The organism is Olsenella kribbiana (assembly GCF_036408795.1).
In the GTDB taxonomy this organism is placed as follows: Bacteria; Actinomycetota; Coriobacteriia; order Coriobacteriales; family Atopobiaceae; genus Olsenella_L; species Olsenella_L kribbiana.
In genome coordinates, this window is sequence record NZ_JAZGJP010000013.1 from 1 (window position 1) to 57,671 (window position 57,671).

Genomic DNA, 57,671 nt, shown 5'->3' on the forward strand with positions numbered 1-57,671 from the left:
CAGCTTCTTCCTGCACGTCGTCTGGCCGGCCTCTCCGGCCACCACCGCACAGGTTCCGCCATCCATCCGCACATGTACAGCTGACTTCCGGAACCGTTCGTATGAAGTCTGTAATTGAGCGGAAATGCGTGGAGTCCCGATTTTGCAGAAAGCAGCGTGTACGCCCGCGTGCCCTCTGGTATAATCAGCTCCTGCCGTCCCCATCGTCTAGCGGTTAGGACATCGCCCTTTCAAGGCGGCGACACGAGTTCGAGTCTCGTTGGGGGCACCATGGAATGAGGGAAGCGCTCTGCCGGAAGGCAGGGCGCTTTTTCTGTGCCACGCTATTTCCCGAGGCGCTGGAGCACGGTCTCGGCGATTGCCTCAGACGTGAGCCCTGCGCGCTTCCTCAGATGTGCCTGCGTATCTGCCTCGAGATAGGTGTCAGGAGCCGCGACTGGGACAAGTGACGGCCTCTTGGCCAGAGGCGCCAGATATTCTGCCAAGGCGCTGCCAAGGCCGCCGATGCGCGTATGCTCCTCGGCAGAGACCCAGAGATGGGCGCCCAGGAACTGGTTCAGAAATGCTGTGTCGAGCGGCTTTATCGTCGCAAGCTCGGCAAGAGCGCAGGAGATGCCCTGCGTGGCGAGCGTCTCCTGTGCGTCCGCTGCCGCAGCGCAGAGGCTTCCTGTCGCTATGAGCACGACCTCGGCATCTTCTGGACCTGCCAGAAGCGTGCCTGCGCCGATCCTGAAGTCCACGCCGGCATCTGTGGGCTCCAGGAACGTGCCCGTTGTTATGCGCACATAGGCCGGCCTCGGGTGCGCTGCAAGCTCCTCCAGGGCAAGTGCCAGCTCGGCGTTGTCCCTCGGAGATACGACCGTGAGGTTCGGAATCGCACGCATGTCTGCAATGTCCTCGAGCCCCATATGGCTCGCACCGAGCTCCCCTACGGCGTAGCCCGCTCCCAGGCCCACCAAGATCACGGGGCTTTCCATCATGCCGAGGTTCACACGGATCTGGTCGAGCACGCGTGCCGTGATGAAGGGCGCGTAGGAGACAGCAAAGACAGGGCCCCCCTCGTTTGCAAGGGCTGCGGCCACCTCAATCTGGTTCTGCTCTGCGATGCCGCACTGCACGAAGGCATCGGGATGACGTACCTTGAGATTGTCGAGCGAAAGCCTCCGACCATAGTCGGAGACAACGACGGAGAGCAGCGGATAGGCATCTGCGAGCCGTGCCATCGTCTCGCCGAAGACCTCCTTGGAATCCTTTGCATCGAGCGCACGTGCCTCTCCGGCATCCATATGACGCATCTCACTCATGGGCTGCTGCCTCCCTCGCTGCTGCAAGCTCCACTTCAGCCTCATCCCAGAGCTCTCTGTCGAGCCCATGGTCATGCCATGCCGCCACACCCGCCGCGAATGAGAGGCCCTTGCCCTTCACGGTGTGGGCAATGATGGCACGGGGGGCATCGTGGGCAGACGAGAGCGCCTGCCAGAGCGCACCGACGTCGTGGCCGTCCACTTCCACGGTCTCGAACCCGAAGGCAGCAAATTTCTGCGCAAGAGGCGCTGTATCGAGGATCTCTGCGGTCGGTCCGTCGAGCTGCATGCCATTCGCATCGACTATCACCGTGAGCTGGGAAAGACGGTTGTGGCCGGCAAAGGCCGCTGCCTCCCACGTGCTTCCCTCATTGCACTCGCCGTCGCCCACGAGGCAGAAGACGCGCGAGGAGAGCTTCTTGCGTCTCAACGCCAGCGCCAGGCCTGCCGCATAGCCGAGGCCCATGCCGAGAGACCCTCCCGAGGTCTCGAGGCCACGCGCGGGGTCGCGCTTGGGGTGCTTGAAGAGCACCGCATCCGGCCCGAAGAGCCCTTTGTCCATATCTTCCTGAGAGATGAGGCCAGCCTTGAGAAGTGCCGGGTAAAGGCCGACGGCAGCATGTGCCTTCGAGAGCACGAAGCGGTCGCGCTCCTCCCAGGGCATGCCGTCCTTGCCAGTATGCAGGACGGCACCAAAGAGGACGGCGTAGATCTCTGCCGCCGAGAACGCGCCTCCGATATGGAAGGGCATGTCCGGATAGCGCTCAGCCGTCTTGATGACGCCCTCGCGGATATCGCAGGCCAGAAGGTCGAGACGGCGGCGCTCCTGCTTCGGAAGCACCTCTGCATCGCGCGGAGAGACCGCAGGGACTTGAGGACGCTTCATCTCATCCTGCAGTGCCACACCCATGAGGCTCTGGTCTGAGCGCAGCCAGGTCAGGCTCCACTCGATCGGGACATGGTTGTCGAGGCTGATCGTCTGCTCGAGCAGAAGCACCGGTGCCTCGGCAGGAAGCGCCAAGTATCCTCCATGCTCCTTGCCAGCGCAGGTCGCCGAGCTTCTCATGTTCGAGAGGGCAATCTCGCGGCCCGAGCAGCGCTCGACGGCGTCGAAGAGCGACTCCTTCGTGAAGTCGGAGTCAGCCAGCCCCGGGCAGGCACCAAGGTTCTCCCATGATTCTTGGCAGACGATGGCTCGGCCTTCGACCGTGCGGACCCGGCGCATGAAGAGGACAGGCTCTCCTGTCTCGAGTCCCAGCTCCTGTGCGACCTCGGCAGGTGCCGGCAGCACTTCCTTTGCGAGCACCTGGGTCTTGAAGGCAAGCCCCTGCTCCTTCAGGGCATGGGCAAAGGAGAGCGGACGCGCGCCTCCCGGATGTGCCACGCCGGAGCGGGTCACGAACGTCCCCTTGCCCTTGCGCTGGACCAGGAGGCCTTCATCCACAAGCATGCCAATGGCACGGCGGACGGTGCCGCGGGAGACGCCGTAGCGCTCCATCAGGGCATGCTCGCTCATGATTCTCGAACCTGCCGGCCACTCGCCTGAGATGATGCGGCCACGCAGCAGCTTTGCCAGCAGCTCGTGCAGGAGCTGCCCTGTGCCTGCCTCCCTCAGAGGGACTGCTGCCTCTGGACAAGGGGCAGCATCTGCGCCAGGCGTCTTCTCGGCCTCACGCGCAACAAGCTGCGGCACCGGAAAGCTCCTCTGTGCACGCTTCTCTGCTATCTCTGCCATGGGTGGACACTTCCTCGTGGGCCCTGCTTTCCCGAAGGACAACTAGAAGACAGGACAGGTTATGGACAACTGAGCGTAGCCCATCATAGTGCACAGGAGAAGTCCATCATCTGCCAACGGCAAAGTCCGCAATATCTCTGCGAGGGACGATGCCCTGCTGGAAGTGCGCCGCACTACAAAAAGGCCGGAGCGCTATGTTCCGGCCAAGATAGTTCTGGTAGGGGCGGCGGGGCTCGAACCCGCAAGCCTTGCGGCGGCAGATTTTAAGTCTGCTGCGTCTGCCAATTTCGCCACGCCCCCAAGCGTCCTTCAAGAGTAGCGCATTGAGGACAAGATCAGAGCGTCGAGAGCGCAGGCGTCCAGGAAAGCGGCGCTTCCTCGCCGAGCCAGGCTGCTGCCGTGGCAAGCGAGAGGCCCGAGAGGAGGTCGTGCTCGCTTACGGTCGCCACGTCGAACCCGGTGCACTTCATGGCCTCAGAGATGGCAAGGGTGCCGCCGAGGATGACAGGCGCCCGCTTGGCCTGAAGGCCCTTCATATGTGCCCTCTCCTCGACCGTGAGGCTCGCGAGCCGTGCAGCCAGGCGCTCGGCTGTCGTGCGCTCGAGCTCGTGCAGATGCACGTAGGCAGAATCGTAAGGGTCGAGCTCTGCATCCATTGCGACAAGCGAGGTCGCCGTGCCTCCGACAAGCACGAGACGGGTAGCTGCCTCAGGAAGCTCATCAAGCTCTGCTACCGCCTCCTCGAAGGGGCCATCGCAGAAGGCACGTGCCGCCTCGATCTCAGCTGCCGCAGGCGGGTCCTGCTTCTTCAGGAAGAGGTCCGTGAGGCGGCGTGCGCCCACATTGACCGAGCGCACATGGTCGACACGCAGGCGTCCATCTGCCAGCTTTCCCTGGCTCAGCTCCGTCGAGCCGCCGCCAGAATCTGCGACAAGCACCTCTTCGTCCGGAAAGTCCTGGACGACGCCCAGAAGGGCCAGAGAGCCTTCAGTCGTGCCCGGAATGACAGAAGGAACAAGGCCGAGCTTGGCCAGAGGCTCCAGAAGCTCCGATGAGTTTTCGGCATCGCGCGCGGCGCTCGTGAGCGTGCAGGCGCAGGCAGATGCTCCCATGGCACGGGCTTCATCCACATAGCCCCTGACGCAGGCGAGCACACGCTCGATAGCGGCAGAGGAGAGCCTTCCTGTCTCTGCCGTGCCTTCGCCCATGTTGCAGATCGTCGAGATCTTCTTGAGCTGGGAGAGCGCGCTCCCCTGCTCCTTTTCGGAGACCGCAAGACGCGCCGTGATCGTGCCGATATCGATGACTGCAATCCTCGCCATGACTACTCCTCGAACTTGTACTGGAAAAACCCATCCAGGAACTTCGTGAGGTCGTCTGTATCGGCCGTCGCTGTGCTCGTGCCAGAGATTGTATCCGAGGTGGAATCAGAGCCATCGGAAGAGTCCTCGGCCACTTCGGAGCCTTCGCCCGTGATCGTGACCGGCGTCTCGCCCTCTTCGACGTAGCCATGCTTTCTGGCCTCGTCCTCGATGCCTTCCTGCGTCTGGAGCGAGCTCACCTCGCCCTGGAGGACCGAGTTGGCAGAGTTCAGCTGCGCATACTGTGCCTGGAGGTCCTGGGTCCTCCTCTGAGCCACATACCAGCTGCGGATGGGACCATAGAGGGAAAGGATGACAGCAGCTATGACCGCAAGGATCACGAGGCCCTTGTGGGAGCCGAGGATGCTCATCGGCTTGTCGGAGCCACGGCCGCGCTCCGCATCTGCAGCAGGAGAAGAGATGCCCTCTCTTCTGCGCCTGCGTGCTTCCTGGCGCTCCTGGACCGTGAGATTCTGAGGATCTGCTGCCTGCGTTGTCTGGACAGGTGCCTGGGCCGGGGCAGCATATGCAGCGCTGCGAGAGGTACGCCTATGCAGCCGGTCATTGCCGACTTTCCTGAACGCATCGCCGTCGCCTGAGAGCCTCACGCCACGCGAGTTCGGACCGACAAAGACAGCAGGACGCCAGCTGGCCTGGCTGGTGTTTCTCGTCTCGTGTACCCGAAGACGCGGAAGCGACCCGGTCTTGCCGGCATCGCCCGTGCTCCTGCCGAAAGATCTAGGCATTCTCATTGCGTGCGTTTCCCCATCGAGACCCATAGCTGCCTGTTTCGTTTGAAGTATAGATACAGCCTGAAGAAGACAGAAGGACCAGCCGGCCCTTCTGTCTCTTTTATACCATGCCACAGCGCCTGCCATCCTGGCCTGTGCACAGTTTCCATTACTGGGCACTGCTGGCAATGGTCCGGCCACGAGGCCACATCGGCCCATTTCTCTGGCTGGAGTCCGAACCAAGAGCCAGAATGATTGCTGAAGACAAGGAGAATCCATGCCCGACATGGCATCAGCAAAACAGCCGGGCAGCCCGGAGACGGAGAAGAAGGCCTGCTGGGGGACTGCGTGCAACGGGACAGAGCTCGCAGACGGCCTTCTTCATGCGATGGCAGAAGAATATGAGGAAGGCACCTGGTCAGGGCATGCAGGCAAGATCCACCATGGCAAGCCCTGTACAGATGCCAAAAGAGCCGCATCAGCAGGCTGAGGCAAGCGCGGCTTCAATTCAGAAAGGCGCAGGGGCAAATTTCTTCTGTCCCTGCGCCATCTGCTGTGCGCCTATTCGTCTTCCTCGTCGTCTCCGCCGACCTCTTCGAGGACGCCGAGCGCAGCAGGCACGATCTCCTCTGCCCCCTTGTGGAAGGGATACTTGAGCTGCTTCGTCTTCGGATAGTAGAAGGCGTGGCGCTCCTTGAACTTGAGCGCAAGCTTCCTCGGCACCTCGATGCCCTGATAGACGAAGCGTCCCTGGATGAGGGAGACCGAGGTGATGCCCATGCGCTGGCAGCGGATGCGGATGCGGGCCCTGTCGAAGAGGTTCCTGCCCGCAAGCGGCAGCGCCCCATAGCGCTCCTCGCAGTCCTTCTGGATGCGGTCCACATCAGAGAGCTCTGAGGCAGAGGCAAGCTGGCGGTAGACAAGAACGCGCTTGTCCACCTCAGGCAGGTATTCCTCTGCGAGATAGAAGTCTGCCGAGAGGTTGATCGTGACCTCGGGCTGCTCTGTCTGCGCCGTCTCGCCCCTGGCTTCGCTTACCGCCTCGCCGAGCATCTGCGTGAAGAGGTCGAAGCCGACGCTCGAGAGGTTGCCATGCTGCTCTGCACCCACAAGCGAGCCAGCGCCTCTGATCTCGAGGTCACGCATTGCGATGCGCATGCCGGATCCGAGGTCCTGATACTCGTTGATAGCGGTCAGACGGTCCGTTGCCTCAGGCGTGAGCGGCTGCTCTCCCGGGAACATGAAGTAGGCATAGGCCTGGATGCGGCCACGTCCGACACGGCCCTTGAGCTGGTAGAGCTGGGCCAGTCCCAGGCGCTGAGAGTCCTCGATGATCAAGGTATTCGTATGGGGGTTGTCGATGCCGGACTCGATGATCGTCGTTGCCACGAGCACATCGATCTCATGCTCCTGGAACTTCATCATCATGTCCTCGACCTCGCGCGGGCTCATCTTGCCATGCGCGACGCCGATTCTTGCCTCGGGCGCAGCCTCCTGGACGCGCATGACCGCATCGTCGATCGTCTTGACGCGGTTGCTCACGTAGTAGACCTGTCCCTTGCGGGCAAGCTCGAAGCGGATGGCGGCACTCACGACGTCCGGATCCCACTCGCCGACCGTCACCTTCACGGGCAGCCTTCCCGGAGGTGCTGTCATGATGAGCGACATGTCGCGGACGCCGCTCACGGCCATCTGCATCGTGCGCGGAATCGGCGTAGCGGAAAGCGTCAGCACATCGACCTGCTCGCGCATGTTCTTGAGCTGCTCCTTGTGCTGGACGCCGAAGCGCTGCTCCTCGTCGATGATGACAAGGCCAAGGTCGTGGGGGTTCACATCGTTCGAGAGCAGGCGGTGCGTGCCGATGAGGACATCGACCGTGCCCTCAGCAAAGCCCTTCAAGGCCTTCTTCTGCCTGGCCGGCGTGACGAAGCGGGAGAGCACCTGGACGTTGAGACCGAAGGGCGTAAACCGCTCATAGAACGTCTGGTGGTGCTGCTCGGCGAGAATCGTCGTGGGGCACAAGACCATGACCTGGCGGGAGGAGCAGCAGCACTTGAAGGCCGCACGCAGGGCCACCTCGGTCTTGCCGAAGCCCACATCGCCGCAGAGGAGCCTGTCCATAGGCTTCGGCGACTCCATATCGGCCTTGATGTCTGCAATCGCAGACTTCTGGTCAGGCGTCAGAGGATAGGGGAAGCTTGCCTCCATCTCCTCCTGCTCAGGGGTGTCAGGCGGGAAGGCATAGCCCGCGACGCTTGCGCGCCTCGTATAGAGGTCCACGAGGTCGAAGGCAAGCTTCTTTGCGCTCTTCCGGGCCTTGCCGGTCGCACGCGACCAGTCTGCTGTATTGAGGCGCGTGAGGCGCGGAGCCGCACCATCCGGGCCGATATAGCGGGTGATCCTGTCCACCTGCTCGAGCGGCACATAGAGCTTGTCGCCGCCTGCATATTCGAGGAGGAAGTAGTCACGCTGGCGTCCTGCCACTTCCTGGCGCACGATCTGGGAGAAGAGGGCGATGCCGTGCGTTGCGTGCACGACATAGTCTCCCGGCTTGAACGGGAACGTGACCGAGGTGGGATCGATCTTCTTGACCCGCTTCGCATGCTTTGCCATGCGAGCCGTGAGATCTGACACCGAAAGGACGCCCAGGCCTGCCGTCGGCACGATGATGCCAGCAGGGACCGGTGCATCGAAGAACGTGACCTTCCCCTTCTCAAGGGGCACGATGCTCTTTTCCGCCTCAGGATCGTCTACCGGGATCCTGTTCTCGGGGGCCGAGCCCAGAGACTCGACAAAGGGGATGGCCTCGTCGTTGAAGGTAAGCTCCAAGGCCTCGCGGGCACCTCTGTCCGGCACAGCGAAGATCACGGCCATGCGATCAGAGATCATCTGGCGGACGCTTCCCAGAAGCTTCGTATCGGAACCTGCGATATTCGGCTGCCTCACCTTGAGCTCTGCCGTCACACGCGTCCCCTGGCGCATGATGCTTGCAAACGAGAGGCGCTGCTGCCGCCCGAAATCGAGCTTCTTCGGGTCGGTATAGAGACCTTCCGTCTTCTCGCGCGCATTCTGCGCAGCAGATGAGATGTCGTCTGTCGCACGCTGGCAGTCATCAAAGAGCGCCCTCGGCTCTGCAAGCACGACAAGCGTCTCAGACGAGATGTGCTCCAAGGGCGATGCCGTGCTGCCGTAGAGCACCGGCAGATACTTCTCGAGATGCGGCGCATCTGCGCCCTGGCTGATAAGCTCGAGGTCCTCAGCGATCTTCGTGCTCTCCTGTGCCGGCTTGAAGAGGGCCTTCTTGGCACGGATGATGCTCTCGGAAGAGAGTGCCATCTCGCGGCAGGGCCCCACCGTCACGCTCTCGAGCTCGCCGATCGTCTGGCCGGTCGAAGGCACCATGCGGCGGATCCGGTCGATCTCGTCGCCGAAGAACTCGATCCTCACCGGGCTTGTTGCCTGTGCGGGGAACACATCGACCGCATCTCCATGCACCCAGAAGGCACCCGGTGCATCCGCTGCGCCCTTGGGGCTATAGCCCATGCCGACAAGAAGGGCAGGGACATCCTCGAAGGGCACCTCATCGCCACACGAAAACGTGCTCGGCGCAAAGTAGCCAGAGCCCTTGGGCGGCACGCGGCGCAGGAGCGCGGCAGCAGATGCCACGACGATGCAGGGCTCCCCTGCCGCAAGGCGCGCTATCGCATGGCAGCGGGCACCGACGATAGCATCGTCGTAGCCTGCATCGGACCAGGGATAGTCCCTTCTCGCCGGATAGCGCGAGACCGATGGCATGCCGAGCCAGGCAGCAAGGGTACGCGCGGTCCTGTCTGCCGCCTCCTCGCCTGCCACGACCAGAAGGCACGGACGGGGACGCTCTGCCCAGAGCGCTGCCAGCACAAGCGGGCGTGCACTCTGGGCGACCGCGAGCGTCAGGTCGTGTCCTTCATGGTACTCATGCAGGGCTTCTGCCATCTCGGGCGCCGAAAGGAGACGGGCGCCCACACGGTTTATGAACATAGATGCAAGACCTCATATCTCTTCTGCCGGCACAATCCGGCAGATTCATATCCGGAAGTCCCACGATAGCAGAGGGCGGGAGCCTCCCTCATCGAGAGAGGCTCCCGCCGCAAAATCGCTGCTTTTCAGCTCACATATCTGCTACTTGGCAGCCCTGCCGCTCTTCTCTGCAAGCTCCTTCAAGTGCGGAAGCGATGCCTTGATATCCTCGGCATCTGCCTGCCAGCACCAGTTGCCGTCAGCCTTGCCCGGCACGTTCATGCGTGCCGTGTCGTCCAGGCCGAGCACATCCTGGAGCGGCACGATAGCGACCTTCGCATCCGTTGCCAGCACCCGTTCCAGGAGCCTTTCCGCAAACTCCGGCGTGCCTTCCTCGCCGAAGCGGCTCTTGGCCCAGCCAAGGAGCGTCTGCGTGTCGTGCGTGCCCGAGCAGGCCACCTTGTGGTGGATCGGCACATACGACTGGCGCACATCCTGGTCGGAGAACTGCACGACGTCGAGTCCCGGGAAGCCGCATGAAGCGGAGAGGGCATGCACGGCCGGCGTGATGGAGCCCAGATCCTCTGCAATGAAGGGCAGGGGTCCGAGCTTCTTTTCCGCCTGCTCGAAGAGCGCACGTCCCGGCCCGAAGTGCCACATGCCATCCTTGGCGGAATGTCCTGCCGGGATAGAGAAGTAGGACGAGAAGCCGAGGAAGTGGTCGAGCCTCACATAGTCATAGAGCTCGCACGCACGTGCCAAGCGCTGCATCCACCACTCGTAGCCGGTCTCTGCCATGCGCTTCCACTGGTAGGTCGGGTTGCCCCAGACCTGGCCATCCTCGCTGAACTGATCGGGCGGGCAGCCTGCAATCGAGGTTGCGTTGCCGTCCTTGTCGATCGAGAAGAGATCGGGGTGGCTCCAGACATCGGAGGAGTCGGCAGAGACATACATCGGCATGTCGCCGACAAGCGAGATGCCCTTCGAGTGCGCGTACTCCTTGAGCTCAGACCAGCCCTGGGCAAAGATGAACTGCCGCTTCTCGTGGTAGGAGATCTCCTTCGCAAGCGAAGGGTCATGCAGAAGCTTGTCCGAGTACTTCTTGTACTTGGCTGGCCACGTCTGCCAGGCACGCTCGCCCTCGAAGTGCTTGATGGCACGGAAGGTGGCATAGGGAAGAAGCCAGGCCTCTTCCTTCCTGCAGAATGCCTTGAAGGCAGGGTCTGAATCCTTGATGGCGGCAGTCTTCTTCTCGAGGTCTTCCTTCGTGCCTTCGATGAGGGCAGTATTGCCGGCAAAGGCAGAAAGGCCGGCGTACGGGCTGCCATGGCGGTCGCAGGGGTTCACGGGCAGGATCTGCCAGTAGCGCTGGCCGCCTGCAGCCAGGTAGTCGATGAAGTCACGGGCAGGCTTGCCCATGGTGCCAGGACGGCCGCCATTCGGAAGCGACGTGATATGGCAGAGGATGCCCATGCCCGGCTCGAGCGGACGGTCGAGCATCTGTGCCTTGTGGAAGTAGAGGACCGCCGTTCCCAGAGGCCAGAGGCCGACATGGACCTTTCCGTCATGCACCTCGAGATCCTGGCCCGACACGATATCGTCCACGGCCTCGCCCTGCATCGGCACCTCGAACTCATGGCGCTGGGAAAGGCCACCATTCACGAGGACCATGACAGACTCGTCACCTGCGGAACGCGTGAAGCCGAAGACATCCTGGTTCACGGCAAACGGATGGAAGTCGCCGTCCACAAGCACCGGCAGGGACTTCCTGATAGCAATCGCATTGCGGCAGATGTTGAAGCAGTCCTTGTCCTCATGCCCCCACGGGAAAGGCGCCCTGTTGTACGGGTCTGTCATGCCCTGGAGGCCTGCCTCGTCGCCGTAGTAGATGGAGGGCACGCCCGGCATGGTCATCTGCAGCAGCGCAGCATCCCAGAGCCTGCCTTTGGCCAAGCCCATCTGGTCGCGGGAGAGCCTGTAGGCGGCACGCTGATTGTCGTCCATCGTATCCGGGTCGGGAGCGCCGCCCAGAAGCGTCAGGATGCGGCTCCTGTCATGGGAGCCCAGAAGGTTCAGGGCCGAATAGAACGCATCGTGCGGATAGTTCTCATAGAGCTGCTCGAAGCGTGCTGCCGTCTCGTAGGCATCGACCTTGTTCAGGAGGAAGTCGAGCACGGCTCCCCTGAAGGGATAGTTCATCGCAGAGTCGAGCTCGCCGCCCAGAAGGTAGTGCCTCGGCTCGCCGTAGGCAACCTTGTTCGAGGCATCTTCCCAGACCTCGCCGATGACAGCAGCATCGGCACGCTCGGCACGTGCGGCGCTCGAGATATCACGGATGAAATCTTCGGGAAGCTCATCTGCCACATCGAGCCTCCAGCCACGGGCACCAAGGCGCAGCCAATGGCGGACGACGCCGTCCTTGCCGCAGATGAACTCGTGGTAGCCCGGGTCCTCTTCGCGGACGTCAGGCAGGTCGCCCACGCCCCACCAGGAGGCATACTCGCCCGAATCGTCGATCTCGTACCAGGAGCGGTACGGAGAGTCCTTGCTCTGGAAGGCGCCAACCTCGGGATAGTTGCCGTACTTGTTGAAGTAGCGCGAATCGCAGCCCGTATGGTTGAAGACGCCGTCGAGCATTATTGCCATGCCATGCGCCTCCGCAGCGCGGCAGAGCTCCTGGAAGGCCTCCGTGTCGCCGAGCATCGGGTCGACCTTCATGTAGTCGGCCGTGTCATAGCGGTGGTTCGAGGCAGCCTCGAAGATCGGGTTCAGATAGAGCACTGTGACGCCGAGCGCCTCGAGATAGTCGAGCTTCTCTGCGATGCCGGAAAGCGTGCCGCCGTAGAAGTCCCAGGCCACGATATCGCCCGAGGCATCCTTCTGGTAGCGGGGCTCGGTGTCCCAGTCCTCGACCAGGCGGCGTCCAGGGCCATTCCTCTTGACCGAGAGCGCCGCATCGACACGCTCGCGCCAGTCGGCGCCGCGTGCGAAGCGATCCGGGAAGATCTGGTAGACGATGCCTTTCGTGTACCACAGAGGAAGCGTCTTCCTCGTGAGGTAGACAGAGATCTGCCAGCTCGAAGGCTCATACCACACAAGCTCGCCTTCGCCCGACGTGGCGCCGTTCTTCGTGCCATACCAGCAGACGGAGCCATCGGAGCCATAGATCTTGAAGTAGTACCAGAGGATCTCAGGGTCCGGGACCTCGAAGGAGCCGGTGAAGTGCAGGTGGTCTCCTGCCTCCTCGCGGTCCATGTGATAGATGTACTCGCCTTTGCCATCCACCCAGGTGCGGATATCGGCTGAGGCACCAAAGTCGTCCCAGATATCGAGGCTGAGCACGACAGTGCCGCCACAAGGGGCGGCACCAAAAGGACTCCGATACGTCGGATCCGAACTTATATGCAATGCGTGCAAGGTGACCTGTCTCTCTACCCTGCCTAATCGCGGCGCTTGTTGTAGCGCTGGACCTCAGGGTGAAGACTATGATACAGGTCCAGGTAGTCGTTCGCTGCCCTCTTCCAGCTGAAATCTTGCGACATTGCCTGACGCTGGAGCTGTGCCCACACGTCCTTGTCCGTCCAGTACACTTCGCAGCCCGTGAGAAGCGCATTGGTCATCTCGTCGGCATTGATGTTCGCGAAGCTGAAGCCCGTTCCCTCGCCCGTGAAGCGGTTGTAGGGGATGACGGTATCCTTGAGGCCGCCCGTCTCTCGCACGACCGGAAGCGTGCCATAGCGCATGGCAATCATCTGGGAAAGGCCGCAGGGCTCGAACTCTGACGGCATGAGGAAGAGATCCGCACCCGCGTACATGCGGTGCGACAGCGCAGAGTCGAACGTGATGCAGGCAGCAAGCTGGTCGTTGTACTTCCAGTCGAAGTATTTGAAGGCATCTTCGAGGTCCTTGTCGCCGGTGCCGAGCACGGCCATCTGGATGCCGCGGCTCATGAGGTAGTCCATCGCATAGCGGACAAGGCCGATGCCCTTCTGCTCCGTGAGGCGGCCAACCATTGCGACAAGAGGCTTGTCGGGGTCGACAGCAAGACCCAGCTCCTCCTGGAGCGCCTTCTTGCAGGCAGCCTTGCCGGACATGTCTTCCTCGGAGTAGGCAGCCGCAATCTCGGGGTCTGTCTTCGGGTTCCAGGCATTCACATCGATGCCGTTGAGGATGCCCGAGAGCACGTTCTGGCGGCGGCGGAAGATGCCGTCGAGGTTCTCGCCGTAGAACGGCATCTGGAGCTCGTCGGCGTAGGTCGGCGAGACCGTGGTGAGGGCGTCCGAATAGCAGAGGGCACCCTTCATGTAGTTGATGCCTCCTGGGCCTGCGGCCAGCTGGTCGCGTGCGGCAGGGATGCCTGCCAGGCCCAGGACATCGTTCAGCATCTTGTCCGAGAACTGCCCCTGGAACTTCGCATTGTGGACGGTGAAGACCGTCTTGATGTTGTCGTAGAGGGGGATGTCCCGGTAGAACTCGCGCAGGAACACGGGCGCCAGGGCGCACTGCCAGTCATTGCAGTGCAGCACGTCGATGTCGCCGAGCTCCGGCACATGCTGGAGGCATTCCAGGATGGCCTTCGAGAAGAAGGCGAAGCGCTCTCCATCGTCGTAGTAGCCGTAGATCCCATCACGCTTGAAGTAGGCCTCGTTGTCCACGAAGTAGAAGTCGAGGTCATTGAGCGTGAGCTTGTCGATGCCGCACCAGACATTGCGCCAGGAGAGCGGCACGTAGAACTCGCAGATGTGCTGCATCTGCGCCTTGTACCCATCAGAAATCTTCGAGTACTTCGGAAGGATGACGGCGACATGGGCTCCTGCGTGCTTGAGTGCACGCGGGAGCGATCCTGCGACGTCGGCCAGGCCGCCCGTCTTCACGAACGGCACAACCTCGGACGCGGCGAAGAGGATGTTGAGCTTTCTTCTGACAGCCATGGATGCTCCCGCTTTCTCGGCGCTAGTCGTTGCCCTTGGGAAGGACCAGCACTGCGTCGGACGTGCCACGAAGGACCGTGCCAGCAGCAATCTCATTGTTGCGGTCGATGATCGCGTTCTCGATGTGGGCGCCGGCCTTGACCGTGACCGAACGGACAAGAATCGCGTTCGTGACGGTGGCACCCGGCTCGATCACGCAGGCACGGCCGATGATGGAGTTCTTCACTGTGCCGTAGATCTTCGTGCCGGAGGAGACGAGCGAGTTCGCCACATGTGCGCCCGGCTCGTACTTGGCAGGCGTCGTGTCGTGTGCCTTTGTCATGACCGGCAGGTCGTTCGTGAAGAGCTGCTCCTGGAGCGCCGGATCGAGGAGCTCCATCGAGCGCTTGAAGTAGGCCTCCTTCGAGAAGATCGGCGCCACATAGCCCTCGTAGTCATAGGTGCCGACGCGGACCTCGTCGAGATCCTCCTTGAGGGCATCGAAGAGATCGAGGTGGTCGACATCGCGATACCAACCCAGGAGCTCTTCGAGCTTCTGCGTGCCGATAACGAAGAGGTCCATGAAGGCAGCGTCGCCGAAGGCAGAGCCTGTCTTGATGCCGGCGAATGCGCCCTTGTCGTCCTTCACGACAGCATTGACGTCCTCGGAGTCCTCATTCGCACGGTAGGTGACGACGGTGATATCGTCGCCGGACGCGATGTGGGCATCGACGATCTTCTTGAGATCGGTCGTGTAGAGGAAGTTGCAGCCGGAGACGATCACATAGTCGGACTTCGAGCGGCGCAGGAAGTCGCGGTTCGCCTCGAAGTCGCGGATGAGGAAGCGGCCGCCGACGCGGCTCATGCCGAACGAGGATCCCGGAAGCGGGAAGAGGCCGCCGTTCTTGCGGTCAAGACCCCAGTCCTTGCCGGCACCGACATGGTCGATGACCGGACGGTAGTTGTCCGGCATGATGAGACCAACGGTGCTAAGACCTGCGTTGACCATATTGGAGAGCGTGAAGTCGATCATGCGGTAGCGGCCGAGAACCGGCGTTGCCGCGACCGGGCGCACGCCTTCGACGAACTGGCTTGGATGGTGCGTGGAATAATTGGTGGTGATGAGTCCTACGACCTTTGCCACGGCTACTCCTCTCCCTTCGTAATCACGGCGTCATTGCCTGCCACTGCCGTATCCGCATCCTTGCTGCCAAAGTCGACATTCTTCTCGACGACAGCGCGCTCGCCGAGGATGGCATTGACGACGCGGCAGCCTTCCTCCACGCGGGCACCCGGCAGAAGCACGGAATCCTCGACGATGGTATGGGGGCCGACATAGACGCCGGCAGAAATGACCGAATGCCTGACCTGGCCCAGAATCCTGCAGCCATTGTCGACGAGGCAGTCATCGATGGAGGCGTCAGGGCCGACATAGTGCGGCGGCATCGGCACGGTGTTGCTCATGATCGGGGATTCCTGGTCGTAGAGGTCGAACGCCGGCTCGGAGCCCAGGAGCTCCATGTTCGTCTCGTGGTAGGAGGCGATGGTACCGACATCGCGCCAGAAGCCCTCGAAGCGGTACGTGTAGAGGCGCTTGCCGGCATCAAGCAGCTTCGGGATGATGTTCTTGCCGAAGTCGTGCTCGGAGTTCGGGTCCTTGGCGTCCTCCTTCAGCGTCTCGACCAGAAGGTCGGCGTTGAAGATATAGATGCCCATGGAAGCGAGGTTCGAATCGGGATGCGCAGGCTTCTCGGTGAACTTGAGAATGCGCTCGTCGTCGTCCGTGGTGAGGATGCCGAAGCGCGGCGCTTCCTCCCAGGGGACCGGCATGACGGCGATGGTCAGATCGGCGTTGTGGCGCTTGTGGTTCTCGAGCATGTCGTTATAGTCCATGCGATAGAGCTGGTCGCCCGAAAGGATCAGCACATAATCAGGATCGTTCTGCTCGATGTAGCCAAGGTTCTGCGTCACGGCGTCGGCCGTGCCCTCATACCAGGCACCGCCAGACTGCGTCGCGAACGGCGGAAGGATGGAGACACCGCCCGAGCGCTCGTCGAGGTTCCACGCCTCGCCCGAGCCGATGTAGGAATGGAGCAGATACGGACGGTACTGGGTCAGGACGCCGACAGTCGTGATGCCCGAGTTCGCGCAGTTGGACAGCGCGAAGTCGATGATGCGGAACTTGCCGCCAAACGAGACGGCAGGCTTCGCCACCTCGCTCGTCAGCGCCTTGAGCCTGCTGCCCTGTCCGCCTGCAAGCAGCATTGCGAGGCACTCTTTCTTGCTCATACCGATTCTCCCCTTTCAGCTTCCGGATAAGCAAAGGATTTACTTATCTATATGCCATATATCGTGGGCATACTCGCGGATTGTTCGGTCGGAAGAGAAGTATCCGGCCTTAGCGGTGTTGTGAAGCGCCGCGCGGTTCCACTTGATCGTGTCAGGATAGTCGTTCGTGAGCTCTTCCCATGCCTGGACGTAAGCACGGAAGTCCTTGAGCACGAGGTCCGGATCGTTGTTGACCATGAGGTAGTCATGGATGCTCTCGAAGTTGCCGGAAAGGCGCGAGAACGTGCCATCCACAAGCTCGTCCACGACACGTCCGAGGCGGTCGCGGTCGGCATTGTACTCATCCCAGGCGTAGTAGCGGCCGGATGCCTTGAGCTCGTCGACCTCTTCGGTCCGAAGGCCGAAGATCTTGATGTTCTCGTCGCCCACGAGCTTGCAGATCTCGACGTTTGCGCCGTCGTAGGTGCCGAGGGTGAGGGCGCCGTTGTACATGAGCTTCATGTTCGACGTGCCGGAGGCCTCGGTGCCTGCCGTGGAGATCTGCTCGGAGATATCGGATGCCGGATAGATGAGCTGGGCATTCGAGACAGCGAAGTTCGGGACGAAGGCGACCTTGATCGTCTGGTTCACACGGTCGTCGTTGTTGATCACGTCGGCGACGGAGTTGATAAGGCGGATGACTTCCTTTGCGAAGTCATAGCTCTGGGCAGCCTTGCCGGAGAAGATGAAGGACGTCGGCTGCGGCTTGAAGGAAAGATCTGCGAGGAGACGGTTGTAGATGTCGAGGACCTTGAAGACGTTCAGGAGCTGGCGCTTGTAGGCATGGAAGCGCTTGACCTGGACATCGAAGATCGTGGTCGGATCGAGCTCGACGCCCGTCGTGTCCTTGATGTAGCGGGCAAGGCGCTCCTTCTCCGTCTGCTTGGCAGCATGGACATCCTTCAGGAACGACTCGTCCTTCTCATACGGGATGAGCTTCTCGAGCTCATAGGCATCCTTGAGCCAGCCATCGCCGATTGCATTGGTGATGAGCTTTGCATAGGCAGGGTTGGCCTCTGCGAGGAAGCGACGGTGCGAGACGCCGTTCGTCTTGTTGTTGAACTTCTCCGGCGTGAGGTCGTAGAAGTCCTTGAGCGTCGACTTCTCGAGGATGTCCGTATGGAGGGCAGAGACGCCGTTCACGGAGTGCGAGCAGATGACGGAGAGGTTTGCCATGCGGCACTGGCCATCCCAGAGGATTGCCGTCTTCTGGAGCTGGTCCATCCAGTTCTCCGCATCATGCGGGAAGGACTCGCGGTAGCGGCGGTCGATCTCGTCGATGAACATGTAGGTGCGCGGAAGCTGGGCGCGGAGCATCGGAATCGGCCACTTCTCGAGGGCTTCCGGCATGATCGTGTGGTTCGTGTAGGAGACAGTCGCCGTCACGATCTTCCAGGCCGTATCCCAGTCAAGGCCCTTCTCATCGACGAGGATGCGCATGAGCTCGGGGCCGCAGAGCGCCGGGTGCGTATCGTTCGTGTGGATGCAGACATGCTTCGGGAGGTCTTCCCAGGCATCGGGGCCGAAGTTGCGCTCATAGGTGTGAAGGATCGACTGCAGGCCTGCAGAGACGAAGAGGTACTCCTGCTTGAGGCGCAGAAGACGTCCATGCTCGCCCGCATCGTTCGGGTAGAGGATCGTGGAGATGGCCTCGACATCGGAGCGGAACTTGAATGCCTTGGCATAGTCGCCGGCATTGAAGGCATCGAGATCGAAGTCAGGCGTATGCGGCTTTGCGCCCCAGATGCGGAGCTTGTTCACGCAGGTGCCGCCGAAGCCGACGATAGGCACATCGTACGGGACGGCGTCTACCTTCTCGCCGCCTTCCCAGGTGAACCAGTAGCTGCCAGCCTCACCCTCGTGGCGCACGACCTCGCCGCCGAAGCGCACTGTGACGGTGCTCTCGAGCTTGCGGATCTCCCACGGGAAGCCATAGCGGAGCCAGTTGTCCGTCTTCTCGACCTGACGTCCGCCCTCGATCTCCTGGCGGAAGAGGCCATAGCGGTAGCGCATGCCATTGCCGTTGCCGGCGATGCCGAGAGCTGCCATGGAGTCGAGGAAGCAGGCCGCAAGACGGCCGAGACCGCCGTTGCCGAGGCCCGGGTCGGCTTCCTTGGCGCAGAGGGTCTCAAGGTCTGAACCCATGTCCTTGAGGCAGTCCTCGACGAAGTCGCGGATGCCGAAGTTCAGGAGGTAGTTGTCCAGAAGGGGACCGAGCAGGAACTCGAGGGAGAAGTAGTAGACCTGCTTCTCGTCCTTCGGGTGGCACTCGACCTCGATGCGGCGTGCCTTCTGGGCAATGAGACGTGCGAGGCACAGGAAGCGCTCCCTGTCCGTGCACTCTTCGAAGGTCTTGGAACGCTCGGAGAGGCACATGGCCTCGAGCTGCTCCTTGAAGTCGTTCTTGTCCTTGAAAAGCTGTGGCTGTACTGACATACGTACCTTCCATCTTGGGGCCCTGAGAGGCCTCCTATACAACTATCGCTTCGAAGAGCGGGTTGTCCGCTTCTTCGGAGTTGCTGGGGTTTGAGGCTCCGCCGCCTTCTCGGCAGGAGCTGCCTTGGCAGGAGCTTTCTTCGGTGCCTCCTTCTTGGCAGGCGCCTTCTTCGCAGGAGCTGCCTTGGCGACAGCAGCTGGCGCAGAAGCAGCAGCATCCTTTGCAGGAGCTGCCTTCTTCGCAGGAGCCTTGCGGGCAGGCGCCCTCTTGGGAGCCGACTTCTCCGCAGCGGCCTCTGCTGCCTTGGCAGGAGCGGCCTTGGCAGACGTCTTGGACGTGGTCTTCCTCGTCCTGGGCTTTGCCGCAGGCTTCGGCTTGGGCAGGTCTCCCACACGCTTCAAGACGATGCCGCCGAGTGCCGGGATGCGGAGCACGACCGAGTTCTCGCGCCCGTTCCAGGGCACGTCCTCGCTCTTGATATCGCCGACATTGGCGATGCCGGTGCCGCCAAACTCCTTCTCGTCACTCGTGAAGATCTCTTTCCAGATGCCAGGCGCAGGAATGCCGACACGGTAGTTCTCGTGCGCGGCAACATCGAAGTTGATGACGATTGCAAGATCATCCTTGGGATCGTCGCCCTTGCGGACGAATGAGATCAGGGACTGCTTTGCATTGTCGGCGTCGATCCACTCGAAGCCGGCTGCATCGTAGCCGCACTGCCAGAGTGCCGGCTCCTGCGTATAGAGCTTGTTCAGCGCTGCGATGAAGACCTGCTGGTCGTGGTGGGCTTCATACTCCTCTGCCATGAAGTACTGGATGCCCTCATACTCGCGCCACTCGATCCACTGGGCGATCTCGTTGCCCATGAAGTTGAGCTTGCCGCCGGGGTGGGTCATCTGGTAGAAGGCAAGTGCCCTCATGCCAGCGAACTGGCGCCAGTAGTCTCCCGGCATGCGGCCGATGAGCGAGCACTTGCCGTGCACGACCTCATCGTGCGAGAGCGGCAGGATGAAGTTCTCGTTGAAGGCATACATGATCGAGAACGTGAGCAGCTTGTGGTTGCCCGGCCTCCAGGGGAAGTCCGTCTGGCAGTAGTGGAGCGTATCGTTCATCCAGCCCATGTCCCACTTGAAGTTGAAGCCGAGGCCTCCGACCTCAGGAGGATAGGTGACAAGCGGCCAGGCCGTGGACTCCTCTGCAATCATCATGACATCAGGATGGTAGCGCTCGACCGTGGAGTTCGTCCTCCTGATGAACTCGGATGCATCGAGGTCCTCTTCCGTGCCCTTGGAGTTGAAGCGCTTCTGGGCAGGATCGTCGATGCCGAAGTTCATGTAGAGCATGGAGCTCACGCCGTCCATGCGCAGGCCATCTGCATGGTACTGGTCAAGCCAGTAGAGGGCATTGGAGATGAGGAAGGTCCTGACCTCGCCTTTGCCGAGGTTGAACTTGTAGGTGCCCCAGTTCGGATGCTCCTTCTCCTCGTAGAGCTTGTGGCCCACGAAGTTGCCGAGGCCCTGGGCATCCTTGCAGAAGCCGCCCGGCACCCAGTCGAGGATGACGCCGATGCCCGCCTCGTGGCAGGCGTCGATGAAGTGCATGAACTCCTTGGGCGATCCATAGCGGGAGGTCGGCGCATAGTAGCCCGTGATCTGGTAGCCCCAGGAGCCATCGAACGGATGCTCCATGATGGGAAGAAGCTCGATATGGGTGTAGCCCATCTTCTTCACGTAGTCCACGAGCTCCACAGAGAGCTCGTCGTAGGTAAGGTAGCTGCCGCCCGCGCGCTCCCCTGCCGGAGGCTCCGTGCCGTTGCCGTTGAGTCCGTCATCGTGGCGCTTCCAGGATCCCAGATGCACCTCGAAGATGTTGAGCGGGGACTCCAGCATCTTCCTCTTGTTGCGCTCGAGCATCCAGGCATTGTCGCCCCACTCATAGTGGCGGATATCCGTCGTGACGGATGCCGTATCGGGCGGGCACTGGGCATGGAAGGCATACGGGTCTGCCTTGTAGATGAGCTCAGCGCCAGGCGTAGGCTCTATTGCATACTTGTAGCACTCATCTGCATGGACGCCAGGCACGAAACCGCACCAGATGCCGCCCGTCTCCGTCTCGAAGAGGTAGTCTGCATTCTCGTCCCAGCCATTGAATTCGCCGACGAGGCGTACGGAGGTGACGCCAGGCGCCCAGACGGCAAAGCAGTAGCCGTCCTCTCCGTCCTGGGTGGCAGGATGGGCTCCGAGCTTGTCATAGCTCCGGTACCACTCTCCCTTGCCCATCAGGTACACATCGTCTGAGCTAATCAGGTAGCGGGCATCCTTCGTCATTTCAGCCATGGACTATCCCTTCCCCCTCATCGGTACGACCGATGCGCCTCCCAGCGCATCTATCATACTCAAATGGCGGCCCGATTTTGGCCGTCTTGGACAATGTGGCATGTCGGGCATTGGGATGCTGCATGTCCTGCATGCCATCTCTGAGCGAACCCATTATCATTTCTGGAAGATGCTGAATTACATGTTTCCGGCCAGAGGAGCGAAAATCGCATGCCACGGGAGTCTCTTGCATCGAAGAAGAAGCGCGCCGAAGAGGTATGCCGGCGCATGGAGGAGAAATATGGCGGAGCCGAGAGCGCCCTTGACTACTACAACCCTTACACGCTCCTTATAGCCGTCATGCTCTCTGCACAGACGACCGATGCCGGCGTGAACCGCGTGACGCCCGAGTTCTTCCGCCGCTGGCCCGACCCCTATGCCCTGGCACAGGCAGACCCTGCAGAGGTAGGCGAAGTCATCCGCTCCATAGGCTTCTGGCGTGCCAAGGCAGAGCACGCCGTCGAAGCAGCACAGATCATCGTGGCAGAGCATGGAGGCGAGGTGCCACGCACCATGGAGGAGCTCACAAAGCTCCCCGGTGTCGGCAGGAAGACCGCCAATATCGTCCTCAACAAGGCGTTCCACGACTGCGAAGGCATAGCCGTGGACACCCATGTCTTCCGCATTGCCACAAGGCTGGGGCTCACGAAGGCACCTGTTCCCCTGGCAGCTGAGCAGGATCTCCTGAAGCTCATCCCGAAGGACCTCTGGCCCGACGTCAACGAGCAGTGGATCCACTTCGGACGTGAGACCTGCAAGGCACAGCACCCCCTGTGCGAGAGCTGCATGCTTGCAGGCATCTGCCCTTCCTTCGAGCGCCCTGACCGCTACCGCAAGAAGCCGAAGAAGGCAGACAGGAAGGACTCGAAGTCCAAGAAGAAGCAGGAAGACTGAGCACTGCATCTCTCAGCTTCCATTTCACTTCTTATATATTTGTAGAGAAAAGCAGGCCGGCATCCCCTATTCAGGATGCCGGCCTGCTGTCTCAAGCAATCGGGACGCGTGCTATGAGGTCCTGCGGCGAAGGGCTATGAAGGCCACCACGGCAGCTGCTGCAAGTGCAGCACCTCCTGCCACAAACGGCAAATCTCCAATGCCGCCCGTCTTAGGCAGCTGGTAGGCCTGCGTGTTGTTGATCGTGATTGTTCCTGTCTGCACATCATTGTTCAGATACGACGCCCTGTAGCTGTGCTCAAGGCCTTCCTCTTCGACGCGGTAGACGTATACCGTGCCATCGTCACCCGTCTTCTTAAGGTTATCCCAGGTATTTATCCATGCACCCTTTGCATCGGGAATGATGCTCACGGTATCGGCAAGATCCTGTGTCTGCGTGATGGTTCCGTCAGAGTTTTTCACATCCCGATAGAGCTTCACGGTTATGGATTTAACGCCAATCTGTTCGGAAGGGAGCTCTGTACCGTCAGGTGCTGTCCAGATCTTCTGGACCGTCAGCCTCGAGTAGGTGTTCGGCACATAGATGCTGCCACCGGTATACGGGATGAAGTAAACATCGGACTGGGCAATCTGTGTGCCATCCGCATTCGTCTTGATTGAGCTCAAGATAGCGGCCCAAGCCTGATCTGCCGTCTCTCCGTCGTTCAGCCATACAACATAGACCGGCGTGCTGGACAGTGCGTAGCCATCAGGTGCCTGGGTCTCCACGAACTTGTAGAGTACGTCATGCTCGAAGGGAGCTTTAGTGGGAGAAAGAAGGTCCCAGCTTATGCTGTTGTCAACGTTGACATCAGGCCGTGCGACAGCAAAGCTGCCACTTTTGCCGGAGTACAAATCGAATTTGGCTCCCGTGAGTGTCGTCTTGTAGTCATCAGCATCGACCTTGTAGAGCGTGAACTGACCCTGCGTAGACACAGCGCCTGAGGTGCTGTGCTCGATTGCCGTACCGGTCTGGCTCGACCACACTCCCTCGAGCGTCGCCGTGTTCGATATCTTGAGGTCGCTGGCAAGTCCGCTAAACCCATCAAGCGTGTACTCGTACACGAGTACACACGCCATGCTGTCCGGCAGCTTCACCGTCATCGTCTGCCTCTGAGCATCGTAGCTTACGGTATAGAGCGCCTTCGAAAGCTCGGTGCCAATATGATCGGTTGCCGTTGCGCTATAGGCATAGAGCTTCACGGTTGCAGCATCCAACGTCGGCGATGCTGTGCCATAGCCGGACAGCTTATCGGTGAGCGTCAGCTGCTCTGACGACGGAACAAGGTCGCTTGCCGCCGGATTGATGGTCACTGTGTACTTCACGCGGTTTGTCGGCTTTCCATCATCGCCGTAAACCTGGGCGCCCTTCTTCACGACATAGGTGGGTTCGCGATGTATCGTCACGGTGTCGTCGACCGTGCTGTCGCCCCAGGTCGCCGTGTTGGTATAGGTCTTCTGAAAGTGAGTCGGATCGTCCCAATACGAGTCTCCGCTCCAGGACGCCTTGTAGCTGATGTAGTACAGCCCCGGAGTCTCGTAGCGGCGGCTCTTGATTGTGAAGGCAAGCTTCTGCCCACTCACGCTCGGCGTGATGCTGGATGTTTTGTATTCGTCGACACCATTGATGGTCTGCACAAGCTGTGCCGAGCCGGCAACGTAGGACATGCCCTCAGGCAGCGTATCGGTGATTACGATATCGCCGCTCGCATTGGTCGTATCGACCATCAGACGGTACGTCAGCCTGTTCGGATCATTGGTACTCGAATCGGAAGTCTTTACGTACTCCACCGTCTTGTCGGCACTTGTCCAGCTGCTGCCAATCAGTACCTGCTTGGAGAACTTCTGCGTCTTGCCGACCTGTGCCTCGTCGTAGCTGCTGATGAGCCCCACTCTTGCTGTATTTCCAGCCGTGACAACTGCGCCATCAGGGATGGTATTCGAGTTCGTATCGACCGTCGACTCATAGATCATGGTCGTCGAAGAGTTCGCATATGACAGCGTTGTGTCAACAGGTGTGATGGTCACAGCGAAGCTCTTCACGTGGCCGCTGCTGTCATTCGAGACCAAATTGCCGGTGGCATCGTACATGGCTACCTTTGCAGTTGCGGCAAGTTTGCCGGTGGTAAAGTCATAAAGATTGATGGATCCATCGTCGGCGGTTCCATATGAAATCAAATTGAAGGTCGTTGTTTTGCCCGTGACGCTTATACCCTGCAGCGAAAGGGTCTGGAAGAGATCCAATGCAACGACATAGTGGCCCGCCGAACCGTAATCGTAGCCGTCCTGGCCCGTGAGATTGCCAAGGGTATCGCTGATCGTATAGCTGCCGGATGCCCCTTCAGGCGCAGTAGCGGTAACACGCCAGCTGAAGGTATACGTGCCATTTCCGGCAAACGTATGGCTCCTGTTGACCTTGCTGACGCCCCACGCTCCGTTATGGGTGAATGTCACGCTTGCCGAAGCCGCATGCTTGGTCCCGTCTCTATAGACGGTGTTCGCTGTATTGGTGACAGTTTCGTCACCCGTGCCCGCCGAGGTGCTCGTACGATACGAAACCGTATAGGTGCCCGTATCAGAGCTCGTCTCAGGCCACTTCAGCGAGAGCTGCCTGCTGCTATCGTCGTAGATGCCTGCCACGCCGGAATCCGACGTAGCCGTGTAGTTGTTGCCCTTGTTCAGGGTCAGGATCGTCTTGCCAGAAGAATCCGTTACCGTAATCGCGCCTACAAGGGCTCCTGGCAGCGTGTCCGTCATCGTGAAGCTGGCCATGCTCTTGTTGTTGCGGTTCAGCGTCACATCCCAGTAGAGCCATCCCGAACTATACTTGCCGGTCTTGACATCGTCGGTCTTCCAGCTGACAGTAGCAGTCGCGCTCGTGCCCAGCGCAGGTGTATTGGCGCTCGCCCGGTTCACGATGCTCGCATCGGCATCTGGGCTCTGCTGAGCAAAGCTTGCCGTATAGGTAATAACGTAGCTTTCGCCCGCTGCAAGATTTGACAGATACTTGATCGAGTAGTGTGGCTTGCCGTTCTGCGTATCCCACGTGACGGTGTAGGTAGACGGGTCGATGACCGTACCAGCGTCCGATGCAGGCGTCTTTTTCACGACCTGCAGGGTGCTCTTGTTGTAGAAGTCGGTATACGACACGTTCGAGTCGCTTGTCACAGCATCATTAATCTCTATGCGGCTGCCATCCGTGCCGTTGTTCGTCGTCACGGTTACGGTATAGGTTGCCCCGTCATGCCCCGAATTCAGCGTAGCTGCCTTGGCGATATGCACGTCGTTCGTCGTGGCCTTTGGGTTGACGGAGATGGTGGTCTGATCAGTATCGCTGAACTGGATCGTGCCGTCTGCGGAATCGCCCGTGCGTTCGACCGTGCCCTCGAAATACAGCGAGGCGACGATCGTGTTGCCCGTGGCGTAGTCGTCGTTGAACGTGATGGTGACCAGGCCCGCCGTGGACACATCAAACGTGCCCACCTGCACGCCGTTCTGGTACACCGCCTGACCGGCAATCTCCTTGGTGGGACGCACACCGTCAGGCAGCTGATATGTTACGGTCTTAGCTGTCGGGGTAATGGTGCCGGTGGGGAACGTGAATGCCAGATCGACACGTGCGTTGTCGCCTTCAGTAAATTCGGTCGTCTCCTGCCACGTGCCATTCACGTTCTTGGAGAGCTTGGCGCTCGTCAGGTACGTGCTTCCGTCCACAGTGGAAGCAGCAGCTGCTGAACTTGCGTCATTGCTCACTGCTTCGGTGGCTGCAGTCGCAGAAGCCCCTGCATCGGTGCTTTCGGTTGTAGCGACTTCTCCAGAGTTCTCTTCGACCGTTGCTGCCTTGGCAGCAGAAACCTCGTTATCGCTTTCGGTAGAAGTGCTGTCAGTAGAAGTGTTCTCAGCTGTAGTTGCTGCAACTACTGCGGATTCTGCAGCTGCAGCGCTCGCTGATTCGCTGCTAGTAGAGGTCGTTTCCTCAGCCGCAGCCGTCTCCTGCGCCTTCACGACAGAAAGCGTGATCTCATCATTCAGCTTGAGCTTTGCTGCGCCTTCGTCGTCTGTCACAAGGTCTGCAAACGTGAAGTCGACATCCACATAGAAGGAGACAGTGCCTTCTGCGGTCTCGTTCTCTTCTCCTGCATAGGCGACCGTGAGGATGTTGTCCTTGAGGGAAGCTGTGAGGCCAGAAGCCGCTACCGCACCAGTCTCGGAACCATTCTCTGCTCCCGTTCCGTCATAGACCTCTACGCTCTCCGCGTCTTCGACCGCAAGGCCCTCAGGCAGCGCATAGCTGTAGCTTGCGCCATCCTTGAGGTCTGCTGCGTCCATCGTGAAGGCAAGGCGGAGCCTGAGCTCAGAGTCCTCTGCGAGAGGAGTCTCCGAGTCCACCTGCTGCCAGGCAGACTCCCCCGTACCGCTCTCGCGCCAGAAGAGGCCAGAGTTCTTGGTCAGGGCCTTCGAGAGGGTGCCTGCACCAGAGAGAGCCGTGGCCGTGCCGATGAGGAGAGCGCAGATGACAGCACCCACGAGGAGGGCAGCTGCCCCCATGTGCCTCTGCCATCTTCTCTGCTCGCGGTTCTTCTCGAGCATCTTCCTAGCTTTATCGAATAGCGTGCTCATGTTGTCTCCAGCTGTTGCTACGCCGCTTCTTCCAAGAAACCTCTGTGGGCTTCACTGTGCCCTCCCGGATAGGCTCAAAGAGCCGTCAGGAGGCCAGAGAGCAGCCCGCCCAGTGCTTCGTGCCGAATGCGTCAGTCCAATACATAATCAGGTCGTAGGAGTCGTTGAACTCCTCTGATGTCGTGCCCGAGCCCATGACACGGAAGCGTGCACACTTCCCGTCCATCTCCGTGAAGGTGACCACCGCACCTGCTGCAAGAGAGTCGATCTTTCCGAAGGCACCTTCCCCTTCATAGGACTCTCCCTTGATTGCAAGAGAGGAAGAGCGCTCAGAGCTCAGGTACGGCAGAAGCCCTGCTGCATCCTTCGATGCGGCAACCGGCAGGTCGAGTGCGATAGAAGAGATCTGGAGCCTGCCTGCGATATCCGTATCCTCAAGCTCGAGTACCGGAAGATTGGCTGGCACGATCGTGGCCTCGCCGCCCGAGGCAGGAGTTCCCACCTCATCGAGCTTCGAGAGCACAGAAGATGCGACCTCAGAGCTTTCGCTCTGCCGCGTCCGTCCGTCCATCCATCCCTTGATTCCTATTGCCAAGGCCGCCACCAGAAGGGCGATGCCGGCAATAGCGAGGAATCTGCCTGCTCCAAGCTTTCTCGCACTCACGGTCTCAGGCGTCCCTCCTTCTGCGTGAAAGGACGATTCCCAGGACGAGCAGCGCTGCACCTGCGCCCATAAGGGCAAGCATCAGGTTCTGGCCGTTCGTATCGCCCATGTCCTTGAGCTTCTCTGTCGTGGTCTTTGTGGTGGTAGTTCCGGTGTTCGTGATCTGCCAGACAGAGGTTGTAGTCGTGCCCTCGGTCTTCACGGAAGAGGAGATGGACGCCTTGTATCCAGACGCGCTGTCCTCTGCTTCCTTCACAGACCAGGAACCCTCCCCTTCCCAGGCAAAGGTCCAGTCATTGGAGGCATCGAGCGTCACCTGTTTGTAGAGCTCGCTTCCGTTGTAGATCTCCACCTCCACAGATGAGGGGTGGTTCCCTGCGTCCTTCCAGAGCTTCTGGACCACGTTCTCGAACTCCTGGGTCTCGACACTCACAAGCTTCGTGGCTTCCACATCCTGGGAGTAGATGTAGGTGCCATCAGCGTTGACGGAAGGGATGGTGACAAGCCAGGACGAGCCGAGCCAGGTCATGTTCCCCGAGGTATAGGTATCTGCCACGATGAGATAGCAGCCAGGAACAAGGCCAGAGAATGTGGCAGTGCCGCCTTTGGCAGTCTTTGAAGCATTCCAGAACGAGGAAGCATCAGAGAGCACATAGCCTTTCCAGCTCTCTGCCATCTGCTGCATCATGTCCGCAGAGACATCTCCTGAAGTAAGGGTAGCAGGGTCCATGCCGGTAGCCTCGACCGCAGGGCGGAGTGCATCCACGGCCGTGATGCTGCCATCTGTGCCCATAGTCGCCACACGATAGACCGTGAAGGTCTGTCCGTCGACGGGACAAGCCTTGAGGACAATCTCTCCTGCGTAGGAGGTATCCACTCTCTGTCCAGAAGCTGCCTCGGTGGCCTTGGCCACATTCGGCAGGAGCAGGAGCGAGAGAGCCATGAGGAAGGCAAGGCCCATCGCCTGCAGCTTCCATCCTGTCCTAGCTCTTGGCATCTGTGCCATCCTTTCTGGAGAGAGCGTCCATTTGATGCTGCTGCCTCTTCTGCACGATAGCGCGTACGAGGCAGAAGATGAGTGCCACTGCTGCAGTTGCTGCAAGTGCAGCAATGACCGGATCTATCTTTGTGGCATTGCCGTCAATCGCTGCAAGCTGCTGCGTATCTACCCTATGTCCCCTGACAAGGAGCCTGTGGGTATTCACGCCGTAGGGCGTGCAGGTTACAAGCGTAGCCAGGTCCATGTTGGGGTCGATATCCAGGTCCTGGAGCTCGTCCGGAAGCACGGTCCTGATCTGGTCCACCTGATAGGTCAGCGTCTTTCCCAGGACATCTATCTCGAAGAGATCTCCTTCTTCGAGCTGGTCGATATCCGTGAAGAGACGCGCCGAGGGAAGACCTCTGTGCCCTGAGATCACGGTGTGGGTCCCGAGCCCTCCAACCGGAAGCGAGGAGCCCGGAATATGTCCCACACCTATCTGGAGCGTGGCATCGTCTGTGCCATGGTAAATGGGGAGCTCCACATTGATCTTGGGGATCCTCACATAGCCCATGATGCCGGTACCAGTGACATTGAGGAGGCTCTCATACTGGGCAAGCTCATCTTCCGTGAGCGTAAACCGGGAGGTTCCCGGCTGAAGCGTTGCGTTGTAGGCGACTGCTTCATCCCAGAGTTCCTGGTTCTTCTCTGCCGAGTTGTCAGAGACTGCCTGCTGATAGGTGGCAATGGCCTCTGACTGATGCTGCTTGTTCCACCAATCAGAAACAGTGGGATAGAGCATCATGCCAAGGCCTGCCAGAAGCAGGCAGCCGAGGATGATCTCGGCAATCAGAACCTTCTTGTTGCGCTTCCTCTTCAAGTCACAGTCTTCCAGGGTCGGGTGCGGCAGACCCAAGGTTCCGGCCTGCCGCGGAACGTTTCGTCAGAGAGACTGAGGCTTAAGCCTCGTTCTCCTTCTTGCGGAGCTGATAGATGCCGAAGGCTGCCACAGCTGCGAGTGCTGCGCCGCCGACATAGAGCATCGTGGTGCCCATGCCGCCCGTGGACGGAAGGACAGAGCCCTTCTTGTTCTGGACGGTACCGGTAAGGCTGCCTGTAGGCAGGTTCGTTTCCTTCGTCAACTCAGCGGTCAGGAACGTGCCATTGTAGGTCGTGCCATCCAGCTTGTTGCCGGAGAGCGCCGTTAGCTTCGGATCGGCAGAGTCCGTCTCGTGCGTCGCGGAGATCTGGAACTTGATCGGCTCGATGGTGTTGTAGCCGGCAGGCGTCGTGCTCTCGACGAGCTGGTAGTCGCCGTCGTCGAGGCCAGAGAACTCGAAGGAGTTCTTAACATCGGAGTCACCGACAGCCTTGGCGTCATCAGCAGAGACAGTCTTGACGTCGACGTACTTGTTCTGAGCGTGATCGAACTTCTGCAGAGTGAAGGCTGCGCCAGCAAGTGCATTGTTGTTCTCGTCGACCTTGTTCACGGTTGCCTTGTAGGTGAAGACGATGTTCTTGTCCTTCGGGGTCTTGCCGGTCTCGCCCTCTCCGCCCTTGTTCGGGTTGTTGGAGTAGGTAAGATCAACCTCGTTGGGATTGCCTTCAGCACCGATCTTGGCATCGGAGTTCAGCTTGGCGGTGTAGGTGACGACTATGACAGAGTCCTTGGTGACAGCTGCAATGTCCTTGAGACCGTTTGCATCCTTCTCGGTCCAGGTGATGACCTTGCCGTCGGCATAGTCAGTATCGGTGCCTGAGTAATCAGCGATATTCTCGGTGAAGTTATCGGTGATGACCGTGCCATTCGTGCCTGCAGCTGCGTCCGTAGAATTTGCGTAAAGCGTGATGACGGCGCTGTTGGCCGTATAGCTCAGGCCCTTGGACATGGTATCGGTGAAGACGTAGCTGTACTTGGAGTAGTCCGCGTAGTTGCTGGGCAGCGTACCGGTGATCTGGAAGGACACGGAATCGTTGATATCAGCATCGGCGGAGTCCTGCCAGTCAGAGATGGCGCCGGTAGAGTCATTCGTATCCTTGACCTTCTTGGTCACGGTCGGAACGCCGGACTTGATGGCAACGCTGGTGGGGCCTACGACCTGCACGATGAACTTCGTATAGGCATCGGACTTTTCGTCCTGGGTGTTGTCCTTGTCCTTCACGAGATAGTAGCCAGCGGCAAGGTCGTCAATCTCGGTGTTGTCCTTTGCGGACTGGACAGTCTTGGCTGGCGTCGTGAGCGTGAGCTTGTCCTCGAGGTCTGCAAGCGTCATTGTGCCAGCTGCAAGCTTCTCTGCAACCTCAGCAGCAGTCTCGGTGCCGGTATAGGTGACGCCGGTACCCCACTCCACGTTGGAGAGGACCTTGTTGCCGTCAGCATTCGTCGAGAGGTCACCTGTGAAGATCTGATATGCCTCATAGGTGTGACCGGTAGCAGTGCCAGTGAGCGTCAGCTTGTAGGTAGTTGCCGCCGTGCCGGCAAATGCACTTGCCGGCAGCAGCACGAGCGCCATGGCGACTGCCAGGATGGCAGTCGCCGCACGCTCGAGCAGGTTCTTTGTCTTGCTCATGTATCCTTCTCTCTTCTGATTCCGTACGTTTTGCTTGTCTTCGTGCTCTGCTATCTCAAGCTTTCGTGGGGGCGAAAGCCTGGTTGCCTAGGTGTTCCGGGCATCTCTCAGGGACCGGACTCCCTTTCCTGGATGATCTGCATGTCTCATGTCCTATCTTTCGGGCATTGCGTGCGTAAGATGGAAAGCCCCTATTCAAGGCCGCCTATAGAGGCAAGGGGCCAGATGCGGAATACGACCTTTCCCACGATTTGCTCTCCTGGGATGGCACCCATCTGAGAGAGGCGCGAATCGACGGAGACACTCCTGTGGTCGCCGAGGACGAAACACTTTCCTTCGGGCACCTGATACGGGAACTGGATATCGGTCTGCCCCAGGCTCTTCTCTCCATGGAGGTAGGACTCATCAAGTACCTGCCCATTCACGGAGACATTGCCCGAATCATCGATATCGACCCAGTCTCCTGGCACTGCTATGACACGCTTCACGAGCGTCTTGTTGTTGTAGGAGAAGACGACGAGGTCTCCGCTCTTGAACTCCCCCGTCTTGTACGCCATGACCACATCGCCCTCTTCGAGGGTAGGCGTCATCGAGTCGCCGTAGATGCGGTAGAGAGGAAGTACCAGCATGGAGAGAAGGACAGCCCCTGCAAAGACGGCAGCAAGCGCCACCATGGCATTCCTTGCTCTTCTGCTCTTGGAATGCTTCTTCTGCTCGCGGGCAAGCTCGGCTTCGATCTGCTCGGTGCTGGGAAGCAAGACATCCTTCTGTTCCTGCTTCTTTTCCTGAGACGTCTTCATCGATCGGACGCCTCCTCGGATGCAGCATCGGAAATATCGGCTCCATCTGCCGGCTCGGCAGCAGTTTCGCCTTCTTCCGCAGCTTCCTGCTCTGTACCTTCTGCTTCTGCCCTCTGGAGATCGATGTTGTAGCCATAGAGGTCGATGGCACGCTGCGCTGCGACGAAGACGCCTGCAAGACGAAGCGATGCTTCAGCCAGGGACTCGGAATCATCGATAGCGATGCGCTTGTCCTCGAGCTGCTTCTTCGTCTCTTCGAGCTCCTTCTTGAGGCGCTCGTTCTCTGCCACAGCATCCTTCAGAAGCTCCAGGAGCTGGAGCCTCGTAAGCTTCGAGAGGTCCGTTCCGGCAGGCATGCCCGCAGCATCCCCTTGGGGAGATGCCTTTCGTGCGGGATGTTCCGCAGACGCAGCCTTCTTTGCTGCCCTGTCTGCAAACAGTCTGCTCATGAACTCCGGGCCTCCATGGTTCGTCTCAAGCTTTTCAGCCTTATGAATGTTGCCCCAGCAACGTCCTTTCAGACTGAATCTACCACTAGGCCAGAAGCATTTCTATAGATTTAATCAGAAAAAGTTTTCAGTAGAGATATCAAACTTTCAATACCACTTACCATAATTAACCCTTTCAGATTACTTCATATAGCTGAATTACCAGCTAATATGCCATTTATCCTACCGAAATCATTGCATTTTGGCAGTTCAGAATCTTTCTATTTAATTTAGAAAACAATATTAATTTCGAGAAAACGCCCTTGCCGTTCAGGGCCCGTTTACCGTCCGTTTGGGGTGTTAGCGTTTCCAGGGATTGCAAATGATTCTGAGCGAATATGCCAGATTCTGGCGTCATAGCGTTCAGAAAGAGCAGCGCTTATGCCTGATTTCTGGCACTTCCAATAGATACGCCAACGCCCTCCGGAAGCATTGGGGGTGCTCCCGGAGGGCGCAGCATGGAATGTTTGAGCGGCCCTGTCAGAGACGTTGGGGGCGTCTCTGACAGGGCCGTAGAGGAAGGGGCAGCAGCAGAAGAGAGGCTATCTTGCTCTCTTCATGTGCTTCAGAAAGAGCAGTGCTGCAGAGACGGATGCCAAGAGCGCCCCGATGAGGACAAAGCCCTGGGTGCCAGAACCGCCTGTTGCAGGAAGGGCATACGACTTCGGCGCCGAGTTCGTCACCGTAATGGAGCCTGTCTGGATGCCGGCGTTATTGCTGTAGGAGACCGTGTACTTGCCGCTGGTGCTAGCGTCGTAGTAGGTGCCGTCCACCGTATAGCCAAGCTCCCGCACGGTGTAGTAATAGTTGTTGCCGTTGCCATCGTCTTGGGCAAGATTGTCCCAGTTATGGGCCCACTTGTCCGTTGCGCCCACTGTGACGGGACCGCCTATAGGAGTCTTGGAGGAGTCATCCAAGATCTGCTTCGGATCCTGCCAGGACTTTGATGTCACGCCATTCGGTGCGTTTTCGCTTTGCGTGTTCTTAACAACAATCGTCGTATCTGATTGGACGTTGCTGATGGTCACCGGAATAACCGTGTTAGCGTAGTCATACGAATAGGTCGGAGTGGAGGAACCGTTGATATACACGTCAAAATGCTGACCGTTATAGCCGGAAATGTTGAAGACAAAGTCGGTACCCTTCTTTATGTACCTAACACCGTCTGACGTTCCGTCGAGCTTTACCACGGGCTGATTCCAGGGGTTCGACCCGTTGCCCTCGCCCGTAACGGTGACCTTCACGGCATCGCTTGGATCGTTCGTCCTTTTCGAGCGATACAGCTGCAGCTTCACGCTTGCACCAGACGGAGCGTCAGCAGAGGTTCCGTCATCATTTGCCCAGCTCTTCTGGATGGACACACGGGTGTACTTGTCCGTGATGTACATGTCGCCGCCGGTATGGTCGAAGAGCTCGATAGCGGAGCGCTGGATTGCGTTGCCGGAGTCGTCCTTAGCGTTTGCAGCCTTGGAGTCGCTGTAGGCAGTATCTGCGCTGACGCCGTTTGCCCTCCAGATGAAGTAGCGCACTGCATCGCACGAATAACCGTCGGGCGCCTTTGTCTCCCTCAGGCGGTAGAGCACGCTCGGCTTCAGGCTGTCGGAGTTCTCTTCCAGGTCATAGGTGATAGAACCGTTCTTGTCGGTTGTCACCTCATGATTGATATCCTTCGTCTTCCAAGAGCTGCTTGCGTTGTCCCAATAGTCAAGCTCGAACGTTGCGCCTGCAAGTGTCTTGTGGAAGTCGTCTTCATCCGTCTTGTAAATGACAAGGTGCGCCTTCTCGGCCGTAGCAGAGGAGCTGACCTCCTTGAGCGTCACGTTGCTGTTGGTGCTGAACTTGCCAGAGAGCAAAGCACTGTTCGAGACCGTCTTGCCATCCGCAAAGCTGTTGTTGAGCTGGTAGACGTATACCAGCACGCAGGCAGTCTCATCAGGAAGCTCTACCGTGATCTTGTGGGCTGTCTGGTCGTACTTCACGCGGTAGTTCTTGATCTCCTTCTCCGGATCGTAATGATGGTCCTTCGTGATGTCGTACGCATAGACCTTGATGGAGTTGGGGTCGAGCTTGGGCTCCAAGGTACTGTCTGCATTCAGCGTATCGGCAAGCTCCAGCTCGTCCGAGTTGGGGTCGAGATCCTCTGCTCCTGTATTTACCTCAACATAGAAGCGGACCTTGCCGTAAGGTGTGACGAAAGGCTTGCCATCCGAGCCAATCTGCACAGGGTTGCCGTCCTTGTCCAGCTGCTCGCCGGACTTTGCAATCTTGGTCGCATCACGCTTGATGGTCGTGTTGGATGTAGCGGAATGGCTATCCCACTTCGCCGTATTGCTATAGGTCTTTGACCTGTCTTTCATCCAGGAAGGATCGTCCTTCACGGAAAGCTGGTAGTAGATCGCTATCTTGCTGTATTGGTGATTGCCGTCTTCGTAGTACTTGTAGTTCGGGATGATGACGGTCATGACGGTCTTGCCATCATCTGTCGAGGTCGTGACCTGCGGCTTCTGGTCCCCATTGAAATCGGTTCCGTTATAGTTGGTCGTCTGCTGGTTGTTCTCTCCAGCAAAGAAGTTGGCGTGGACCGAGCCATCCACGAGCGTTGCACCATCAGGCAGGGTATCCGTGATGGTGATGGTCTTGCCAGAATCTTCCGCAGTTGTGGTCAGCAACAGGCGGTAGGTCAGCACGCCATTGATTTTGTCGTACTTGATCGAGGCGTCGCCGCTCTTATAGACATCAGTACCATACGTGTTGCCCGTCTTCACTTGCTTGTCGAGCTTCTTCGGATTGTTGAAATTGAAGTCTGCGGTTTTATTCTTGTCGCCCACGGCCGCCGTATTCGAAATCTTCCAAGTAGAGCCCTCTTTCGCACTCGAATGGTCTACGTGGGTCTTGTAGCTTTCAAGCTCCATGGTCTGGGCCTGAATCTGCACGTTGTTCTTTATCGTGACGGTGACCTTGAAGCTCTTCACATGGGTCGTGGTATCCCTGGCAGAGACCTCTTTGCCATTGGCATCGTAGTACGTGACCTTGATGTCTACGTCCTGCGTCACACCATCTTGGGAGTCGTAGTAGCTGTCATAGAAGGAGCCCGTCTGGCCAGCACCGGTGTAGTAGTACCTGTTGTAGCCATCGACCTTGATGTAGAGATGGCCGGAATCGGTCTTCGCGCCGTTGACGACAGTGCTTGCAAGCTCCTTCTCGAGCTCGGCAGCGATAGCATAGTGGCTATCCTTACCCATATCGTTGCCATTCTCGTCCTTCGCATCTTCGATGGTGTCGGTATAGGTGAAGGACGTAATGTTGCCTTCTGGCAGCGTGACCGAAGAGCTCCAGTGCTCTGTGGCCTTGGTGTCATTGTCGAACTGCTCGGTCGTATGGCTCTTCGAGACATCCAGCGTACGATGTGTCACATCCACGGTACCAGTGCCTGAGGTGCTCTTGCCTGAATCGTTCGTAGAGGTAGCACTGTTCGTTACCGAACTGTCTCCGTCAGGCGCATCGGTGTAGACGTAGATATAAAACTTCTCCTTCTTCTGGGTATCGCTCAGCTGCGAAGCGATGCTCGAGAAGCTGAAGTTGACCGAGGTGTCGCCCTCATTGCCGAAATACTGCCTGAACGAGCCATCGGCGCTCTGCACGCAGTAGCCCTGCGTCAGCTTGCGGCCTCCCGTCAGGTTGTCGACGACCTTCCAATTGGAGATGTCTTCCCCGTTCGGATTCACCGTGATGGTCCAGATGATATGGTTCGTCGTAGCGTCATAGTAGCCGGTCTTCTGGATATCCTTGTCCCAGCCGACCGTCTTCGAAGACCACTGAATATTGCCGTTGTAGCCAGCACTCGCGTTGTTTGCGACTTTGACCTCATCGTCCGTGCGCGTAGCGTTCACGTTGGCCGTGTAGTCGACCACGTACTTCTCCCCTGCAGAGAGTGCAGGAAGATTCTCGATCTTGAAGTTCGGGCCACCGTTGCTGTCGGTGCTCGTATTGTCAAGCGTCAGCTTGTAGTCAGACGGGCTCAGCGTCGTCGAATTGCCCTTGGCATCAATCTTCTTCACCACGAAGGACGATTGGTTGTATGCCGGGTTTGCATTCTTCGTGTTGTACTTGTCCAGCTTGTCGGTAATGGTGACAGCTCCATCTGTACCCTTGGTGGTCGAGGCGGTCACTTCGTAGCTCACGGTATTCCTGTCCGAGCTCAGCGTGGCGGCCTTGGCGACAGCGATATCATGCTCATCTGTCGCAGGAGTCTCCTCGTGCTTCTTGATAGTGATGCTGGAAGAGCTGCCGCCGAAGTTGATGCTCTTGTCGCTCGACGTGCTGTTGTTCGAGACCTTGCCCTTGAACATGAGGGTTCCTTCGACAGCGCCGCCGTCTGCTGCGAAATCGTCATTGAACGTGAGCGTTACATTGCCCGAAGTATCGATCGTATAGGTGCCGACAGTCTTGCCGCCGCTCGTGATTTCGCCGCTGGCATTCTCGACAGGCTTGATGCCATCAGGCAGCGTATAGGTGACTACCTTGGAATCGGACTTGAGAGTATCCTTTGGAAGCTTGTAGTTGATATTGACCCTTACAGCATCGCCGTCATTGAACTCCGTATCTTCTTTATAGTTGCCATTGACGAGCTTCTCTACCTTCGCGCTCGTGATATAGCTCGTGAGATCGATGGTGCTGTTCGCATTGTTCGCCGCGAGAAGCACAGACGCCGCCTTGGCAGCGCTCTCCGTGCTCTCGGTGGTATCAGCAGAAGTGTCAGCCGCAGCAACATCCTCGCTGGATGTCTCTTCATCAGCTGTATCGACAGCCGCTGCCTTTGCTGCTGCAGCGATATTGGCAGAAGCGCTCTCGACTGTGGCTGCCTCGGCCTTCTTCGCAACCTCGAGCTTCACAAGATCGGAAAGCTCGATCTTGGCAAGGCCATCCTCATCGCAGGAAAGATTGCTGAACGAAAGATCGATATCGGCATAGCCAGATACCCGCTCCCCCGCCTTGGAGTCAGTCCCCTCGTTCTTCTTCACCACGTCGTCGTCGAACGTGAAGGTCACAACATCATTCTCGATTGAATAGGTGCCGATGCGGACGGCATTCTTGCTTGCAGGTTCTGTCACGGTCTCGCCGGAAAGGACATCGCCCTTGATTGCTGTGGCCGTATCAAGCGTGATGCTCTTCGGCAGCTTGTACTGAAGCGTTGCCCCAGACTTGAGAGCGCCGGCATCGAGCTTGAAGGCAAGACGCAGGCGGAGCTTCGAGGTAGCGTCGAGCGGATCCTCTGCATCCACCTTCTGCCAGGAAGACTCGTCACCATCCTGGGGAGCCCAGAAGAGCGCAGTATCTTTCGTCAAGGCCTCCTGCATCGTGGTGCCGCCGGCAAGGGCGCTCGCCCTGCCTACGAGAAGGGCACTCACGGCAGCAACCAGGACCAGAGCCAGAGCGCCTGCGAAGAGACGCACCCTGTGCTGCTGATGGTTGTCCGCCAGCATCTTCTGCGCTCTTTCGAATATCCTGCTCATGATCTCTCCTGCTCTGCATATCTGCTATCTGGATGCGGCCTTGCGGCCGAAGGAATCTCTTGCTGCTGAAACACCCGTATCAATCAGGATTTCTGGCCGTTGCGGTGCTGGAGCGCCACACCTGCCACGAAGAGGATGGCTCCTCCTGCAAGAAGGGCAAGCACGAGAGCTGGTCTGTTCGTATCGCCCATGTCAGCCAGCTCGCCCTTGGGAGTCTTGTGCTCTTCCTTCTCTGTGTTCGTCAGCTCGAAGGCCACAGAGGTCTCTGCATCGTCTGCTGCTACCTTGCTGACAGAGCTCGCATAGCCTTCCGGCACATCGAGCTCGCGCACCGACCAGTCGCCTTCGCCTTCCCAGGCAAAGGTCCAATCGTTGGAAGCATCGAGCGTGACCTCTCTGTAGACAGAGGTGCCATCGAGGATGGCAACAGTGACAGAAGAGGGACGCTTCTGCCCGTCATCTTTCCAGAGCTTCGTGACGCGCCACTCCTTGGTGGGCTGTTCCTGCTCTGCCATCTTGGCTGCAACCGTGACGTCGTAGTTTCTGGAACCCACTGCATGGGTGCCGTCAGCTACCTGCACGGTCTCAGGTACCGTGACAAGCATGGGGCTTGCGGTATAGGTGATGCCGGATACCGTGTTCTGGTCTGCGACGATGAGATAGAGGCCTTCATCGAGGCCAGAGAAGCGGGCGACTCCGCCCTTGACAGCAGCGTCGTAGCTCTTGAACTCGGCAGGAGCAGAAGCCACATAGCCAGAGAGCGTCTCTGCTGCCGTGCGGAGGTCTGCTGCAGGCGTTGCAGAGTCGAAGGTCTCAGGGCTCATGGCCTTGCTGTCAGAGCTATAGCCCAGACTCTTCAAGGCCTCATCGGTTGCAGGCTCATTTGCGAGCGTGCCCTCTTCATCCATGCTGGCAAGAAGATAGGCATGAAACTCCTGTCCTTCGGCCTTGCAGCCTTGAATCTCTATGCTCGGACTCTGGGCAGCAAAGGCAGAGGCCGGCACGAGCGCCACAGCAAGAGCCATGGCCGCTGCAAGCACGAGGCCACAGAAGCCTTTGATCGTGCTGCGTCCTGTCCAACTCATCATATGTGCACGCTTCATCTCTTCATGCCCTTCCGTACTGCCGGAGCAGCCATATCTGATGCAGCCTTCCTGCGCCTGACAGCAGATGCAATGAGCACCGCTGCCAGAAGCACGCCCGTAAGGACGCAGGCAGCCAGAACCGGCGATACTCTCGTGGCATCGCCCTCGACGGCAGCCAGGCTTGCATCTGTCACCCTGTGGCCACGCACCAAAAGACGGTGCGTGTTCACGCCGTAGGGCGTGCAGGTCACAAGCGTGCAGAGGTCGAGCCCGTCGTCGATTGCCAGATCGTCCAGCTCATCGGGCAGGACGATCCTGATCTGGTCCACCTGATAGGTCAGCGTCTGTCCACAGACATTGAGGGTGAAGAGGTCTCCCTCGGCCAGCTGGTCAATGTCTGTGAACAGGCGCGCGGACGGAAGTCCGCGGTGGCCTGAAATGACGCAATGGGTCCCCTCTCCTCCTACCGGAAGGGAGGAGCCTGGAATGTGTCCGATAGCGACCTGGAGGATGGCGGAATCGGTGCCGTGATAGATGGGAAGCTCGACATTGATCTTCGGAATCGAGACATAGCCCATGATGCCGGTGCCGGTGACATCGAGGAGGCTGTCATACTCTGCCTTCTCTTCGTCGTCCATCGTGAAGCGGCTCTGGTCATGAGGCAGAGAAGCGTTATACGCGACTGCGTCGTCCCACATCTTCTGCAGGCGCTCTCCAGACTCATCTGCCACTGCCTTCTGGTAGGTGGCGATAGCCTCAGACTGATGCATGCCATTCCACCAATCGGAGATGGTGGGATAGAGCATCATGCCGATGCCTGCTATAAGCAGGCAGCCGAGCACTATCTCGGCGACAAGGGTCTTTTTCGAGCGCTTCTGCTTCAAGCTGCTTTCTTCCGGGGTCGGGTGCGGCAGGCAGGAGCCCTGCCTGCCGCGGAACATTCAGTCAGGGGTGAGAGGAACTAGTCCTCGTTCTCCTTCTTGCGGAGCTGGTAGATGCCGAAGGCTGCGATGGCAGCAAGTGCTGCGCCGCCGACATAGAGCATCGTCGTGCCCATGCCGCCCGTGGACGGGAGGACAGAGCCCTTCTTGTTCACGACATCGGTCGTGAGGGAGCCAGCATTGGTATCAGCCGTGAACTCTGCGGTGCCGGAGGTGACGTCTCCGGAGAGCGTGAGGAGCTTCGGGTCGTCGGCCTTCTCATCATGCGTAGCGGAGATCGTGAACTCGACCGGAGCGATCGTGTTGTAGCCGGCAGGCGTCGTGCTCTCGATGAGCTTGTAGTCGCCGTCGTCGAGGCCGGTGAACTCGAAGGTCGTCTGGTCGCCAGCCGTGAAGGTCTTGACGTCCTTGTAGGTGCCGTCAGACTGCTTCTTCTGGAGCGTGAAGCCGGCGCCAGCCAGGGTCTTCTTGTCCTGGTCGACCTTGTTCACGACAGTCTTGTAGGTGAAGACGATGTTCTTGTCGGTCGGCGTCTTGCCGGTGTTGCCCTCGCCGCCCTTGTTCGGGTTGTTGGAGAAGGTGAGGTAGACCTCGTTCGGGTTGCCTGCGGAACCGATGACAGCCTGGTCATTGAGCTTTGCAGAGTAAGTGACAATAACCTTGGAGTCCTTGGTCAGCGTAACGCCCTCAATACCCTTGAGATTATCGCAGGCCCAAGTGACAGTCGTGGTGCCATCCTGGTTGGCGGTAACGGTCTCCTTGAAGCTCGAGGTGACGTCCTTATCACCAATCTTGATGGTGGCCTTGTGGTCAGCATCGTTCTTGTCGTAGGTCAGGCCCTTGGACATGGTATCGGTGAAGGAGTACTTGTAGGTCTTGTAGTCATCGATGTTCGAGGGCATGGTACCCGTGATCTGATACGGCACCCAGTCGTTGATATCGTAGTCGGCGGAGTCCTGCCAGCCGGTGGTCTCACCGGTGGAGTCGTTCGTATCCTTGACCTTCTTCTCGACGGTCGGGACGTTGGACTTGACTGCAGCGGAGGTGTCAGCGACAACCTTCAGGATGAAGCGGGTGTAGGCGTCCTTCTTCGTGGAGTCGACGGAGTTGTCCTTGTCCTTCACGAGGTAGTAGCCAGCAGACAGGCTGGAGATCTCTGTCTTGTCGGCAGCGGAGTCCTTCGAGGTCTTCGTGGTGGAGAGGTACTGGCTCACGACCGTCGCGAATGCCTGGGCGACAGCGTCGTCGTCCTTAGCGTTCGAGAGAGCCTCGGCGACGGATGCCGCATCGGTCACGCTGCCGAAGGTGGCCTTGAGGGTGTCGTCTGTCTTGAGGGCGGCAATCAGCTGGCCGGTCTTGGTGGAGTCGATGCCGGAGCCCCAATCCACATTGGAAAGCGTGCTTCCCGAGAGGTCGCCCTTGAAGATCTGGTATGCCTCGTAGGTGTGGCCCGTCGTGGTGCCCGTGAGCGTCAGCGTGTAGCCGTCTGCTGCCAGCGCATTGGCCGGCACCAGCACGAGCGCCATGGCGACTGCCAGGATGGCAGACAGGGCGCTCTTGAGCAGATCCTTAGTCTTTCTCATTGAACCCTTCCTTCTTCTTGCTTTTACTTGCTCTATGCAGAGCCCCTCGCAAGGGGCTTCATGCCGTGATGGGAAATCTCAGACCTGACATCATGGGTCTGGATCCTGCCTCTGTTTGCTGTGAAAGTTGGACATATCCACTCCTGCTTATCCGACGAGCCGATCTCAGTGGTGATGTACACGCAGGAAATCAGCTATTGGAGAAAGCCGAAGGCAGGTATCGGCCAGATGCGGAGGGCCAGCTTTCCCACAATCTGCTCTGAGGGAATGCATCCCACCTGCTGGAGGCGCGAGTCGACAGAGACGGAACGTCTGTCTCCCATGACGAAATACTTGCTCTCGGGTACCTGGTAGGGAAGGCTTATGTCGCACTGCCCCAAGCTCTTTGCCCCATCGGGCAGATAGGACTCATCGAGCTCCTGTCCGTTCACGGAGACGTTGCCGTCACTATCGATATCGACCCAATCGCCCGGTGTCGCTATGACCCGCTTCGTCAGGATCTTGTTGTTGAAGGAGAAGGCCACGATGTCGCCTGTGGCATAGCCGCCAGGCTTCGTGGAGATGACGATATCGCCCTCATTGAGCGTCGGCGTCATCGATTCCCCGTAGATACGAAACATCGGGAATGCATAGAGGGAGAGAAGCACTGCCGCTGCAAAGGCAGCCGCCAGCGCGAAGGCGATATTGCGGTGGAGCGTATGGCGGCCGATCTGCGACTCGGTGCGTGCGAGCTCTGCTTCCACCGCCTCTACGGTCGGAAGCGTCTGCACCGTCTTCTCGTCTGCTGCTCTCTGCACATCGCTCATCAGGCAATCGCCTCCTCGGAAGAGGAGAGATCATCTGAATCCCCAGGCTCTGGCTGCGCAGCAGCGCTTTCTGCATCCACATCTTCAGAGCCATCGCCGGAAGCGCTACCAGCCCTCTCAACGGAAACGTTGTAGCCATAGAGATCGATAGCATGCTGCGCAGCGGCAAAGACGCCTGCGAGACGAAGCGATGCCTCGGCCAAAGACTCTGAGTCGTCTATCGCGATGCGCTTGTCTTCAAGCTGCTTCTTGGTCTCCGCAAGCTCCTTCTTGAGGCGCTCGTTTCCTGCAATAGCGTCTTTCAGGAGCTCCAGGATCTGGAGCCTTGTCAGCTTTGAAAGATCAGTCTCGGGTGAGATGCCAGAGGCCGCGCTTGGAGCGACCCCCCCCCGAACGGTTTTTGCGGGGTTCGTGCGTCTATTCGCTCTGTTCGCAAGCAATCTGCTCATCAGAACGCTCAGGCCTCCCGGGACTGAATTAGTAATATTCATGTTACTGTATATCAGGCTTGACAGCACTGACACCACTGGATTCTATTACTCAGTACAAGTTCATTCAAGCGGCATTCAGCAAGAAAGTATCGGAATTTTCAGTTTCAGATACGAATGATACATTTTTCAGTCCGAATAGCCATATTTTCTCGTGGCCAGGCATAATATCGCTTCCATGATGCTCCTATCAAACAGATAGGATTTCATTTCTGCCATTGTCTGGCTTCTAGCGAATCATATTCATGAGACAAGTTGTTGTTCCCTATTAGAAACAATGATAAGTTGAACAATTTCTTAATGGATATTTTCATTCATCTATACATCTAACAACTAAATATCAGATTATATAAATAAAAATGCGATAACGTTTTCGTTCAGAGCAGCAAACAGAGAGCAGAGCAGCCACCGTCTAGCGAAGCCATTCCAGCTCCTCTTCCCTTCCGGGAGATACAGCAATGTCCCCACCGACCGGATGAGATCAGGAGTGCGCTGCGGCAGGGAGAACCCCTGCTGCAAAGAGCGTCTGTTTGTTTCAGGCACGATGCGATGCTGGCTGCTCTCTTCGCAGCCTTCATTCGTGTTGGCAGCCGCCTAGATGCAGCAGATCTGCCCCTTGCAATCATGTCGTACTGGTAGCTTAGAATCGATTTGATGATAGGAGGCCCCTCATGCAGCAGCCCTTCGATACCAACGACCCGGAAGTCTTTGCCACATCTGCCGAGAACCAGTACTTCGACCGCAAGAGTGCCCGCAAGGACGAGAAGGAGATCGCCAAGCATCTCTCTGCTTTTGCCAATGCCTCGGGAGGAAAGCTCGTCATCGGCATCGAGGATGACGGCGAAATCACGGGATTCAAGAGAAGCGGAGCTCACGATATCGAATCGTTCGAACAGGCTCCCCTTGTCACCTGCAGCCCTGTACCCGACGTACATATGGAGAGGATTCCTGTCAGGAACAGCCAGGGGGAGGACGACTTCATCCTTGTTCTGGATATCGAGGCTTCCACCAACCGTGTAATCACGCGCCGCAGTGACGGCGAGGTATTTCTGAGACAGCAAGACAGGAGCGTACGTCTTGACCGCGAGCAGGTCCTTGCTCTCGAATACGACAAGAACCAGCGCAGATACGAAGATGAGGTCTGCGACTATTCAAGCATCGACGACGTGGACGAAGAGGTCATGGACCGCTATCGCGCCAAGCTCGGAACTGATGCCGGGACTGAACAGATACTGCGCAGCCGAGGCATGCTGGCCGATGGACATCTGACCAATGCAGGCGTGCTGCTCTTCTCCCGCAACCCTACTCAGTTCATCCCCTGCGCCCGTGTCCGTTTCCTGCGCATCGAAGGCACCGAGCTGAGGACCGGAAGCCGCATGAATATCGTGAAGGACCGCACCTTCGACGGACCGCTTCCTAAGACCATCGAGGATGCAAAGGCGATGATCTCTTCCCAGCTCAGGGAATTCCAGTACCTCGGCGACGACGGCAAGTTCAAGGTGGTGCCGGAGTATCCGGAATTTGCCTGGTTCGAAGGTCTTGTCAACGCCGTGACGCACCGCGACTACGCGATGTCGGGAGACTATATCCGGGTCATGATGTACGACGACAGGCTCGTGATCACAAGCCCTGGCAAGCTTCCCAACATCGTTACCCTGGAAAACATGAGGAACCGCAGATGGTCCCGAAACCCAAAGATTGCACGCACCCTCGTAGAGTTCGGCTGGGTGCGCGAGCTCAATGAGGGCGTGCAGCGTATCTACGACGATATGGCGGCTTCATTCCTTCATGAACCGATTTTCGAAGAGCCCGATGGCATCTCGATGCGACTGACGCTCGAGAACAGCATCACATCCCGCAGGCTGCGCCAGACCGACGCACTTGCAGAACAGCTTGGTCAAGACGCAATGGATGGACTCAGCGAATACGAGATTGCTGCCGTGCAGTATCTGTACGGCAATGGACGCGTACGAGTAGGCGAGCTGGCGGAGTATCTTGAAAGGAGCAGAACCACTGCAAGCCGCATATTGAGGAGCCTAGAGGGGAAGGACATTGTCGTTTGGCATGGAACCAGCAAGAAAGACCCTTCGCAGTACTACACGCTACGCAGTTCGCAGTAGTTCGCAGTAGTTCGCAGTAGTTCGCAGTAGTTCGCAGTCCGGCTATGCTGCTGCGAACTACCGCTCAAACCAGATTCTTCTCGGCTGTCCTCTTGATTGCCTTGAACGCATAAAGCTCATGTTTCCGCAGGTAGCAGCTGTGCTTTCATATTTGGATAAGCAGACTCTGCATGGCATCCGAGGCGTCCTATTCTACCGGAATCTCGCTGTCTCGCAGCTCCGCATGTGTTCCTCCGGCGCTACGCCATACTGCAAACGCTGTTTTCAGTGTTTGCAGTAGATTCGTACTGATGCAGCATTTAGAGGCATGCAGAGCAAGACAGCACCCATGTCAAAGGTTTCCGCGATCTGGTTCTAGCGGAGCACGTCCTTGAGGTCTCCCCTGTTCTGGGCCTCTGCCAGAAGATGCGCGAACACCTTGTCTCCGTGCAGCCCGTCATGCTCGAACTCGTTCGTGACCCAGGCATGGGACGCTCCCACACGGGAAAGCGTATCGAGCTGGAGTCCCGAGTCCACATAGGCATCATCGAAGTAGACGGCAGCCTGGAGAGGCACCGTATTGCGCTTGAGCTGTTCCTGGTCATAGAGACGTCCGAACTCGGTATCTTCCATCAGAAGATCCATGGCAGGACGGAACGGGATGAGTGCCGGATCCTCGTCGAACATCCAGCCGAACATGGCCTCGGCAAAGAGCATCAGAGGACGGGCGGAAGGATCGAATTCGGGCCTTCCAGCTGCCTCCTGAGCTGCTGCCCACTCGATGGGCTTTTCCATCTTTCCATCTGCGTAGATGAACTCCTGGAGCGTCCAGTAGAGCGGATTCGAAGGCGATGCTGTCATGTCCATGACCGCATGCTTGAAGCCATCCGAGAGCTCCACCTTGGAGGGATCTCCGCCAGCAGCTGCAAGCGCTGCCTCTGCAGACCCGTCCCCTGCCACGAAGGCAGTGTCGAAGAGGTTGTGGAGGCGCTCGGGTGCCGGCTTCATGCCGAGACCTGCCCCTATGAGCTGGAGGCGGCGGACAGAGAAGGGCGAGCCATCAGGAAGCGTGACGTCTCCTGCGGAAAGGCGGTCTGCGACGAGTGCCACCCTCTTCTCGTCTTCCGGATAGCGCTCGTAGAACCCCTTGGTCTTCTTCACCATGCGCGGGAACGTGTGGGCATAGACATCCGCTGCATCTGCCGGGATATGGGGGATGCCGCCGCAGGTGAAGGCTGCTGCCACCCCTTCCGGGAAGGTCGAGAGGTTTGCCATGGTCAGAAAGCCTCCATAGCTCTGCCCGAGCGTCACCCACTTGGCGCCTCCGAACTCGGAGAGTCTCAGATACTCGAAGTCGCGGATGATGGAGTCAGCCAAGAAGCGCTTCAAGAAGTCTGCCTGGCGCCTTGCCGGGTCTGCCCCTTCTGCCTTGGCTTCCTCCCCGATGCGGCTGATGACAGAACCCTCGACGCGGGAGGAGCGGCCGGTTCCTCGCTGGTCAGGAAGCACGATCCGGAAGTGCTTGATCGCCTCTGCCATCCACCCGTCCGTATACGGGTTCAGGGGACGCGGCTCTGCCCCTCCCGGGCCGCCCTGGAGATAGACGATGAGCGGCAGGTGCTCAGAGCCCTTCTCGGGGCTTCTGACGATGCGGTAGAAGAGAGAGATGGATTTCCCCGCAAAGGCCGGATCGGGCGTCTCCTTGGCGCTCTCGCGCGCCAGGAGGGTCATATCGTCCGTGCTGGCACCTGCCAGCTCTGCAGGCGATGTCCCCCGCCAGTCGAGCGGCACCTCAATCGAGTGGTCCTCCACAAGAAGCCCTGGCAGGCAGTACTCGCAAAGCTTTCCCATCATCCATCCCTTCTCTGGCATATGCGCCAGCTTGCATGAGCTCCCCCATCATATCCCCCATCCACATAGAAGAGGCCCCGCAGATGCCTGATACACCTGCGGGGCCAATCCGAGTCAAAGGGGAGGGAGAATCTGCTTTGGTGGAGCTAGTACCGTTACACGCGAGCGAGAGCCTGGTCGAGGTCGGCGATGATATCGTCGACGTCCTCGATGCCGACAGAGAGGCGGATGAGGTCCTCGGAGAGGTGTGCTGCCTTGAGCTGCTCAGGCGTGAGCTGGGAGTGGGTCGTGGATGCCGGGTGGATGATGAGGGACTTCGCATCGCCGACATTGGCGAGGTGCGTGAAGAGCTTCACGTTGTTCACGACAGAGAGGCCTGCCTCGCGGCCGCCCTTGACGCCGAAGACGACGACGCCGCCGAAGCCGTGCTTGAGGATGCGGCTTGCCACCTCATGCGACGGATCGTTCTCGAGTCCGGAGTAGCGGACCCAGGAGACCTTCGGGTGGTTCTCGAGGAACTTGGCGACAGCAAGAGCGTTGTCGGAGTGGCGCTGGACGCGCAGGGACAGAGTCTCGATGCCGATACCGATGAGCTGTGCGGCGTACGGGGAAAGGGTCGGACCGAAGTCGCGGAGCTTGTTGGCAAGGACGCGGGTCGAGAACGGCGCAGCCGGTGCTGCATCTGCGAAGACGACGCCGTGGTAGGAAGGATCGGGACCTGCGATGGTCGGGAACTTGTCTGCCTGAGCCTTCCAGTTATACTTGCCGGTGTCGATGACAGCGCCGCCAAGCGTGGCGCCATGGCCGCCAATCCACTTCGTGAGGGACTCGATGACGACAGCGGCACCATCCTCTGCAGGACGATAGAGGTAGGGCGTTGCGAACGTGTTGTCGACAAAGACAGGCACCGGAGACGGCAGGGAATTTGCTGCCTCGACGATGGCGGGGACATCAGCGACGTCGACGAGCGGGTTGCCGATGGTCTCGACGTACCAGAGCTTCGTGTTCTCCTTCGTGGCTGCGACGAAGGCGTCGATATCGTTGTTCTCGACGAACGTGGTCTCGACGCCGAGGTCGCCGAGCGTGTGCAGGAAGATGTTCCAGGTGCCGCCGTAGAGGGAGTCGGATGCGACGATGTGGTCGCCTGCACCGACGAGGTTCGTGAGTGCGAGGATCTCTGCTGCGTGGCCGGAAGCGACAGCCACAGCGCCGGTGCCGCCCTCGATGGCAGCGACACGGGCTGCGACGGCGTCGGTCGTCGTGTTCGTGAGGCGGCCGTAGACATTGCCGGGCTTGGCAAGAGCGAACTTTGCTGCGCCGTCAGCTGCGTCGTCGAACTGGAATGCGGCAGATGCGTAGATCGGGAGTGCTGCAGAGCCGGTCACGGGATCGGGTGCCCAGCCTGCGTGTACCTGAAGGGTGTCGAAGTGCTTCTCGGGGTCCTGTGCGAACGTGGGGTCGAGTTCGAATGCCATGGTCTTGTGCCTTTCCTTGTGGCGCCGGAGCGCGTGTCTTTTTCTTCAGCGATACATCTGCGCCCGGTACCCTATGCCTTCGTCTGAAGGCACATCACAAGAGCCCGGGCCCCTGCATGCAGCGCATCCGATATGTCGTCGTCTTTTCCATGCGCTGCATGTTAGCGCAAGCCATTCCCTAGCAAACCCCTCGGAGTTATACCTGTATCCACCCCGTAGCTATCTCTAGAATAGATCACCTGATTTATCTGCGCATATATAGTCAAAAGGGACATCTCAGGCCTGAAAAAATGTGTTCTGGAAGAGCTTTCCTTCTCGTCTGGCCCCATCCACATGGGATAGGCGCCCACACATCCTGCACAAAGGTCACGGCGGTGCCTCAGACCTGCCTGCAAGCACTGCAGCAGCTGCGAATCTGCCCATAAGAATGGTCCCGCACGCAGCCTAGTGCGCACGGGACCAGAGCATCGCTCAGATATCATGCAGCCTTGAGGCTGCCCCCATCTGGTCTAGTAGTTGACGACTTCCTCCTGGAAGTAGGACTGCGGGTGGTTGCAGACCGGGCAGACCTTCGGAGCCTCAGGGCCGACATGGAGGTGTCCGCAGTTCAGGCACTTCCAGACCTTCACGCCCGGACGGCTGAAGACGTCGCCTGCTGCGACATGCTCCTCGAGCTTGTTGTAGCGCTCCTCATGATGCTTCTCGATAGCGCCGACCATGCGGAACTTGGCTGCAATCTCCTTGAAGCCCTCTTCGTCGGCCTTCTCAGCGAAGCCCTTGTACATATCGGTCCACTCGTAGTGCTCGCCTGCAGCAGCATCCTTGAGGTTCGTATCGGTGTCCGGCATGGCTCCGCCGTGCAGATACTTGAACCAGAGCTTTGCATGCTCGCGCTCGTTGCCCGACGTCTCGGTGAAGATGTCGGAGATCTGGACATAGCCGTCCTTCTTGGCCTGGGATGCATAGTAGGAGTACTTGATGCTTGCCTGGGACTCGCCAGCGAAGGCAGTCTCAAGATTCTTCTTTGTCTCGGAATTCTCGAAATCGACAGCCATGGGTTTCCCCTCTCAATCATGCATGCTTTGCCAGCCCCTTGCTGGCCCTCTCCGCATACTTATTGATTCTTATACCCATTAAGCACGGTATCTTGCAAGAGTTTTTCGACAGAATCCCTCATTTCTGAGGTCATCGAGAATCGACTCTGCCATCTCCTGGCTGACAGGGGCACGCCCCTGCACCTCTTCCTGGGAAGAGAGCGAACGCGCAGCCTCCTCGGCCGTGATGCCGGCATCCCCTGCGGCAAGGACAAGGCGAAGGAGGGCAGCCCTCTTCTGGCGATGCGATCCCTCGAACTTCGACTGCTTCGTATGGGAGGCAGACCTTCTGGAGGGGTTCGGCGCTACACGCTTGAGATAGGCCCCGAAATCGAGGAGGGCATAGTACCAGGTCCTCGGATCGTCTGTGGGGTCTTCTGCCGTCTTGGGGCAGCACCTCTCGACGAGAGGCGCTATTGCCTTGTCAGGCACCGCTGTATCATCCGGGAAGAGCTCATGCAGGAAGACCGTGCGGACATTCGTATCGAGATAGATGCCTGGAAGGTCGAAGGCAAAAGCACGGATGCCTGCTGCTGTCGTGGGGCCGATTCCTGGAAGGGCAACCAGCTCCTTTGCGTCTGTCGGAAAGGAGCCAAGCTCGGAGATCTTCTGTGCTGCCTCATGCAGCGCCAGGGCACGCCTGTTGTAGCCCATGCCCTGCCACTCCTGGAGGACATCTGCCGTGGGCACCTGAGCCAAGGACTCCACATCAGGAAAACGCTCAAGCCACCTTTCCCAGCGGCCAAGCACACGCTGAACCTGTGTCTGCTGGAGCATGACCTCGGAGATCCATATCGCATACGGGTCTCTGGTCTCCCGCCAAGGAAGGTCGCGCCAGAGGATGCGCCCCTGCTCGAGCACGAGATGCCGGAAAGATCCGAGCTCCTCGTCTGTGACAGAGCCTCTCATCACTCAGCTTCGCCGCTTGCAGCATCCTTCTTCTCTGCCGCGCGCTTCTCCATGAAGGCATTGAGGTCGGAGATGAGCTCTCGTGTCTTGGCAGGATCTGCGCCGAGCGCAGCCTCCTTCAGGGAGAACGAGGAGAGATAGGCCTCCAAGAGCGTCTGTGCACCGCACCAGATGGGATTGAAGGGGCAGAAGGGCTTCCTCGGGCAGGGCGTCTGGCCCTCGCCGCAGACATCGCAGGCTGTGAGCATCATGGGGCCCTGCACTGCCTGGACAATGTCCAGAAGCGTCACGGTCTCTGGGTCCACTGCGAGGCTCATGCCGCCATGCGCACCGCGCGTGCTTGCGATGATGCCGGCCTCTGCCAGATCGTGCTGGATGGAACGGGCGAAGGAATAGGGGATGCTGTTCTCTTCGGCAGCGGTCCTGACCGACAGCACCGTATCGGGGTCACGCACGAGTGCCGCCATCATCCGCAATGCGTAATCGGTCTTTCTCGAGATATCCAACGTGCCCTCCACGCTCTGCCAGCTCAGTATCACTGGTCAGAAGGATAGCGATATTCATGCGTCATGTGGGCAATTGTCACAAATTGCGCAGCATCTGTTTTTGCCATACTGCAATCAGGGAGCACTCTTCCCTATTTCCACTCCAGAATCGGGAAGCCTTCACGCTTTGCAGCCCGCTCGAGCGTCTGGCCGGGCGTGACCGCATAGCCATGCTTTGCAGTCTTGAGCATCGCGTAGTCGGAGAAGTGGTCGCCGTAGGCATAGGCGACTTCCCAGTTGCCCGGTCCGAAGGCACCATCTGCCCATTCCTTGACGGCACGGGGCTTCTCCGAGCCCTGGGTGACGTCTCCTTCGACCCTGCCGGTGTAGTTGCCCTCAGGGTCCACTTCCATCTTCGTCGCAATGACGGCGTCCGTGCCGAGCACTTCCTGGGCGCAGAGGGCTATGACCTCGAACGTCGCAGAGACGAGCACCGTGACGCAGCCTTCGCGCTTCCTTTTTGCGACCTCGGCGATGGCTTCCTTGCGGTAGCGCTTTATCAGCACCTCGTTGTGGAAGTCCACCATGATCTGGCGGATCTCTTCAGGGCTGTAGTGGGAAAGGGCAGAGAAGATGACCTCGCGAGCCTCATCCTGGCGATAGGGCAGATGGAGCTTGTAGCGGGCACCCCACCAGCCAAGGCGCAGGCCTGTGGCCACTCCGAGATAGTTATGCCTGAAGAGATAGAGCGAGAACAGGGCACCGGACTGTCCGTCGATGCACGTGCCATCGTAGTCGAAGACGGCCAGCTGGACACGCTTCTTGTCCTCTTTCGGGGCTTCCCCCATGCAAGATCCCTTCCACCTTCGTCCTGGCACACCGAGACCAGAACCCGCCCTGTTTATGCCCTCCTGCCGCCGGCAGCTTTCAGAGCATCTTGGCTTCCGGCAGAAACTTCTCTGCATACGAAAAAGGGCTCCCGAAGGAGCCCTGAAGGTGCAATGGCGGGATATGCGGGGCTCGAACCCGCGACCTCCGACGTGACAGGCCGGCGCTCTAACCAGCTGAGCTAATACCCCGTTCGGTGCGAGAGCTATATTACGCGAAATCGAGCATCGAAGGCAAGCCCCAATTTGAAAAACTTTCCCAAAGGCACCTTCTTCTGGATATGAGAAGGGCTCTGCGCTACATTTCCGCAGCTCAGAGCCCTGACAGAATGACTTGTGGAGGAATTGTCGTTACATGAGGCTGACCTGAACGGTACCAGAATCCGTCGTCACATCAAGATTCGACCCGTCGAGCACAGCCTCGGCGATCTGGCCCGAGCCGCCCACAGGGTTGCCGTCAGAGTCCACGACGGCAGAGGCAACAGAGCCGTCAGCCGGCACATAGGCAATGACATCCCAGGTGCCATCGAGGTTCTCGGGGATGATGAAGGCGCCCTGATAGAGGATGAGCGAGACCGGAGTTCCGGAGAGCTGAACGACCGTCCAGCTGTAGTTGCCGGAGCCATCGAGCTTCGCAAGCACCCAGCCGCCTCCCTGCTCCATGAGGCCATACGACGCGTCGTGGTATGTCATCGTGTCGTTCGAGGCTACCTGCTGCTCTTCCTGCTGCGTCTGGGCATCCTCGCCCGTCTGCGTCTGCGTCGTCGAGGAGAGCGCATTGTTGAAGATGACGATCATTGCAATGACGACGACAGCTGCGGCAATCGCGATGCCGATGAAGAGCTTCTTGTTCGTCTGCATGCGCGGAGCCGTGCTTTTGACCTTCGGACGGTTCCTGCCCTCGAGACGGACATTTCCCTTCCTCGCCTTGCGCATCATGTGCGAGCGGGCAGCGGCTGCTGCCTCCTCGGCGTTGTCCCTCGACGTGAGGACTGCGCCCTCGCCGCTCGAGAGCTTCTGGAAGGCACCGGTCTCCTCAGGGTCGACACCGATGGGGCGGGGTGCGTCTCCCTCGCCTGCAACCGGGTCCTCCCCTACCATCGGACGTCCTGCAGAATAGGGGGACGTCGAGGATGCGTAGCCCGTCACATCGGGGCCGAATCCTCCCTGCGCATGCCGTGCGGCATGGCGGGGTGCATGCTTCTGATTGTCGAAAGGCACTTCTCTGCCTCCTCGTTTCAGGTTTCATGCCTGCACCCGGATGGACACAGGCATCCTGTCTACATTTTCTGCCAAGCAGCGGGGGCTCATGCTGCCCCGTCCAATAAAGCGCGAGGTCCGCACAACCTTCTAAGCCTAGAGGACGCGCCTCTCCTCTATTGCATGGCCAAGCGTCACTTCGTCTGCGTATTCGAGGTCTCCGCCCACAGGAAGGCCGCTTGCAAGGCGGCTCACCGTGATGCCGAGAGGCTTTATCTGGCGGCTCAGATAGGAGGCTGTCGTCTCGCCTTCGACATTGGGGCTCGTGGCCAGGATGACCTCCTGGATCTCTCCGTCCGCGAGGCGAGCCATGAGCTCGCGCACATGGAGCTGCGCGGGTCCTATCTTGTCCATAGGACTAATGACGCCACCAAGCACATGGTAGAGGCCGTGATAGCTTCCCGTGCGCTCTATCGCCTCGACGTCGCGCGGCTCTGCCACGACGCAGACCTCTGAGCGGGTGCGCGTCGAATCTGCGCAGATGTCGCAGGTATCCCCTGTCGCATAGTTGAAGCAGATCGGGCAGAAGTGCACCTCGCGCTTCACGTCGAGGATGGCATCGGCGAGGCGCTCTGCTTCCTTCGCATCCGCTTCGAGGAGATAGTAGGCAATGCGCTGCGCCGACTTCGGGCCGATGCCAGGAAGGCGTCCCAGCTCGTCCAGAAGCCGCTGCAGGGCATGCTCCGTCCTTTCCGCCATCCTAGAAGAGTCCCGGGATGTTGAGGCCGCCCGTGATGGAGCCAAGCTCGGAGGATGCTGCAGACTGGGCAGAGTCGAGCGCATCGTTCACAGCAGCAAGGATCATGTCCTGGAGCAGGTCCACGTCCTCGGGATCGAGAGCCGAAGGCGCGATCTCGATCGACTTGAGCTTCATGTCGCCCGTTGCCACGACCTTCACGGTGCCACCGCCTGCGGTGGCGGTGACTTCCTTGTCCTTCAGGCCCTCCTCTGCGGATGCAAGCTGCTCCTGCATTGCACGAGCCTGCTGCATGATTGCATTCATATCGAGATTGCGCTTTGCCATCGCGGTGCCTTTCCTGTCTTCAGTGACTCTATCTATTCGTCTTCGTCGTCCGCATCGTCTGCGGCTTCCTCGATGCCGGTATCTGCATCGTCGTCTTCGACTTCCTCCTCGTCAGGGGAAGGCTCGACCACGACATTGATGCCGGGGCCGAAGACCGACTCGAGCATGTCGGCAATGTCCTTTGGTATACCCTCGGTCTCCTTGAGAGGCGTGCCTTTCTGGGGCTCTGCCTCATCGCTCACAGGAAATCCGCTCGAGGCAGCTTCCTTTGCAGGAGCTGCCGCTGGCGCCGGTGCAGGTGCGGGTGCGGGCTTCGGCGCAGGAGCAGGGGCCGGCGCTGCCACCGGTGCCTCTTCTGCATATCCCGCCACGTCTGCATCGCTATAGGGCACCTGCTCATCTGCTGGCGGCTCGTCCCACGGCATGGGCTCAGGTGCAGCTGCCGGCTGAGGCTCAGGTACGGGAGCAGGCACTGGCGCTGCCGCAGCCGGTGCAGGCGCTGCCTGCGGCTGTGGTGCCGGTGCCTGGACTGGAGCGGGGGCCGGAGCGGGCGCTGCCGCCACCGGCGCCTGCTGCACGGGTGGCTGAGGAGCACGTGGCGCGGCGGCACGTGCCTTCGGCTTCGAGCTCTTCGCCTCCACATAGTTCGGATAGCGAGGGCCGAAGACCGCAATGATGGCAGGACGGACGATGGAGTCGACGTCTCCCCTGGCCAGCATATGGAGCGAGAACGAGGAGCCCTTCGGAAACTCGATCGTGAGGCTCTCGCCGTCGTCTGCGACCGCATGGCTCGAAGCCAGAAGCGAGGCGCGGGCAGGGTCCTTCTTCCGGAGGCTGTCCTGGACCTGCTTCCACATGCGCTGGAGACGCGCTGCGTCCTGCACAGGAGCGGTCGGAGCCGCTGCCTGCGGACGTGCCTGAGGGGCTGCTGCAGGAGCCGGTGCCGGAGCTGCCGTCCTCGGAGCAGGAGCTGGCGTGTAGGCAGGTGCCGGAGCAGGAGCTGATGGTTGCGCAGGCGCCTGTACCGGAACCGGTGCAGGAGCTGCCTGGACAGCTGGGGCGGAAGACTCAGGTACAGGTGCTGCAGCGGGCTCTGCCACGACTCTCGAGCTCACCGGCACAGGAGCCGGCGATGCCATGACCACACCAGGGGCAGTGAGCGCTGCGATCTGCTCTTCGAGGTTATGCACGCGCTCTGCCAGGGACTCGAGCGTGAGATCCGATTGCGGCCTTGCCATCTTCGTGAAGGCAATCTCGAGCACGAGGCGCTGATTCGGCGCCGTGCGCATCTCCGAGGAGGTATCTCCCAGAAGAGAGAGCACACGTGCCAGCCTGTCAGGCGTGCCGAAAGCATCTGCCTCCTCCTGAAGCTTTGTCACATCTCCTGCCGCAGCGGGGACAAGCTTGGGGTCTGCCCCAGCGACAGAGACGACGTAGACATCGCGCACATGGGCGGCAAGCTCGCGCGTGAACTGCAGGAGATCGCGTCCGGCATCCACGAGTGCCGCTGTCTCGTTCATGAGCTCTGCCACATCGCGGCGGGCGATGGCAGAGACGATATTGGCAAGCGTCTGGCTCTGGACCTCGCCGAGGGCGCTTCTGACCGCCTGGAGCGTGATCCTGTTGTCCGAAAAGACGGCAATCTGCTCCAGGGTTCCCAGAGCGTCTCTCATGCCGCCTCTGGCATGGGCGGCGATGAGGGCCAGGCCCTCATCTTCTGCCTCGAAGCCCTCCTTCGCACAGACATCGGCCAGATGCGCCTTGATGTCGTCTGCAGAGATAGCGTGGAAGTCGAAGCGCTGGACACGCGAGAGGATCGTCTGCGGAATCTTCTGGGGGTCGGTCGTGCAGAGGATGAATACGACATGCTCAGGCGGCTCTTCGAGCGTCTTCAGCAGCGCATTGAAGGCTGCCGTCGTGAGCATGTGGACCTCGTCGATGATGTAGACCTTGTAGGAGCCCATGGAAGGCGCGAAGCTCACACGGTTGATGATCTCCTCGCGCACGTTGTCCACGCCCGTGCGGCTTGCCGCATCGAGCTCATAGACATCCGGGTGCTCCCCTGCCGCGATGAGGCGGCACTGCTCGCATGTGCCATCGGGTAGCTGGCCTGGCCCCTTCTCGCACATGAGGGCCTTGGCCAAGATCCTTGCCATCGTCGTCTTGCCGGTGCCTCTGGGGCCGCAGAAGAGATAGGCATGAGAGACCCTGCCTTCGAGCACGGCGTGCTCGAGCGTCGATACCACATGCTTCTGTCCGACGACATCCTGGAAGGTCAGGGGCCGGTATTTTCTGTAGAGCGATTCCATCTGGTCTCCTGGAGGGAGGGTATGTGCTCAGTCCAGTATACGCGCGCACCCGTCTGACAGAAAGCCGGGCAGGCAGAGCCCCAGATCCAGAAATGTCCCTGCACTCTTGCACAGGCATCTCTGCAAGACGTACAATTGTTCTTAGAACAATTGTTCTTCAAAAGCTGTATATGCAGTGCAAGGGCACTCGTGTCGCTCCAATCGCGAGAGTGGGGCGACATATGGCTGCCTACGAGGAGCTTTTCGGTTTCGCGTCCGTCCTGTTCGCAGCAATGACAATCGGACTCTGGGTGGGCTGCCACACCGGACGAAGCGGAAAAGAGCCGTCCTTTGCCTGAGCGGATAGCGGCCACTCTCCAAACCTTACAGCAGTCAAAGGAGCGGTCAAATTCCCGCTGCCACGGGAGCCGTCTGCGCTATCCATTCTGCCGTGCCGCTGCCTTAACCGTGCACAGAAAAAGGGCTCTCTGAAGCTTCTGGTGGGTAGCAAAGACTGCCCATCCGACCCCGCAAGCGGGATGATTCCGTCGGCGGTGGAGGCGCTCAGCCGTCTGCGCTCGTGGACGACGCACTCGAACATGCCGGCGGTGAGATTCCGGCGCCTCGCGGTGACGGGACTGGCGAATGTGCGTTGGTGCGGATGGGGGCGGTTCGCAGTCCCGTCGGGCGTGGACGTGAAGACCGTGAGCGCCATCCTCGGCCACTCCAACGCCGCGATGACCCTCAACGTCTACGCGGATGCACTCGCCGACAGCAAGAAGGTGAGCATGGACCTCATGGGCAGGATCATGTCCGCGGGACTCTCGTAGGCCGCAGAATCAGGCATCGCCAGCCGCAGGACGACCAGATGGGCGGGTTTGGAAATGGGCCAACAGAACAAGGACGGGAAGCCGAAGCTCGACCCCGAGGGGCAGATAGCCTTCCTCAGGGGCAAGGGGGTCACGTTCGAGCGGATGGACGAGGCAGACGCCATGCGCTACCTCTCGCGGGAGTCGTACCTCTTTTCAGCGTACGCGTACCGGACGCTCTTTCCCAGGCGCGTCGGAGGGGCGCACGACGGCGAGTACGCGAACCTCGACTTCTGCGACCTGGTAGACCTGGAGCGGCTCGACCGAGAGCTCAGGGCGGCACTCCTTCCGCTCGCGCTCGACGCGGAGCACCTCGCGAAGGCGCGGGTGCTCGACGAGGTGGCGAGGCGGCCTTCCGAAGATGGCCACTCCATCGTGCGCGACTACATGGCGGCGCTCTCCCCCTCCGAGCGTTCCCGGAGGGAGGCAGAGATATCGAGGCTCCGGCGCGACGAGTACTCAGGCGACCTCCAGAGGCACTATGCCGGGGAGATGCCGATATGGGTGCTGCTCGAGCTCTCCTCCTTCGGCACTGTCGCGGACGTGTACCGCTACTGCGCAAGCCGCTGGGACGACGCGGCGATGCTCGACGAGCACTACATGCTCAAAAAGGCCAGGGATGTCCGCAACGCCTGTGCCCACTCGGCCGCCATCATCAACGGGCTCGGAACCAACGGCCACGTTGCGAGGCCGGCGCCAAGCGAGCTCACGGCCGCTCTCCGCGAGGCGGGGTTTTCGAAGCGGTCACGCTCCTCGCGCATGAGAAACCCGCGACTCCAA

38 protein-coding genes and 3 tRNA genes (1 of these 41 running past the window's edge) are annotated in these 57,671 nt (G+C 59.4%); 5 read left to right on the plus strand and 36 right to left on the minus strand.

Annotated features, from left to right (window positions below; genetic code table 11):
- The first annotated feature begins 196 nt into the window (after positions 1–196).
- Positions 197–271, plus strand: a tRNA-Glu gene (locus tag VXJ24_RS08745).
- Between the two features lie 52 nt (positions 272–323).
- Here VXJ24_RS08745 and VXJ24_RS08750 read toward each other — a convergent pair.
- From VXJ24_RS08750 to glgB, 12 genes are all read right to left on the minus strand, one after another.
- On the minus strand, positions 324–1,304 hold the full coding sequence (locus VXJ24_RS08750) for a transketolase family protein (protein WP_330972552.1): 981 nt from the start codon (positions 1,302–1,304) through the stop codon (positions 324–326).
- On the minus strand, positions 1,297–3,039 hold the full coding sequence (locus tag VXJ24_RS08755; protein ID WP_330972553.1) for a UTRA domain-containing protein: 1,743 nt from the start codon (positions 3,037–3,039) through the stop codon (positions 1,297–1,299). The genes VXJ24_RS08750 and VXJ24_RS08755 overlap by 8 nt, the downstream gene beginning before the upstream one ends.
- Positions 3,040–3,254: 215 nt before the next feature.
- Positions 3,255–3,339 (minus strand) — tRNA-Leu (locus VXJ24_RS08760).
- 35 nt (positions 3,340–3,374) lie between these two features.
- A complete protein-coding gene (locus VXJ24_RS08765; protein WP_330972554.1) occupies positions 3,375–4,361 on the minus strand; it encodes a Ppx/GppA phosphatase family protein in 987 nt (328 codons plus the stop codon).
- A gap of 2 nt (positions 4,362–4,363) precedes the next feature.
- Positions 4,364–5,146 carry an FtsB family cell division protein gene (locus VXJ24_RS08770; RefSeq protein ID WP_330972555.1) on the minus strand — a complete coding sequence of 261 codons (783 nt, stop codon included), beginning with the start codon at positions 5,144–5,146 and terminating at the stop codon, positions 4,364–4,366.
- A 546-nt stretch (positions 5,147–5,692) separates the two neighbouring features.
- Positions 5,693–9,151: a transcription-repair coupling factor gene (gene mfd / locus VXJ24_RS08775; protein ID WP_330972556.1), complete on the minus strand. Its 3,459-nt coding sequence runs from the start codon at positions 9,149–9,151 to the stop codon at positions 5,693–5,695.
- A 141-nt stretch (positions 9,152–9,292) separates the two neighbouring features.
- The gene (locus tag VXJ24_RS08780) at positions 9,293–12,472 is read right to left on the minus strand and encodes a 4-alpha-glucanotransferase (protein ID WP_330972557.1); all 3,180 of its coding nucleotides are present in this window, start codon (positions 12,470–12,472) and stop codon (positions 9,293–9,295) included.
- A 98-nt stretch (positions 12,473–12,570) separates the two neighbouring features.
- Complete coding sequence (gene glgA / locus VXJ24_RS08785) at positions 12,571–14,061, minus strand: glycogen synthase GlgA (protein ID WP_330972558.1); 1,491 nt, start codon at positions 14,059–14,061, stop codon at positions 12,571–12,573.
- 22 nt (positions 14,062–14,083) lie between these two features.
- Positions 14,084–15,184 carry a glucose-1-phosphate adenylyltransferase subunit GlgD gene (gene glgD / locus VXJ24_RS08790; RefSeq protein WP_330972559.1) on the minus strand — a complete coding sequence of 367 codons (1,101 nt, stop codon included), beginning with the start codon at positions 15,182–15,184 and terminating at the stop codon, positions 14,084–14,086.
- A gap of 2 nt (positions 15,185–15,186) precedes the next feature.
- Positions 15,187–16,329: a glucose-1-phosphate adenylyltransferase gene (locus tag VXJ24_RS08795; protein ID WP_330972560.1), complete on the minus strand. Its 1,143-nt coding sequence runs from the start codon at positions 16,327–16,329 to the stop codon at positions 15,187–15,189.
- Positions 16,330–16,368: 39 nt separating this feature from the next.
- Entirely contained in the window at positions 16,369–18,804 is a 2,436-nt protein-coding gene (locus tag VXJ24_RS08800) for a glycogen/starch/alpha-glucan phosphorylase (RefSeq protein ID WP_330972561.1), read from the minus strand.
- Between the two features lie 42 nt (positions 18,805–18,846).
- Positions 18,847–21,141 carry a 1,4-alpha-glucan branching protein GlgB gene (gene glgB / locus VXJ24_RS08805; RefSeq protein ID WP_330972562.1) on the minus strand — a complete coding sequence of 765 codons (2,295 nt, stop codon included), beginning with the start codon at positions 21,139–21,141 and terminating at the stop codon, positions 18,847–18,849.
- A 210-nt stretch (positions 21,142–21,351) separates the two neighbouring features.
- Here glgB and nth point away from each other — a divergent pair, with 210 nt between their 5' ends.
- A complete protein-coding gene (gene nth, locus VXJ24_RS08810) occupies positions 21,352–22,074 on the plus strand; it encodes an endonuclease III (protein ID WP_330972563.1) in 723 nt (240 codons plus the stop codon).
- 111 nt (positions 22,075–22,185) lie between these two features.
- Here the strand turns inward: nth and VXJ24_RS08815 are convergent, their stop codons facing one another.
- The 13 genes from VXJ24_RS08815 to VXJ24_RS08875 all read right to left on the minus strand — a co-directional run bounded on the left by VXJ24_RS08815 (position 22,186) and on the right by VXJ24_RS08875 (position 42,686).
- Positions 22,186–26,733, minus strand: a complete 4,548-nt coding sequence (locus VXJ24_RS08815) for a Cna B-type domain-containing protein (RefSeq protein ID WP_330972564.1) — start codon at positions 26,731–26,733, stop codon at positions 22,186–22,188.
- Between the two features lie 85 nt (positions 26,734–26,818).
- On the minus strand, positions 26,819–27,397 hold the full coding sequence (locus VXJ24_RS08820; protein WP_330972565.1) for a sortase family protein: 579 nt from the start codon (positions 27,395–27,397) through the stop codon (positions 26,819–26,821).
- A 4-nt stretch (positions 27,398–27,401) separates the two neighbouring features.
- On the minus strand, positions 27,402–28,394 hold the full coding sequence (locus VXJ24_RS08825; protein ID WP_330972566.1) for a Cna B-type domain-containing protein: 993 nt from the start codon (positions 28,392–28,394) through the stop codon (positions 27,402–27,404).
- Positions 28,381–29,256, minus strand: coding sequence for a class C sortase (locus VXJ24_RS08830; protein WP_330972567.1), 876 nt, complete (start codon positions 29,254–29,256; stop codon positions 28,381–28,383). Before VXJ24_RS08830 ends, VXJ24_RS08825 begins: the two co-directional genes overlap by 14 nt.
- A gap of 79 nt (positions 29,257–29,335) precedes the next feature.
- Positions 29,336–30,946: an isopeptide-forming domain-containing fimbrial protein gene (locus VXJ24_RS08835; RefSeq protein ID WP_330972568.1), complete on the minus strand. Its 1,611-nt coding sequence runs from the start codon at positions 30,944–30,946 to the stop codon at positions 29,336–29,338.
- A gap of 191 nt (positions 30,947–31,137) precedes the next feature.
- Positions 31,138–31,746 (minus strand): signal peptidase I, encoded by a 609-nt coding sequence (gene lepB / locus VXJ24_RS08840; RefSeq protein WP_330972569.1) that lies wholly within the window; start codon positions 31,744–31,746, stop codon positions 31,138–31,140.
- Complete coding sequence (locus VXJ24_RS08845) at positions 31,743–32,102, minus strand: hypothetical protein (protein WP_330972570.1); 360 nt, start codon at positions 32,100–32,102, stop codon at positions 31,743–31,745. The genes lepB (VXJ24_RS08840) and VXJ24_RS08845 overlap by 4 nt, the downstream gene beginning before the upstream one ends.
- A 674-nt stretch (positions 32,103–32,776) precedes the next feature.
- The gene (locus VXJ24_RS08850) at positions 32,777–37,747 is read right to left on the minus strand and encodes a SpaA isopeptide-forming pilin-related protein (protein ID WP_330972571.1); all 4,971 of its coding nucleotides are present in this window, start codon (positions 37,745–37,747) and stop codon (positions 32,777–32,779) included.
- Positions 37,748–37,830: 83 nt separating this feature from the next.
- The gene (locus VXJ24_RS08855) at positions 37,831–38,850 is read right to left on the minus strand and encodes a Cna B-type domain-containing protein (RefSeq protein WP_330972572.1); all 1,020 of its coding nucleotides are present in this window, start codon (positions 38,848–38,850) and stop codon (positions 37,831–37,833) included.
- Positions 38,847–39,716 (minus strand): class C sortase, encoded by an 870-nt coding sequence (locus tag VXJ24_RS08860; protein ID WP_330972573.1) that lies wholly within the window; start codon positions 39,714–39,716, stop codon positions 38,847–38,849. Before VXJ24_RS08860 ends, VXJ24_RS08855 begins: the two co-directional genes overlap by 4 nt.
- A gap of 77 nt (positions 39,717–39,793) precedes the next feature.
- On the minus strand, positions 39,794–41,356 hold the full coding sequence (locus tag VXJ24_RS08865) for an isopeptide-forming domain-containing fimbrial protein (protein ID WP_330972574.1): 1,563 nt from the start codon (positions 41,354–41,356) through the stop codon (positions 39,794–39,796).
- 194 nt (positions 41,357–41,550) lie between these two features.
- A complete protein-coding gene (gene lepB, locus VXJ24_RS08870) occupies positions 41,551–42,162 on the minus strand; it encodes a signal peptidase I (protein WP_330972575.1) in 612 nt (203 codons plus the stop codon).
- Complete coding sequence (locus VXJ24_RS08875) at positions 42,162–42,686, minus strand: hypothetical protein (RefSeq protein WP_330972576.1); 525 nt, start codon at positions 42,684–42,686, stop codon at positions 42,162–42,164. The genes lepB (VXJ24_RS08870) and VXJ24_RS08875 overlap by 1 nt, the downstream gene beginning before the upstream one ends.
- A gap of 635 nt (positions 42,687–43,321) precedes the next feature.
- On the opposite strand from VXJ24_RS08875, the gene VXJ24_RS08880 reads away from it, so the two are divergent.
- The gene (locus tag VXJ24_RS08880; RefSeq protein ID WP_330972577.1) at positions 43,322–44,770 is read left to right on the plus strand and encodes an ATP-binding protein; all 1,449 of its coding nucleotides are present in this window, start codon (positions 43,322–43,324) and stop codon (positions 44,768–44,770) included.
- A 354-nt stretch (positions 44,771–45,124) separates the two neighbouring features.
- Here the strand turns inward: VXJ24_RS08880 and VXJ24_RS08885 are convergent, their stop codons facing one another.
- The 11 genes from VXJ24_RS08885 to dnaX all read right to left on the minus strand — a co-directional run bounded on the left by VXJ24_RS08885 (position 45,125) and on the right by dnaX (position 56,043).
- Positions 45,125–46,603, minus strand: a complete 1,479-nt coding sequence (locus VXJ24_RS08885) for an alpha/beta fold hydrolase (RefSeq protein ID WP_330972578.1) — start codon at positions 46,601–46,603, stop codon at positions 45,125–45,127.
- Positions 46,604–46,755: 152 nt separating this feature from the next.
- Positions 46,756–48,075, minus strand: coding sequence for an O-acetylhomoserine aminocarboxypropyltransferase/cysteine synthase family protein (locus tag VXJ24_RS08890; RefSeq protein ID WP_330972579.1), 1,320 nt, complete (start codon positions 48,073–48,075; stop codon positions 46,756–46,758).
- A 509-nt stretch (positions 48,076–48,584) separates the two neighbouring features.
- Entirely contained in the window at positions 48,585–49,130 is a 546-nt protein-coding gene (gene rbr / locus VXJ24_RS08895) for a rubrerythrin (protein WP_330972580.1), read from the minus strand.
- Positions 49,131–49,208: 78 nt separating this feature from the next.
- On the minus strand, positions 49,209–50,078 hold the full coding sequence (locus tag VXJ24_RS08900) for an HhH-GPD family protein (RefSeq protein WP_330972581.1): 870 nt from the start codon (positions 50,076–50,078) through the stop codon (positions 49,209–49,211).
- Positions 50,078–50,584: an RrF2 family transcriptional regulator gene (locus tag VXJ24_RS08905; RefSeq protein WP_330972582.1), complete on the minus strand. Its 507-nt coding sequence runs from the start codon at positions 50,582–50,584 to the stop codon at positions 50,078–50,080. Before VXJ24_RS08905 ends, VXJ24_RS08900 begins: the two co-directional genes overlap by 1 nt.
- Before the next feature lie 131 nt (positions 50,585–50,715).
- Positions 50,716–51,411, minus strand: coding sequence for an HAD family hydrolase (locus VXJ24_RS08910; RefSeq protein ID WP_330972583.1), 696 nt, complete (start codon positions 51,409–51,411; stop codon positions 50,716–50,718).
- A 154-nt stretch (positions 51,412–51,565) separates the two neighbouring features.
- Positions 51,566–51,642: transfer RNA gene (locus tag VXJ24_RS08915), tRNA-Asp, on the minus strand.
- 159 nt (positions 51,643–51,801) lie between these two features.
- A complete protein-coding gene (locus VXJ24_RS08920) occupies positions 51,802–52,671 on the minus strand; it encodes a hypothetical protein (protein ID WP_330972584.1) in 870 nt (289 codons plus the stop codon).
- A gap of 135 nt (positions 52,672–52,806) precedes the next feature.
- Positions 52,807–53,409, minus strand: coding sequence for a recombination mediator RecR (recR, locus tag VXJ24_RS08925; protein ID WP_330972585.1), 603 nt, complete (start codon positions 53,407–53,409; stop codon positions 52,807–52,809).
- 1 nt (position 53,410) lies between these two features.
- On the minus strand, positions 53,411–53,734 hold the full coding sequence (locus VXJ24_RS08930; RefSeq protein ID WP_330972586.1) for a YbaB/EbfC family nucleoid-associated protein: 324 nt from the start codon (positions 53,732–53,734) through the stop codon (positions 53,411–53,413).
- A 32-nt stretch (positions 53,735–53,766) separates the two neighbouring features.
- Positions 53,767–56,043: a DNA polymerase III subunit gamma/tau gene (gene dnaX, locus VXJ24_RS08935; protein ID WP_330972587.1), complete on the minus strand. Its 2,277-nt coding sequence runs from the start codon at positions 56,041–56,043 to the stop codon at positions 53,767–53,769.
- A gap of 668 nt (positions 56,044–56,711) precedes the next feature.
- On the opposite strand from dnaX, the gene VXJ24_RS08940 reads away from it, so the two are divergent.
- Positions 56,712–56,852 (plus strand): hypothetical protein, encoded by a 141-nt coding sequence (locus tag VXJ24_RS08940; RefSeq protein WP_330972588.1) that lies wholly within the window; start codon positions 56,712–56,714, stop codon positions 56,850–56,852.
- Between the two features lie 54 nt (positions 56,853–56,906).
- Positions 56,907–57,671, plus strand: partial view of an Abi family protein gene (locus VXJ24_RS08945; RefSeq protein ID WP_330972589.1) — the 5' portion only. 99 nt of this gene lie beyond the right edge of the window; the window shows 765 of its 864 coding nt (coding positions 1–765); the start codon lies at positions 56,907–56,909; its stop codon lies beyond the right edge, outside the window.

Bases quoted from the DNA above. Each gene is read 5' to 3' on its own strand.
- VXJ24_RS08750 (WP_330972552.1), bottom strand. From the start codon at position 1,304: ATGAGTGAGATGCGTCATATGGATGCCGGAGAGGCACGTGCGCTCGAT.
- VXJ24_RS08755 (WP_330972553.1), bottom strand. From the start codon at position 3,039: ATGGCAGAGATAGCAGAGAAGCGTGCACAGAGGAGCTTTCCGGTGCCG.
- VXJ24_RS08765 (WP_330972554.1), bottom strand. From the start codon at position 4,361: ATGGCGAGGATTGCAGTCATCGATATCGGCACGATCACGGCGCGTCTT.
- VXJ24_RS08770 (WP_330972555.1), bottom strand. From the start codon at position 5,146: ATGCCTAGATCTTTCGGCAGGAGCACGGGCGATGCCGGCAAGACCGGG.
- mfd (WP_330972556.1), bottom strand. From the start codon at position 9,151: ATGTTCATAAACCGTGTGGGCGCCCGTCTCCTTTCGGCGCCCGAGATG.
- glgA (WP_330972558.1), bottom strand. From the start codon at position 14,061: ATGGCTGTCAGAAGAAAGCTCAACATCCTCTTCGCCGCGTCCGAGGTT.
- VXJ24_RS08795 (WP_330972560.1), bottom strand. From the start codon at position 16,329: ATGAGCAAGAAAGAGTGCCTCGCAATGCTGCTTGCAGGCGGACAGGGC.
- VXJ24_RS08800 (WP_330972561.1), bottom strand. From the start codon at position 18,804: ATGTCAGTACAGCCACAGCTTTTCAAGGACAAGAACGACTTCAAGGAG.
- glgB (WP_330972562.1), bottom strand. From the start codon at position 21,141: ATGGCTGAAATGACGAAGGATGCCCGCTACCTGATTAGCTCAGACGAT.
- nth (WP_330972563.1), top strand. From the start codon at position 21,352: ATGCCACGGGAGTCTCTTGCATCGAAGAAGAAGCGCGCCGAAGAGGTA.
- VXJ24_RS08815 (WP_330972564.1), bottom strand. From the start codon at position 26,733: ATGAGCACGCTATTCGATAAAGCTAGGAAGATGCTCGAGAAGAACCGC.
- VXJ24_RS08825 (WP_330972566.1), bottom strand. From the start codon at position 28,394: ATGCCAAGAGCTAGGACAGGATGGAAGCTGCAGGCGATGGGCCTTGCC.
- VXJ24_RS08835 (WP_330972568.1), bottom strand. From the start codon at position 30,946: ATGAGCAAGACAAAGAACCTGCTCGAGCGTGCGGCGACTGCCATCCTG.
- lepB (WP_330972569.1), bottom strand. From the start codon at position 31,746: ATGAAGACGTCTCAGGAAAAGAAGCAGGAACAGAAGGATGTCTTGCTT.
- VXJ24_RS08845 (WP_330972570.1), bottom strand. From the start codon at position 32,102: ATGCCTGCCGGAACGGACCTCTCGAAGCTTACGAGGCTCCAGCTCCTG.
- VXJ24_RS08850 (WP_330972571.1), bottom strand. From the start codon at position 37,747: ATGAGCAGGATATTCGAAAGAGCGCAGAAGATGCTGGCGGACAACCAT.
- VXJ24_RS08855 (WP_330972572.1), bottom strand. From the start codon at position 38,850: ATGAAGCGTGCACATATGATGAGTTGGACAGGACGCAGCACGATCAAA.
- VXJ24_RS08865 (WP_330972574.1), bottom strand. From the start codon at position 41,356: ATGAGAAAGACTAAGGATCTGCTCAAGAGCGCCCTGTCTGCCATCCTG.
- lepB (WP_330972575.1), bottom strand. From the start codon at position 42,162: ATGAGCGATGTGCAGAGAGCAGCAGACGAGAAGACGGTGCAGACGCTT.
- VXJ24_RS08880 (WP_330972577.1), top strand. From the start codon at position 43,322: ATGCAGCAGCCCTTCGATACCAACGACCCGGAAGTCTTTGCCACATCT.
- VXJ24_RS08885 (WP_330972578.1), bottom strand. From the start codon at position 46,603: ATGATGGGAAAGCTTTGCGAGTACTGCCTGCCAGGGCTTCTTGTGGAG.
- VXJ24_RS08890 (WP_330972579.1), bottom strand. From the start codon at position 48,075: ATGGCATTCGAACTCGACCCCACGTTCGCACAGGACCCCGAGAAGCAC.
- rbr (WP_330972580.1), bottom strand. From the start codon at position 49,130: ATGGCTGTCGATTTCGAGAATTCCGAGACAAAGAAGAATCTTGAGACT.
- VXJ24_RS08900 (WP_330972581.1), bottom strand. From the start codon at position 50,078: ATGAGAGGCTCTGTCACAGACGAGGAGCTCGGATCTTTCCGGCATCTC.
- VXJ24_RS08910 (WP_330972583.1), bottom strand. From the start codon at position 51,411: ATGGGGGAAGCCCCGAAAGAGGACAAGAAGCGTGTCCAGCTGGCCGTC.
- recR (WP_330972585.1), bottom strand. From the start codon at position 53,409: ATGGCGGAAAGGACGGAGCATGCCCTGCAGCGGCTTCTGGACGAGCTG.
- VXJ24_RS08930 (WP_330972586.1), bottom strand. From the start codon at position 53,734: ATGGCAAAGCGCAATCTCGATATGAATGCAATCATGCAGCAGGCTCGT.
- dnaX (WP_330972587.1), bottom strand. From the start codon at position 56,043: ATGGAATCGCTCTACAGAAAATACCGGCCCCTGACCTTCCAGGATGTC.